General features: G+C 72.4%; 50 protein-coding genes, 1 tRNA gene and 2 pseudogenes (1 of these 53 cut by a window edge). 22 read left to right on the top strand and 31 right to left on the bottom strand.

All coding sequences use genetic code 11. From position 1 onward, the window contains the following. Positions 1–369, bottom strand: a pseudogene (locus IE311_RS36870) (heme-binding protein); the annotation flags it as partial. 118 nt (positions 370–487) lie between these two features. On the opposite strand from IE311_RS36870, the gene IE311_RS27485 reads away from it, so the two are divergent. From IE311_RS27485 to IE311_RS27475, 3 genes are all read left to right on the top strand, one after another. Beyond that, on the top strand, positions 488–1,657 hold the full coding sequence (locus IE311_RS27485) for a sensor histidine kinase (protein ID WP_189834515.1): 1,170 nt from the start codon (positions 488–490) through the stop codon (positions 1,655–1,657). Beyond that, the gene (locus IE311_RS27480; protein ID WP_030223700.1) at positions 1,657–2,277 is read left to right on the top strand and encodes a response regulator; all 621 of its coding nucleotides are present in this window, start codon (positions 1,657–1,659) and stop codon (positions 2,275–2,277) included. Before IE311_RS27485 ends, IE311_RS27480 begins: the two co-directional genes overlap by 1 nt. A 161-nt stretch (positions 2,278–2,438) precedes the next feature. Next, on the top strand, positions 2,439–3,644 hold the full coding sequence (locus IE311_RS27475) for an FAD-dependent monooxygenase (RefSeq protein WP_189834522.1): 1,206 nt from the start codon (positions 2,439–2,441) through the stop codon (positions 3,642–3,644). A gap of 59 nt (positions 3,645–3,703) precedes the next feature. Here IE311_RS27475 and IE311_RS27470 read toward each other — a convergent pair whose 3' ends face one another. After that, positions 3,704–4,534, bottom strand: coding sequence for an ABC transporter permease subunit (locus tag IE311_RS27470; RefSeq protein ID WP_189834514.1), 831 nt, complete (start codon positions 4,532–4,534; stop codon positions 3,704–3,706). Then, positions 4,531–5,682: an ATP-binding cassette domain-containing protein gene (locus IE311_RS27465; RefSeq protein ID WP_229902196.1), complete on the bottom strand. Its 1,152-nt coding sequence runs from the start codon at positions 5,680–5,682 to the stop codon at positions 4,531–4,533. Before IE311_RS27465 ends, IE311_RS27470 begins: the two co-directional genes overlap by 4 nt. Positions 5,683–5,814: 132 nt before the next feature. Between IE311_RS27465 and IE311_RS27460 the strand changes: the two genes are divergently transcribed. From IE311_RS27460 to IE311_RS27450, 3 genes are read left to right on the top strand one after another with little or no spacing between them, the layout of a single operon-like run. Further along, entirely contained in the window at positions 5,815–7,143 is a 1,329-nt protein-coding gene (locus IE311_RS27460) for a sensor histidine kinase (RefSeq protein ID WP_189834513.1), read from the top strand. Continuing rightward, the gene (locus IE311_RS27455) at positions 7,140–7,847 is read left to right on the top strand and encodes a response regulator (protein ID WP_189834512.1); all 708 of its coding nucleotides are present in this window, start codon (positions 7,140–7,142) and stop codon (positions 7,845–7,847) included. Before IE311_RS27460 ends, IE311_RS27455 begins: the two co-directional genes overlap by 4 nt. Before the next feature lie 13 nt (positions 7,848–7,860). Further along, a complete protein-coding gene (locus tag IE311_RS27450) occupies positions 7,861–8,361 on the top strand; it encodes a hypothetical protein (protein WP_189834511.1) in 501 nt (166 codons plus the stop codon). A gap of 22 nt (positions 8,362–8,383) precedes the next feature. Here the strand turns inward: IE311_RS27450 and IE311_RS27445 are convergent, their stop codons facing one another. Beyond that, positions 8,384–9,052 (bottom strand): pentapeptide repeat-containing protein, encoded by a 669-nt coding sequence (locus IE311_RS27445; RefSeq protein WP_189834510.1) that lies wholly within the window; start codon positions 9,050–9,052, stop codon positions 8,384–8,386. A gap of 110 nt (positions 9,053–9,162) precedes the next feature. Between IE311_RS27445 and IE311_RS27440 the strand changes: the two genes are divergently transcribed. Together IE311_RS27440 and IE311_RS27435 are read left to right on the top strand one after the other, a co-directional pair. Beyond that, the gene (locus IE311_RS27440) at positions 9,163–10,380 is read left to right on the top strand and encodes a phytoene desaturase family protein (protein WP_229902195.1); all 1,218 of its coding nucleotides are present in this window, start codon (positions 9,163–9,165) and stop codon (positions 10,378–10,380) included. A 61-nt stretch (positions 10,381–10,441) separates the two neighbouring features. After that, on the top strand, positions 10,442–11,440 hold the full coding sequence (locus IE311_RS27435; protein ID WP_189834509.1) for a zinc-binding dehydrogenase: 999 nt from the start codon (positions 10,442–10,444) through the stop codon (positions 11,438–11,440). A gap of 83 nt (positions 11,441–11,523) precedes the next feature. On the opposite strand, the gene IE311_RS27430 is transcribed toward IE311_RS27435, so the two are convergent. From IE311_RS27430 to IE311_RS27410, 5 genes are all read right to left on the bottom strand, one after another. Next, positions 11,524–11,859 carry a hypothetical protein gene (locus IE311_RS27430; protein WP_189834508.1) on the bottom strand — a complete coding sequence of 112 codons (336 nt, stop codon included), beginning with the start codon at positions 11,857–11,859 and terminating at the stop codon, positions 11,524–11,526. A 40-nt stretch (positions 11,860–11,899) separates the two neighbouring features. Beyond that, positions 11,900–12,292, bottom strand: coding sequence for a hypothetical protein (locus tag IE311_RS27425; RefSeq protein ID WP_189834507.1), 393 nt, complete (start codon positions 12,290–12,292; stop codon positions 11,900–11,902). A gap of 1 nt (position 12,293) precedes the next feature. Next, positions 12,294–12,824: a GNAT family N-acetyltransferase gene (locus tag IE311_RS27420; protein WP_189834506.1), complete on the bottom strand. Its 531-nt coding sequence runs from the start codon at positions 12,822–12,824 to the stop codon at positions 12,294–12,296. Between the two features lie 268 nt (positions 12,825–13,092). Then, the gene (locus IE311_RS27415; RefSeq protein ID WP_189834505.1) at positions 13,093–13,980 is read right to left on the bottom strand and encodes an aminoglycoside phosphotransferase family protein; all 888 of its coding nucleotides are present in this window, start codon (positions 13,978–13,980) and stop codon (positions 13,093–13,095) included. Positions 13,981–13,989: 9 nt separating this feature from the next. Beyond that, complete coding sequence (locus IE311_RS27410) at positions 13,990–14,793, bottom strand: DsbA family protein (RefSeq protein WP_189834504.1); 804 nt, start codon at positions 14,791–14,793, stop codon at positions 13,990–13,992. A 175-nt stretch (positions 14,794–14,968) separates the two neighbouring features. Between IE311_RS27410 and IE311_RS27405 the strand changes: the two genes are divergently transcribed. Then, positions 14,969–16,357, top strand: coding sequence for an NAD(P)/FAD-dependent oxidoreductase (locus tag IE311_RS27405; protein WP_189834503.1), 1,389 nt, complete (start codon positions 14,969–14,971; stop codon positions 16,355–16,357). Positions 16,358–16,562: 205 nt separating this feature from the next. Here the strand turns inward: IE311_RS27405 and IE311_RS27400 are convergent, their stop codons facing one another. Then, a complete protein-coding gene (locus IE311_RS27400) occupies positions 16,563–18,662 on the bottom strand; it encodes a restriction endonuclease (RefSeq protein WP_189834502.1) in 2,100 nt (699 codons plus the stop codon). A gap of 296 nt (positions 18,663–18,958) precedes the next feature. Between IE311_RS27400 and IE311_RS27395 the strand changes: the two genes are divergently transcribed. Next, positions 18,959–19,252, top strand: a complete 294-nt coding sequence (locus IE311_RS27395; RefSeq protein WP_189834501.1) for a hypothetical protein — start codon at positions 18,959–18,961, stop codon at positions 19,250–19,252. A gap of 15 nt (positions 19,253–19,267) precedes the next feature. On the opposite strand, the gene IE311_RS27390 is transcribed toward IE311_RS27395, so the two are convergent. Next, positions 19,268–19,738, bottom strand: a complete 471-nt coding sequence (locus IE311_RS27390) for a hypothetical protein (protein ID WP_189834500.1) — start codon at positions 19,736–19,738, stop codon at positions 19,268–19,270. A 125-nt stretch (positions 19,739–19,863) separates the two neighbouring features. After that, a complete protein-coding gene (locus tag IE311_RS27385) occupies positions 19,864–20,271 on the bottom strand; it encodes a hypothetical protein (protein ID WP_189834499.1) in 408 nt (135 codons plus the stop codon). An 84-nt stretch (positions 20,272–20,355) separates the two neighbouring features. Here IE311_RS27385 and IE311_RS27380 point away from each other — a divergent pair, with 84 nt between their 5' ends. After that, a complete protein-coding gene (locus IE311_RS27380; protein WP_189834498.1) occupies positions 20,356–20,904 on the top strand; it encodes an SMI1/KNR4 family protein in 549 nt (182 codons plus the stop codon). 138 nt (positions 20,905–21,042) lie between these two features. Here the strand turns inward: IE311_RS27380 and IE311_RS27375 are convergent, their stop codons facing one another. From IE311_RS27375 to IE311_RS27365, 3 genes are all read right to left on the bottom strand, one after another. Then, on the bottom strand, positions 21,043–21,231 hold the full coding sequence (locus tag IE311_RS27375; protein ID WP_189834497.1) for a hypothetical protein: 189 nt from the start codon (positions 21,229–21,231) through the stop codon (positions 21,043–21,045). Positions 21,232–21,376: 145 nt separating this feature from the next. Beyond that, on the bottom strand, positions 21,377–21,658 hold the full coding sequence (locus tag IE311_RS27370) for a hypothetical protein (protein WP_189834496.1): 282 nt from the start codon (positions 21,656–21,658) through the stop codon (positions 21,377–21,379). 155 nt (positions 21,659–21,813) lie between these two features. Then, a tRNA-Thr gene (locus tag IE311_RS27365) sits at positions 21,814–21,887 on the bottom strand. A gap of 182 nt (positions 21,888–22,069) precedes the next feature. On the opposite strand from IE311_RS27365, the gene IE311_RS27360 reads away from it, so the two are divergent. The 3 genes from IE311_RS27360 (at position 22,070) to IE311_RS27350 (ending at position 24,662) form a co-directional block, all read left to right on the top strand. Then, positions 22,070–23,167 (top strand): ABC transporter ATP-binding protein, encoded by a 1,098-nt coding sequence (locus IE311_RS27360; RefSeq protein WP_189834495.1) that lies wholly within the window; start codon positions 22,070–22,072, stop codon positions 23,165–23,167. 225 nt (positions 23,168–23,392) lie between these two features. Continuing rightward, complete coding sequence (locus IE311_RS27355; RefSeq protein ID WP_189834494.1) at positions 23,393–23,803, top strand: hypothetical protein; 411 nt, start codon at positions 23,393–23,395, stop codon at positions 23,801–23,803. Positions 23,804–23,945: 142 nt separating this feature from the next. Next, positions 23,946–24,662: a nucleotidyltransferase family protein gene (locus IE311_RS27350; protein ID WP_189834493.1), complete on the top strand. Its 717-nt coding sequence runs from the start codon at positions 23,946–23,948 to the stop codon at positions 24,660–24,662. A gap of 95 nt (positions 24,663–24,757) precedes the next feature. Here IE311_RS27350 and IE311_RS27345 read toward each other — a convergent pair whose 3' ends face one another. The 6 genes from IE311_RS27345 to IE311_RS27320 form a co-directional block, all read right to left on the bottom strand. Continuing rightward, entirely contained in the window at positions 24,758–26,356 is a 1,599-nt protein-coding gene (locus tag IE311_RS27345; protein WP_189834492.1) for a DoxX family membrane protein, read from the bottom strand. A 97-nt stretch (positions 26,357–26,453) separates the two neighbouring features. Further along, entirely contained in the window at positions 26,454–27,410 is a 957-nt protein-coding gene (gene rlmB, locus IE311_RS27340; protein ID WP_189834491.1) for a 23S rRNA (guanosine(2251)-2'-O)-methyltransferase RlmB, read from the bottom strand. Between the two features lie 99 nt (positions 27,411–27,509). Next, the gene (gene cysS / locus IE311_RS27335; protein WP_189834490.1) at positions 27,510–28,910 is read right to left on the bottom strand and encodes a cysteine--tRNA ligase; all 1,401 of its coding nucleotides are present in this window, start codon (positions 28,908–28,910) and stop codon (positions 27,510–27,512) included. A 147-nt stretch (positions 28,911–29,057) separates the two neighbouring features. After that, complete coding sequence (gene ispF, locus IE311_RS27330; RefSeq protein WP_189834489.1) at positions 29,058–29,579, bottom strand: 2-C-methyl-D-erythritol 2,4-cyclodiphosphate synthase; 522 nt, start codon at positions 29,577–29,579, stop codon at positions 29,058–29,060. Next, positions 29,569–30,318, bottom strand: coding sequence for a 2-C-methyl-D-erythritol 4-phosphate cytidylyltransferase (ispD, locus tag IE311_RS27325; RefSeq protein WP_189834488.1), 750 nt, complete (start codon positions 30,316–30,318; stop codon positions 29,569–29,571). The genes ispF and ispD overlap by 11 nt, the downstream gene beginning before the upstream one ends. Positions 30,319–30,695: 377 nt before the next feature. Beyond that, positions 30,696–31,178, bottom strand: a complete 483-nt coding sequence (locus IE311_RS27320; protein WP_003953493.1) for a CarD family transcriptional regulator — start codon at positions 31,176–31,178, stop codon at positions 30,696–30,698. A 678-nt stretch (positions 31,179–31,856) separates the two neighbouring features. On the opposite strand from IE311_RS27320, the gene IE311_RS27315 reads away from it, so the two are divergent. Then, positions 31,857–32,513, top strand: a complete 657-nt coding sequence (locus tag IE311_RS27315; RefSeq protein ID WP_189834487.1) for a DUF461 domain-containing protein — start codon at positions 31,857–31,859, stop codon at positions 32,511–32,513. Between the two features lie 142 nt (positions 32,514–32,655). Here the strand turns inward: IE311_RS27315 and IE311_RS27310 are convergent, their stop codons facing one another. Next, positions 32,656–33,336, bottom strand: a complete 681-nt coding sequence (locus IE311_RS27310; RefSeq protein WP_017242433.1) for a response regulator transcription factor — start codon at positions 33,334–33,336, stop codon at positions 32,656–32,658. Further along, on the bottom strand, positions 33,333–34,562 hold the full coding sequence (locus tag IE311_RS27305; RefSeq protein WP_189834486.1) for a sensor histidine kinase: 1,230 nt from the start codon (positions 34,560–34,562) through the stop codon (positions 33,333–33,335). Before IE311_RS27305 ends, IE311_RS27310 begins: the two co-directional genes overlap by 4 nt. Positions 34,563–34,826: 264 nt before the next feature. On the opposite strand from IE311_RS27305, the gene phoU reads away from it, so the two are divergent. Both phoU and IE311_RS27295 read left to right on the top strand, forming a co-directional pair. Continuing rightward, positions 34,827–35,507, top strand: a complete 681-nt coding sequence (gene phoU, locus IE311_RS27300) for a phosphate signaling complex protein PhoU (RefSeq protein ID WP_189834485.1) — start codon at positions 34,827–34,829, stop codon at positions 35,505–35,507. Positions 35,508–35,613: 106 nt separating this feature from the next. Further along, positions 35,614–35,766, top strand: coding sequence for a hypothetical protein (locus tag IE311_RS27295; RefSeq protein ID WP_189834484.1), 153 nt, complete (start codon positions 35,614–35,616; stop codon positions 35,764–35,766). A gap of 134 nt (positions 35,767–35,900) precedes the next feature. Here the strand turns inward: IE311_RS27295 and IE311_RS27290 are convergent, their stop codons facing one another. The 3 genes and pseudogenes from IE311_RS27290 to IE311_RS27280 all read right to left on the bottom strand — a co-directional run. Continuing rightward, positions 35,901–36,374, bottom strand: coding sequence for a GNAT family N-acetyltransferase (locus tag IE311_RS27290; protein WP_189834483.1), 474 nt, complete (start codon positions 36,372–36,374; stop codon positions 35,901–35,903). A 141-nt stretch (positions 36,375–36,515) separates the two neighbouring features. Then, positions 36,516–37,874, bottom strand: a complete 1,359-nt coding sequence (locus IE311_RS27285; protein WP_189834482.1) for a S41 family peptidase — start codon at positions 37,872–37,874, stop codon at positions 36,516–36,518. A gap of 175 nt (positions 37,875–38,049) precedes the next feature. After that, a pseudogene (locus tag IE311_RS27280) lies at positions 38,050–38,199 on the bottom strand (response regulator transcription factor); the annotation flags it as partial. On the opposite strand from IE311_RS27280, the gene IE311_RS27275 reads away from it, so the two are divergent. After that, positions 38,144–38,320 carry a DUF6223 family protein gene (locus IE311_RS27275; protein ID WP_189834523.1) on the top strand — a complete coding sequence of 59 codons (177 nt, stop codon included), beginning with the start codon at positions 38,144–38,146 and terminating at the stop codon, positions 38,318–38,320. The pseudogene IE311_RS27280 and the gene IE311_RS27275 overlap by 56 nt on opposite strands. A 73-nt stretch (positions 38,321–38,393) precedes the next feature. Here the strand turns inward: IE311_RS27275 and IE311_RS27270 are convergent, their stop codons facing one another. After that, positions 38,394–39,155 carry a phosphoglyceromutase gene (locus IE311_RS27270; protein ID WP_189834481.1) on the bottom strand — a complete coding sequence of 254 codons (762 nt, stop codon included), beginning with the start codon at positions 39,153–39,155 and terminating at the stop codon, positions 38,394–38,396. A gap of 125 nt (positions 39,156–39,280) precedes the next feature. Here IE311_RS27270 and IE311_RS27265 point away from each other — a divergent pair, with 125 nt between their 5' ends. Next, the gene (locus tag IE311_RS27265; protein ID WP_229902194.1) at positions 39,281–40,648 is read left to right on the top strand and encodes an MDR family MFS transporter; all 1,368 of its coding nucleotides are present in this window, start codon (positions 39,281–39,283) and stop codon (positions 40,646–40,648) included. Here the strand turns inward: IE311_RS27265 and IE311_RS27260 are convergent. After that, a complete protein-coding gene (locus tag IE311_RS27260) occupies positions 40,638–41,594 on the bottom strand; it encodes an MBL fold metallo-hydrolase (RefSeq protein ID WP_189834480.1) in 957 nt (318 codons plus the stop codon). The genes IE311_RS27265 and IE311_RS27260 overlap by 11 nt on opposite strands. A gap of 115 nt (positions 41,595–41,709) precedes the next feature. Here IE311_RS27260 and IE311_RS27255 point away from each other — a divergent pair, with 115 nt between their 5' ends. Continuing rightward, a complete protein-coding gene (locus IE311_RS27255; protein WP_189834479.1) occupies positions 41,710–42,813 on the top strand; it encodes an AraC family transcriptional regulator in 1,104 nt (367 codons plus the stop codon). Here IE311_RS27255 and IE311_RS27250 read toward each other — a convergent pair. The 3 genes from IE311_RS27250 to mshA all read right to left on the bottom strand — a co-directional run bounded on the left by IE311_RS27250 (position 42,713) and on the right by mshA (position 46,359). Then, positions 42,713–44,371 carry a glycosyl hydrolase family 28-related protein gene (locus tag IE311_RS27250; RefSeq protein WP_189834478.1) on the bottom strand — a complete coding sequence of 553 codons (1,659 nt, stop codon included), beginning with the start codon at positions 44,369–44,371 and terminating at the stop codon, positions 42,713–42,715. The two genes, IE311_RS27255 and IE311_RS27250, sit on opposite strands and share 101 nt — an antisense overlap. A gap of 127 nt (positions 44,372–44,498) precedes the next feature. Then, complete coding sequence (locus IE311_RS27245) at positions 44,499–44,999, bottom strand: type III secretion system chaperone family protein (RefSeq protein WP_189834477.1); 501 nt, start codon at positions 44,997–44,999, stop codon at positions 44,499–44,501. Then, positions 44,992–46,359, bottom strand: a complete 1,368-nt coding sequence (gene mshA, locus IE311_RS27240; RefSeq protein ID WP_189834476.1) for a D-inositol-3-phosphate glycosyltransferase — start codon at positions 46,357–46,359, stop codon at positions 44,992–44,994. Before mshA ends, IE311_RS27245 begins: the two co-directional genes overlap by 8 nt. 204 nt (positions 46,360–46,563) lie before the next feature. Here mshA and IE311_RS27235 point away from each other — a divergent pair, with 204 nt between their 5' ends. Beyond that, positions 46,564–47,397 carry a class I SAM-dependent methyltransferase gene (locus IE311_RS27235; protein WP_189834475.1) on the top strand — a complete coding sequence of 278 codons (834 nt, stop codon included), beginning with the start codon at positions 46,564–46,566 and terminating at the stop codon, positions 47,395–47,397. A 289-nt stretch (positions 47,398–47,686) separates the two neighbouring features. Further along, positions 47,687–48,491, top strand: partial view of a C40 family peptidase gene (locus IE311_RS27230; protein WP_189834474.1) — the 5' portion only. The gene runs 245 nt beyond the window's last position; 805 of the gene's 1,050 nt are visible here — the first part of the coding sequence; it begins with the start codon at positions 47,687–47,689; the stop codon falls past the right edge of the window.

The following is a 48,491-nucleotide window of genomic DNA, read 5'->3' as shown; positions in this document are numbered from 1 at the left end:
GACGGCGACGGAGACCCGCTGGTTCTCCTTCTCGGCGGCGTCCAGGGTCGCCTGCGCGGCCTTGGTGGCGGCCTCGATCGTCAGGTGCGTCGACTGCTGGAGGTTGTCGTCGCCGGCGTCGGCGCGGACCACGGCGGCGGGGGCGGCGGCCGGGGCGGAGGCGTTCGCGGAGACGGCGCCGAAGGTGCCGGCGGCGACGACAGCGGCGGCGGTGGCACCGAAGAGGATCTTCTTCATGGGGAACTCCGTGAGGGTGAGGAGGGGAGGAACTGCGAGGAGAAGTGGGCCGAGCCGAGGTGAACCGCTCAAGCGGTCCGTCCTTCGCTCTGCAATCCATCCTGTGGCCGGAACCCGGGCCGTTCGGTCCACGGTCCGGCTGCCCTCCTCACGCACACTGGACGACGACCGGGTCAGCCGATCGGCTGATGCCCCCGTGGTCCCTCCGGGCCAGGATGGACACATATGACCAGGTCAGGAAGGTGAGAACGTGACGCGGCCGACCGAGACCGACCGGGACCCCGACGCCCTCTGGCTGGCGCGGGTCATGCACATCGCCTTCTTCCTCCTCCTCGGCGCCTCGCTCGCCCGCTTCCTGCTGCGCCACCCCTGGGAGGACCGCAGCCCCTGGATCGTCGCCCTCTCCGGCGCCCTCGCCTCCCTCTACCTCCTCGGCCCCGTCGTCGGCACCCGCGCCGCGCCCCGCCGGATCGCCTGGCTGAGCACCGTCGTCGCCGTCTGGATCCTCCTCGTCGTCCTCGCCCCGAGCTTCGCCTGGTGCGCGGTGCCGCTCTTCTACACGGGGCTGCGCACCCTCCCGGCGCGGGCCGCGCTCGGCCTGGTCACCCTGCTCACCGCGTTCGTGGTGTTCGCGCAGGTGCAGCTCGCGCACGGCGGCTGGGACCCGAACCTGATCGTCGCCCCGCCGGCCGTCGCCGCCATCGCCACCGGGGTCTTCGTGTACTCGGACCGGCAGGCGGCCCGGCAGCGAGCCCTCATCGACGACCTGATCCGGACCCGGCGCGAGCTCGCCGCGATCGAGCGCCGCGAGGGCACCCTCGCCGAGCGGCAGCGTCTTTCGATGGAGATCCACGACACCCTGGCGCAGGGCCTGTCGAGTCAGCAGATGCTGCTCCAGGCGGCCGACCGCACCTGGGACAGCGACCCGTCGACCGCGCGCCGCCATGTCCGTACCGCCGAGTCCATCGCCGAACGCAACCTCGCCGAGGCCCGCCGCTTCGTGCACGACCTGGCCCCCGCCGACCTCGCCGAGGGCGGGGGGCTCGAAGAGGCGCTGCGCGGGCTCGCGGCCCGCGAGTCGGCGGCCTTCCGGGTCGACGGGGCCGCCGTCCCGCTCCCCGAGCGGGTGCAGTCGGCACTCCTCCGGATCGCGCAGGGCGCCCTCGCCAACATCCGTGAGCACGCCGGCGCCGACTCCGCCGCCCTGACCCTCACGTACCTCGACGACCAGGTGGTCCTGGACATCGCCGACGACGGCCGGGGCTTCGACCCGGCCGAGAGGCCGGGCGGGGTGCGCGGCCACGGACTGCCCGCGATGCGGGTGCGGGCGCAGCAGCTGGGCGGCACCCTGACAGTCGAGTCCACCCCGGGCGAGGGCACGGTGCTCTCGGCCGCGATCCCGCTCTCCCTGGAGTCCTGATGTCCGTTCGGATCCTCCTCTGCGACGACCATGTCGTCGTCCGCGCCGGCCTGCTGGCCCTGCTCGGCAGCACCCCCGACATCGAGGTGGTCGGCGAGGCGGGCAGCGGCGAGGAGGCCGTGGCCATGGCGGCGAAGCTGAAGCCCGACGTCGTTCTGATGGACCTGCAGCTGGGTGCGGGCATCGACGGCGTGGAGGCGACCCGGCTGATCGCTCCCACGGGGGTCCACGTCCTCGTCCTCACCACCTACGACACGGACGCCGACATCACCCGGGCGATCGAGGCGGGGGCCACCGGCTATCTGCTGAAGGCCGAGCGGCCCGAGGAGCTGTTCGCCGCCATCCACTCGGCGGCCCAGGGCCGCACCGCCCTCTCCCCGCCGGTCGCGAGCCGGGTCATGGACCGCATGCGGGGCGCGGCGGGCCCGAGCCTCACGGACCGGGAGCGGGACATCCTCGGCCAGCTGGGGCGCGGTCTCGGCAACCGCGAGATCGCGCGGGCCCTGTTCATCAGTGAGGCGACGGTGAAGACCCATCTCGGGCGCATCTACGCGAAGCTCGGCGTCGACACGCGCGCGGGCGCGGTCGCGGTGGCGAAGGAACGACGCCTGCTGCCGTAGGCACGTCCTGCCGTAGGCACGTTCTGCCCGTACGCGTGAGTCCCGCCGTACGCGCGAGCCTGCCGTCATCCGCGTCCGGTCCGTACGCACGGCCCCCCGCTGCTACTGTGCGTTGCTTCCCGACCGCACAGTGTCAAGACTCAGTTCCCGTGGGAGCGCACGTGAAGCTCGCGATCGTCGGCGGCGGTCCCGCCGGCCTCTATCTCTCGATCCTGCTGAAGCGGCAGGACCCCGCCCATGAGATCACCGTGTACGAGCGGAACCCCGCGGGCTCCACGTACGGCTGGGGCGTGACGTACTGGGCCGGGCTGCTCGACAAGCTGCGCGCGGGCGACCCCGAGTCCGCGGCCGCCGTCTCCGACGCGTCCGTGACCTGGAACGACGGGGTCGCCATCGTCCGCGACGAACGGACCGTCCACCGGGGCGACGCGGGCTTCGGGATCGGGCGGCGGCGGATGCTCGCCCTGCTCGCCGACCGGGCCGAGGAGCTCGGCGTACGGGTCGAGTTCGAGCACGACATCCCCGGGCCCGGCGCACCCGAACTGGCCGACGCGGACCTGGTCGTCGCCGCCGACGGCGTCAACAGCGCGCTCCGCGAGGCCCACGCCGACCACTTCGGCAGCACGGTCACGAGCGGCCGCAACCAGTACATCTGGCTCGGCACCACCAAGGTGTTCGACTCCTTCAGCTTCGCCTTCAAGGAGACCGAGCACGGCTGGATCTGGTGCTACGCCTACGGGTTCAGCGGCGAGCGCTCCACCTGTGTCGTCGAGTGCTCCCCGGAGACCTGGACGGGCCTCGGCCTGGACACGCTCGGCGAGGCCGACAGCCTCCACCTCCTGGAGAAGCTGTTCCACGACCTTCTCGACGGGCACGAGCTGATCGGCCGCGACCGGGCCGACGACCCCGCCCAGTGGCTGACCTTCCGCACCCTCACCAACCGGGTCTGGCACCGCGGCAACCTGGTCCTCCTCGGCGACGCCGCCCACACCACGCACTACTCGATCGGCGCGGGCACGACCCTGGCCCTGGAGGACGCGCTCGCCCTCGCGGACGCGCTGCGCTCCGGCGGGGACCTCGACTCCGCGCTCACCGGGTACGGGAAGCGGCGCCGGGCCGAGCTCGTCTCCGCGCAGAGCGCGGCCCGCTACAGCGCCCAGTGGTACGAGAACCTCCCCCGCTACATGCGCCTGGAGCCGGCCAGGATGTTCGCGCTCCTGGGCCAGCGCCACTCGCCGCTGCTCCCGCACATCCCGCCGCAGCTCTACTACCGGATCGACCGGGCCGCCGAGCAGCTGGAGCCACTGCGCCGCCTCAAGCGCTGGCTGGGCCCCCGGGTGGCCCGCGCGGTGCACGGCCGCAGCTGAACGTCCGCTCCTCCCCCGGGCCGTCACTTCCGGATCGGAGGAGACGACCCGGCCCGGCGTCACACGCCCCGGCGGTGGACCGCGACCAGCGCCACCGCCACGGAGGCGAGCGACCAGACCGCGTACACCGTCCACGCCCCGGCCGCCGTCCACGGGAACTCCACCGGCACCGGCGACTCCCCGATCTCCGTCAGCCGCCGCCACGCGCCCTGCGGCAGGGCGTGCAGGACCGTCGCCGACCAGCGGCTGCGACCGTCGACGAGCGCGGGCAGCAGGAGCAGGACACCGGTGAGGGTGACGATCGTCGTCGCCGTGTGCCGCAGCAGCGCGCCGAGGCCGAAGCCGACGAGCGCGCACACGGGGGCGAGCAGCGCGGACGCGGCGACGGCCGACGCCGCGCCCGGGTGACCGATCGACATGCCGGCGTCCCGGCCGGACAGCACCGCCTGGGTGGCGGCGAAGGACACTCCGGCGACGAGGGCCCCGTGGACGAGCATCACGGCGGCGAGGACCAGGGCCTTCGCCGCGATCACGGCCCGCCGGTCGGGCACGGCGGCGAAGGTCGTACGGATCTGCCCGGTGCCGTACTCGCCGACGATCACGAGCGCGCCGACGGCACCGGTCGCGAGCATGAACACCATGGCCCCGCCGAGCGTGAAGGCGTCCCGCATCGCCCAGATGGGCACGAAGAGTTCGCGGATCCCCTCGGAGTAGCGCGGATGGTTCCGGTAGTCGGCGAAGGTCGCGTTGAGGTTGACGCAGAGGGCGGCGAACGCGCCGACGCCGAACGCCCAGGGGGTGGAGCGCAGGGACCACAGCTTCATCCACTCGCCGGCGAGGAGATCCCGGAAGCGGGCGTCGACGGCCCCCGTGGGGTACGCGGCGTTCATCGGGCTCCGCCCTTCCGCCGGTACTCGACGCTGTCCGCGGTCAGTTCCATGAACGCGTCCTCCAAGGACGAGCCCCGCGAGGAGAGTTCGGCGAGCGGGGTGCCGTGCCGGAAGGCGAGCACGCCGATCCGGTCCGCGCCCATCCCCGTCACCACGAGTGGTCCCTCCGCCGCTCGCGGAGCTCGCACGGTGGCGCCGGCGCGGGTCAGCACGGCGGCGAGTCCCGGTCCCTCGGCCGGGTCGGCGGTCCGCACGGTCACACCGCGTCCCGCGCCCCCGCCGGTGCCGCGCGCGGCGAAGTCCGCCAGGCTCTCGGCGGCGATCAGCCGCCCGCGGCCGATGACGACGAGGTCGTCGGCGGTGTGCTCCATCTCGCTCATCAGATGGCTGGAGACGAACACCGTGCGCCCCTCGGCGGCGAGCCGCCGGAACAGCCCGCGCGCCCAGAGCACCCCTTCCGGGTCCAGGCCGTTGACCGGCTCGTCGAAGAGCAGCACGGGCGGGTCGCCGAGCAGGGCGGCGGCGATTCCGAGCCGCTGCTTCATGCCGAGGGAGTAGCCGCCGATCCGGCGCCGGGCCGCCTCGGCGAGGCCCGCCTCGCCGAGGACCTCGGCGACCCGGCGGCGCGGGATGCCGTTGGTGCGGGCGAGCGCGGCGAGATGCCCCTCGGCGGTCCGGCCGCCGTGCACGTCGTGCGCGTCGAGGAGCGCCCCGACGTGCCGCAGCCCCCGGGGCAGCTCCCGGAACCTCCGCCCGTCGACGGTGGCACTCCCGGAGGTCGGCTCGTCGAGACCGAGGATCAGCCGGAGGGTCGTGGACTTCCCGGCCCCGTTGGGCCCGAGGAACCCGGTGACGCGCCCGGGCCGGACAGTGAACCCGAGCCGGTCGACCGCGAGTCGCCCGGCGGCGGCGGGGCGGTCGGCGGCAGGGCCGGCGGCGCCGTCGGCGGCGGAACCGGCAGGGCGAACGGCGGCGCGGTCGGCGGCTGAACCGGCAGGGCCGGCAGGGCCGGCAGGGCCGGCAGGGCCGGCAGGGCCGGCAGGGCCGGCGAGGCGAACGGCGGAGCGGCCGATGACGGGGCGGCCGATGACGGGGCGGCCGCTCGACCGGCGGCCGTAACGTTTGGTCAGTTCGTCTACTTCGATCACCCGGTCCACGCTGCCGGGACCACACCCCCGCCGGCATCGGCCCGCCGGCGACAAACGACCAGCGCACAGTGGCCCGCGGGCGTACGCCCCGAGGCCGATGTCCGGCCGCCCGCCCGCACCTACGATCGGCCCATGCCCGCCACCACCGCGCCCACCGGCACCTCCGCGCCCGCCCTCGCCCCCGGCGGACGGGCCGCCGCGATCCTGGCCTGGTGCGCGGCCGCCGCACACCCCTTCGTCCTCTTCACGGGTGTGCAGGCGGGACCGTTCCGCTCCACCGGGCTCCGGCTCTTCCTCACCGCCGTCGGCGTGGGTCTCCTGCTGCCGCTCGTGCGGCGCCGGCCCGAGGTGGCGCTCGGGCTGCTCCTCGTCGGTCTGTTCGCCGCGTCCATGACCCGGCCGGACCCCGAGCCGATCTACCTTCCGATGCTCGCCGCCGACGCCTGCGTCGGTCTGCTGGCGGCCCGGCGTCCTCGGTGGGTGGCGCTGTCCGCCGCCGCGGCGACACTCACCGTGCAGATCGCTTCGGCGCTGTACCTGACCTCCGGCCACGACATCTTCGTCACCACGGTCGTGGCCCTGGCGCTCGCGCTGCTCACCGCCGGGCTGCTCGGCCACTCCGCCCGGGAGCGGCGCGCGCACGCGGCGGAGCTGCGTGCCCGGACGGCGGCCGAGGCCGTCACCGCCGAGCGGCTGCGAATCGCCCGCGAACTCCATGACGTGATCGCGCACAGCATCGGTGTCATCGCCATCCAGGCGGGCGTCGGCCGCCGGGTCATCGAGACCCAGCCCGCCGAGGCCCGCAACGCGCTCGCCACCATCGAGACCACCAGCCGGGAGACCCTGGCCGGTCTGCGCCGCACCCTGGGCGCGCTGCGGGCCCCGGCGAGGGACACCCCGGGGCGGTCCGCGGGACCGGGCTCCGGGCCCACCGCTGTCGGACGGGGTCCCGGGGACGGGCTCGCGCCGCGCGACCCGGCGCCCGGCCTCGCCGACCTGGACCGGCTCACCGCGTCGACGGCGGACGCGGGCGTCCGGGTCGAGGTCCGGCACCTCGGGGACCCGGGACGGCCGCTGCCTCCGGAGGTCGATCTGGCCGCGTACCGGATCGTCCAGGAGTCGCTGACCAATGTCGTACGCCACGCGGGCACGCCCGCCTGCCGGGTGACGGTGGAGCGGGGCGAGGACGCCCTGCTCGTCGAGATCACGGACGACGGCCCGGCCACCGCGGCCACCCCGGCCACCGGATCCGCCTCCCCCGGCGGAACGGGATACGGCATCGTCGGCATGCGCGAACGGGCGGCGCTCCTCGGCGGCCGCTTCTCCGCCCGGCCGCGCCCCGGCGGCGGCTTCCACGTGACCGCCGAGCTGCCCCTCCCCCTGCCCCTGTCCGCGGCCCCGACTCCCGCCCCGGCCACGTCCTTCCCGCTCGCCGCCCAGGAAGGAACCCCCACCCCGTGAGCGCCGCCCCCGTCGAGGTCCTCCTCGTCGACGACCAGCCGCTGGTACGGGCGGGGCTGCGCGTCCTGATGGCGGACAGCCCCGACCTCGTCGTGGTCGGCGAGGCGGGCACGGGCACCGAGGCGGTCCGGCTCGCCCGCGAGCTGCGGCCGGACGTGGTCGTGATGGACGTGCGGATGCCCGGCATGGACGGCATCGAGGCCACCCGGATCGTCACGACGGGCCCCGACGCGCCCCGGGTCCTCGTCCTCACCACCTTCGACGACGACGAGTACGTGTACGGCGCGCTCCGCTCCGGCGCCAGCGGCTTCCTGGTCAAGGACATGGCCGTGGACGACATCCTCGCGGCGGTCCGGGTGGTCGCCGCCGGGGACGCCCTGATCGCACCGGGCGTCACCCGCCGTCTGATCGAGGAGTTCGCGGCCCGCCCCGAGCCCGCCGGCCCACCGTCCGCGCGGACCCGGCCCGGCCGCGCCGAGCCCACCGCCTCCCTCCCGCCCCGTGCGCTCGCCGGGGTCACCGCGCGGGAGCGCGAAGTGCTCGTCCTCGTCGGCCGCGGTCTGTCCAACGGGGAGATCGCGGAACGGCTCCACATCAGCGCGGCCACGGCGAAGGCGCACGTGGCGCGGCTCTTCACCAAGCTGGACGCCCGTGACCGGGTGCAGCTGGTGATCCTCGCGTACGAGGCGGGCCTGGCGCCGTGACACCATCGGTTCCGTGCTCGACATCGGCTACTCCCTCTCGCGTCGCTTCCCCGACCCGCCGCAGACCGACTACCGCAACGCGGACGTCCACGCCCTGCGCCACGACCTGTTCTGCGGGGACGTGTACCTCGCCGACACCAAGACGGACCGCGAGGTGTCCACAGCCTGGGGATGGGTGCCGGTGCTCGACTTCGCCTGGGCCCTGTGCGACATCGTCGAGCAGCTCGACCAGGACCCGCGCGGCAACCGCTCCGCCAAGTCGCAGTACGCCGAGCTGGACTTCACCGAGTCGTCGGACCGCATGCTCTTCGAGCGCCGCTTCGGCTGGGTGGACGTCGAGGCCGACTGGATGCCCGGCGACGAGCCGCCGGTCACCTTCAACCACTCCGCGCTGCGCCGCGAGTCCCGCGACTTCCTCCACGACCTGATCGCCGACCTCACGGACATGCACGAGGGCCTCGCCGACAACCCGGCCATCTGGTCCCTCCAGGCCCGCTTCCCCCGCCTGCCCTGACCCCCGCGACGCGGCTCCCCGCTCACTCCTCCACCCGCACCCCCAGCTGCGCCGCGAGCACCGGCGCCAGGTCGAGGAGCTGGGACATCGAGATCACGGCGCCCGCGAGGGACTCCACCCCGCGCGCGATCTCCAGACGCTGGACCCCTCTCAGATCCACGTCCTTGAGCCGCGCTCCGCTGAAGTCCGCCCCCGTGAGCACGCAGTCCACGAACTCCACCCGTTCGAGCGAGGCGCCCCCGAAGTCGGGCTCGCTCAGCACACACCCCTCGAAGACGACGTCCTTCAGCTTCGCCGCCCGCAGGTTCAGATAGTCGCTCTTCCCGCCCCTCACGACGACTCTCTCCAGCACCGCCCCGTGCAGCTGCGCCCCGCCGAGCCGCGCGTCCACGACCTCCACGTCCCGCAGCTGCGCCCCGGCGAGGACCGTCCCCACCCCCCGTACGCCAGTGAGGACCGAGTCGAGGAACCGGGCCCCCGTCAGCCGCGCCTCGTCGAGCCCGCAGTCCCGCAGCGCGCAGTCCAGGAACCGCGCGCCCTCCCCCGACCCGCCCGTGAGATCGAGCCCGGTCAGTTCGAGGCCGTCGTAGTCCCCGTCCGGCTCGAGACCGCCCTCGTACGCCTCCAGGGGAGGCAGCCGCACCTCCGGCCGCCGCGCCCCCGCCACCTTCTTCTTCCTGTTCGCCGCCATGACCCCATGGTGATGTACGCCACTGACAGCGCCCCCGATGTCACAACCGCGCCGCCGTCCGCCGTCTCCCGTTCAGGACGGGACACACAGGGGACGCGAGGGAGACCGACATGCGGAAGCTCACGATCATCGGCGGCGGCTTCGCCGGACTGACCGCGGCCATCACCGCCGCCGAGGCCGGCACCAGGGTGACCCTGTACGAGGCGCACCGGACGCCCGGCGGCCGGGCCCGTACCGCAGAGGGCCCGTACCGCACCAACGAGGGACCCCACGCGCTCTACGCCCGCGGCCCCCACTGGACCTGGCTCAAGCAGCGCGGCCTCCTCGGACCCCTCGCCCCGCTGCCGGCGGCCGAGTCCCTCCGGTTCCGCTTCCACCGCGCCGGTGCCCTGCGCCGCGTCCCGCCGCTCGGTCTGCTGCGACAGTCCCTCCGTACCGCCGAGAAGGCCCCCGTGGACCTCGATTTCCACAGCTGGGCCACCGGGCTCGCGGGCGAGCGGGCCGCGCGTGAGGCCGCCGCCTACGCCGGGGTCGCGCTCTTCCACCACGACCCCGGCGGGCTCTCCGCCCGCTTCGTGCAGGAGCGGCTGCACCGGGCCGCCGCCCTGCCTCCCGAGGCCCACTACCTCCGCGGCGGCTGGGGCGAGCTGATCGAGCGGATGGTCGCGCGCGCGTGGGAGACGGGCGTGCGGATCGAGACCTCGTCCCGGGTCGACAGCCTGCCGGTCGGCGAGGGGCCGGTGGTCGTCGCGACCTCGCTGCCCGCCGCCGCCCGGCTTCTCGGCGACCCGTCGCTGACCTGGGAGAGCGGCCGTACCGTCCTGTTCGACCTGGCGTTGCGCACCCGCAAGGGGGACCCCTTCGTGGTCTCGGACCTGGACGCGCCGGGCTGGCTGGAGCGGTTCACCGCCCAGGACCCCTCGCTCGCCCCGGCCGGGCAACAGCTGATCCAGGCGCAGCTGCCGATCGGCCCCGACGCGACCAAGGCGGACGGTGTCGCCCACGCGGAACGCCTCCTCGACCTCGGCTTCCCGGGCTGGCGGGAGCGGACGGTGTGGCGGCGGGAGTCGGTCTCCCAGGGGCGTACGGGGGCGGTCGACCGTCCCGGTACGACCTGGCGCGACCGGCCGGCCGTCGACCGGGGCGACGGGGTGTATCTGGTGGGCGACCAGGTGGCGGCGCCCGGGGTGCTGTCGGAGGTGTCGTTCACGAGCGCGGTCGAGGCGGTGTCGCTGACGCTGCGCGCGGGGCGCCCCGCCCTCGGCCGGGGCCGTGGGCCCGTGCCGGGGAACGGCCCCACTACGGGCCTTGACCTCAAGCATGCTTGAGGTCAGAGGCTGATCCCTGTCACCACCTCGCACCACGACTCACGAAGACAGGGGAACCACCATGCACGCCATCCGCCTCCACGCCTTCGGCCCCGCCGAGAACCTCACGTACGAGGAGACCTCCGACCCCGTACCGGGCCCCGGCCAGGTCCGCGTCAAGGTCGCGGCGGCCGGCGTGCACCTCCTCGACACCGCGCTCAGACAGGGCATGACGGGCCCCTTCCCGGCCCCCGCCGAACTCCCGACCGTCCCCGGCCGCGAGGTCGCCGGCACCGTCGACGCCCTCGGCGAGGGCACCGACCCGTCCTGGCTCGGCAGGCGGGTCGTCGCCCACCTCGGCATGGTCCCCGGCGGCTACGCCGAACTCGCCGTCACCGACGCCGCCCGCCTCCACGCCCTGCCCGACCACCTCGGCGAGGCCGAGGCCGTCGCCATGATCGGCACCGGCCGCACCACCCTGGGCATCCTGCAGTTCACCGCGCTCGGCCCCGACTCGGTGGCGATCGTCCCGGCCGCGGCCGGCGGCATCGGCACCCTCCTCGTCCAGTACGCCAAGAACGCCGGCGCCACCGTCGTCGGCCTCGCCGGCGGCCCCGCGAAGGTCGCCCTCGTCCAGGAGAACGGCGCCGACCTGGCCGTCGACTACAAGCAGGCCGGCTGGCCGGAGAAGGTCCGCGCGTACCTGGACGGCCGCACCGCCACCGTCGTCTTCGACTCGGTCGGCGGCGACACCGGACGGGCCGCCGTCGACCTCCTCGGCAAGGGCGGACAGCACGTCGTCTTCGGCTGGTCCGGCGCCGGACTCCACGACGGCGAACCGCTCACCTTCACCCCGGAGGAACTCGCCGCTCGCGGCATCACCTCGGAGTCCGTCCTCGGCCCCGTCATGATCCAGAAGGCGGGCGGCGACGTCCGCAACCTCGAACTCGCCGCCCTGGACGCGGCGACCACGGGCACCCTCCGCCCGGCGGTCCACCGCTTCCCGCTGGCGGACGCGGCGGGCGCCCACCGCGCCCTGGAGACCAGGGGCACGACGGGCAAGGTGGTCCTGATCCCCTAGGAATCGCCTCGCGGCCCCCTGGAAAACCCCGGACCTCGGACCCCGACCGCGTTCAGGCCCCGGACCCCGACCGCATGCGGACCTCAGACCCCGACCACGTCCCAGGAGTGCGCCTTGAACTCCTTCAGGAAGTCGGGGTGGTCCTCCCACATCCGGGCGATGGAGCGCAGCACGTCCCAGTTGTGCTCCAGCGCCTGGTCCACCACCTGCCGCAGCTCCGGCGCCGACTCCCGCTTCTCGACCAGCCCGTTGACGGCGGCGGCCGCCTGCACGGTGTAGCGCGTGGCGCGCAGGGCCCGGGAGGTGTCGTCCATGCCGAAACCGTGGTCGCTGCCGTTCGCCGGGTCGAAGAGAGGCGTCAACCGCGCCTCGATGAACGCCGTGATCCGCTGAAACCGCTGCTCAATGTCCGTATCCATGGCACCTTCCTACACCCCGTGGCGGCCGGGCCCGTCATCGCTACCGGTTCTCCCGCGGCAGCACCCGCAGGTCCCGGAGGCCCGTACCGGTCTCCCCCTCCCTGACGAGCACCCGCCCGGCCAGTTCCCGCAGCCGGGCCCAGCCCGGGGAGTCGGACAGCGCCTCCGCGGTCCACCAGTCCGTCGCCCCGTCGCGGGTCATCTCCTCGAGGACCGCCTCGATCAGCCGCACATCGGCCAGCGAGTCGCCGCTGAGGGATCCCTCCTCCGCCAGCCCCGGAGCCAGCCGCAGACCGAGGAGGAGGTCCGGGGCGAGCTCGGCCGCGAGGATGTCGTGCTCCTCCCGCCAGGCCCGCTGATCCGGCGCGGACGCCGCCACCACGACCAGGAACCGGCACAGGAAGCCCCTGCGCCAGGCGGTGTCGAGGGCCATCTCAGACGCTCCGGAGGTCCGCACCGTCCGCACCGTCCGCACCCGGGTCGGCCGAAGCGCCGCCCGCCCCCAGGTCGGCCAACGCGCCGTCCGTCAGCCGGTAGACCGTCCACTCGTCCTGCGGACGGGCGCCGAGGGACTCGTAGAACTCGATCGACGGCGTGTTCCAGTTCAGTACGGACCACTCCAGGCGCTCGTAGCCGCGCTCGACACAGATCCGCGCGAGCTCGCGCAGCAGCGCCTTGCCGTGGCCGCCGCCGCGCGCCTCCGGACGGACGTACAGGTCCTCCAGGTAGATGCCGTGGACTCCGCGCCAGGTCGAGAAGTTGAGGAACCAGAGCGCGAACCCGGCCACCTCGCCGGCCTCGTCCTCCGCGATGTGCGCGAACGCGGCGGGACGCTCGCCGAAGAGGGCCTCGTGGAGCTGCTCGGGGGTCGTCCGGACCTCGTCGAGGGCCTTCTCGTACTCCGCGAGGTCACGGACGAGGGAGTGGATGACGGGGACATCGGCGGGCGTGGCTGTACGGATCATGGGACCAGCCTGCCAAGGACGGGGCTCTCCTGGCCAGGAGATTCGACCGGCGCGCGCCACTTCGACCGGCGCGCGCCCCACTCGGAGCCGCGCGGGCGGCCCGGCCCTCTCCGAGCCCCCGCTCATGCCCGGTCCAGCCCCGTCCAAGCCCGTTCCAACCCCGCCCAAGCGCAGCCCAAGCCCCGCTCATGCCTCTGCTCAAGCCGCGCTCAAGCCCCCGACCAGGCCGGTCAGCCCCATCCCCCTGATGAAGTCCAGCCGGCCCCGATCACGCCCTCCGCTCCCGCAGGATCCGCGCGACCTCCACCTGCTCCTCGTCGAGCCCGTCCTCCCCGTCCTCCACGTCCCACAGGCCGTTCTGCAGCACCCGCCCCAGCGTCCACGCCACCGCCCGCTCCCGGTCCCCGACGACCTCGGCCAGCAGGTCGAACCTCCACAGGACATCGTCCGGATCGAAGCGGTCCAGCAGCGCCGGCAGCAGGTCGAAGCCCGGGTCTCCCGCGAGCGGCTTCGGGTCGATCGCCAGCCAGGGTTCCCGCTCGGCCGCCAGGATGTTGCCCAGGTGCAGGTCCCAGTGGAGGAGCCGGTCGCCCGGTTCGCCCGCGACCTCCCGTACCGCGGCCGCGCAGTCCCGCAGTACGGCCGCGTCCTCCGCGTCGAGGCGTTCCGCCGCTCCCGGCACCTCGGCGAGCATCCCGGCCGCGATGTCGCCGAGGCCGCGCAGCCCCTGGGGCGCCGGGACCGCGACCAGCCGGGCGAGGAGTCCGGCGACGACGTCGAGCGCCTCCCGGGTGTCGGCGACGGACGTCAACGGCCGTGCCTCGTCAAGCCGTTCGAGGAGCATCGTCCCCGTGGCGGCGTCGTGGTCGAGGAGCCGCACCACACCGGCCCCGTCCCAGACGCGCAGTCCGATCGGTTCGCCCTCGGTCTCGTCGTCCAGGATCTGCATCTTCAGCGCGGCCCGCGTGCCGTCCGCGGCCCGTTCGACGGGCAGGACGAGGGAGGCCATCCCGTACATGGAGGGCCCCGTGACCCGTAGCCCCCACCGGCCGAGGAACTCCTCGGCCCGTTCCGGCAGCGCGGCGACGAACGCCCGCCCCGCCTCACCGTTGTACTTCGCCTGCGACGCGGCCAGTTCCTCCGGTACGTGAATCACCCCACGAGCCTAGACACCGGCGTCGCGCAGCGCCTTCGAGAATTCGGCGGCGTCGTAGAGGGCGTCCCCACCGGGCAGCGCGGCCCCGTCCACGAGCACGGTCGGCGTGCCGCCCACCCCCGAGGCCTCGAAGGCCTTCTCGGCGTCCGCCACCCACTCCCGGTGGGTGTTCTCCCGTACGGCCCGGTCGAAGGCGGCGCTCCGCAGCCCCTCGACCCGGTCCGCGATCCGCAGCAGGTGCTCGGCCGAGAAGCCGTCCGGCCCCCCGGAGCCGCCGGCGGCCCCGGAGTCGCCCGCGGCACCAGAACCTCCCGCGCCCCCGGAGGCCCCCGCCCCCTCGCCCACGCCCGACCCCTCCCCCGGCTGCGCGGCGAAGAGCGCCGCCTGGAACGCCGACAACCTCCCCGGCCCCGCGTCCACCGACGCCCGCAGCGCGTTCGCGGCCCGCGCCGAGGCCGTGCCGCCGGTCCGCGCGTCGAGGAAGGAGGCGACGACGTACTCGACCTTCACCGTGCCGGCCGCGGCCTCCCCCGCGAGGACCGTCCCGGCGCTCGCCTCGAACTTCGCGCAGTAGCCGCACCGGGGATCGACGTACACCGTGACCGCGTGCGGGGCCTTCGCCTCCCCGACGACGATCTTCGTACCGTCCACGGCCGCCGGGAGGCCGGCGAGAGCGTCCGGCCGCTCGGCGGAACCGGCCGTCGCGGCCCCCGCCGCAGGCGCCCCCTCCTGCGAACAGCCCACCGCCGCAAGGCCGATGAGACCTGCCGAAACGGCCGCGGCGACCACCCGCCGGGTCCTTCGTACGGGCATGGGAGAGTCCTTCCGGAGCAACGAGATCCGCACCCGGCGCCCGCCCGGCGCGCCGGTGACACGCACCCTCGAACCCAGGCCGGGCCCCGTCGGGGAATCGCCGCCGAACGGCCTGTATCCACAGGACCAAGGCCCCGGGTAACCTCCGCCCACGCACCCGGAAGAGGGAAAACACATGAGTACGGTCAACGGCGGCATCTCGTTCTGGTACGCACAGGACGGCGCCCCCGACCCCCGCGAGCCGCTCCCCGGCGACACCACCGCGGACGTCTGCATCGTCGGCGGCGGCTACACGGGCCTGTGGACCGCCTACTACCTCAAGAAGGCCGTCCCCTTCCTCAACATCACCGTCCTCGAAGCGAAGTTCTGCGGGTACGGGGCCTCCGGGCGCAACGGCGGCTGGCTCTACAACGGCATCGCCGGACGCGACCGCTACGCCAAGCTCCACGGCCACGAGGCCGCCGTCCGCCTCCAGCAGGCCATGAACGCCACCGTCACCGAGGTCCTCGACGTCTGCGAGACCGAGAAGATCGAGGCGGACCAGCACCGCGGCGGCGTCCTGGAGGTCGCCCTCTCCCCCGCCCAGCTCGCCCGCCTCAAGGACTTCCACGCCGTCGAGATCGCCTTCGGCGAGACGGACCGGGAGATGTACGGGGCCCGCGAGACCTCCGAGCGCATCCGCGTCACCGGCGCGGTCGGCTCCTCCTGGACCCCGCACGGCGCCCGCCTCCACCCCGTGAAGCTGGTCAAGGGGCTCGCGGCCGCCGTCGAGGCGCTCGGCGTCACCATCCACGAGTCGACCCCGGTCACCGAGATCAAGCCGAAGCACGCGGTCACCCCGTACGGCACCGTCCGCGCCCCGTACGTCCTGCGCTGCACCGAGGGCTTCACCGCCTCCCTGGCCGGCCAGCGCCGCACCTGGCTGCCGATGAACTCCTCGATGATCGCCACCGCGCCGCTCACCGACGCGCAGTGGGAGTCGATCGGCTGGGACGGCCGCGAGACCCTCGGCGACATGGCGCACGCCTACATGTACGCCCAGCGCACCGCCGACGGCCGCATCGCCCTGGGCGGCCGGGGGGTCCCGTACCGATTCGGCTCGAAGACCGACAACGACGGCCGCACCCAGCCGGGGACGATCGAGGCGCTCCGCGAGATCCTGGTCCGCTTCTTCCCCCAGCTGGCGGGGGTACGGGTGGACCACGCCTGGTCCGGTGTCCTCGGCGTCCCGCGGGACTGGTGCGCCACGGTCACCCTCGACCGCTCGACGGGCCTCGGCTGGGCGGGCGGCTACGTGGGCTCGGGAGTCGCCACGGCGAACCTCGCGGCCCGCACGCTCCGCGACCTGATCCAGCAGGACTCGGGCCAGTCGGGCCCCACGGACCTCACGGCCCTCCCCTGGGTGAACCACAAGGTCCGCAAGTGGGAACCGGAGCCGCTGCGCTGGCTCGGCGTGCAGACGATGTACGCGGCCTTCCGGGGCGCGGACCGCCGCGAGGCGACGGGGCACACGGCGACGACGGACAGGGTGGCGGTCCTGGCGAACCGCCTGAGCGGCCGCTGAACGATCCGGAGGGGGCAGGAGGGGCAAGGGAAACGCGAACCGCTCCCACCCCCCACACCTGCCCCTGACCGACAGACGAACCGCCGGGCAGGGCGGGCAGACCACAGGACCGGCCACCTGCCTGCCCACCTGCCCGGCGACCTGTCCGCCCAACTGCCCGACTCCCCGGCTACCCGTCTGCCCCCGCCTGCCCGGGCTACCGGACTCACTCCACCTGGATCCCGAAATCCCCGACGAGCTCCTCGAGCCCGCCCCGGTACCCCTTCCCGCCCAGGACGAAGTCCCAGTCGCCGCCGGAGCGCCGCCGGAAGGACCCGAGGACGAGCGCGGTCTCGCCGGGCCGCCCGTCGGACACCACCAGCCGGTCGAGCTCGACGCCGGAGTCGTCGCGGAGCCGGATCCCGGCATCGGTGAAGCCCCCGAGATCCGCGTCGGGGTTGACCTCCGGGTCGACCGCCGCGACGAGCACCAGGCGGTCGGCCCGGTCCGGGAGGGCGTCGAAGCCGACGCGCACGGCGGCCCGGTCGCCGGCAGGGGCGGCGACCATCGACACGGAACCGTCGGGCGTGGAGGGGTTGTTGAAGAAGACGAACCACTCGTCGCCGAGCACCCGGTTGCCCGAGCAGACCAGCGCGCACACATCGAGCGCGGCGGCCCCCGACCAGTCCATGCCGAGCAGATTGAAGTCGGCGTCGGCCTCGGCGGGAGCCGGTGCGGCGGTGGCGGCCGCCGCCGGGGCGGCAGGGCTCCCGGACCCCAACCGCCCCCGCAGGCCGTGCTGGTGGAGCAGATCGACGAGTTCGGTCCCGGAGATCAGGGTGAGGGGCTTGCCGTTGGCGAAGGTGTACGAGCCGGGGCCGAACTTGGAGGTCGTGACGAGGACCCCCTTGTTGGCCCCGGCGCCCTGGACGGTCCCGTAGAGGTCGCGCACGGCGGAGGGGGGAACCGTGTTCCGGTACCGCTTGACCTGGACGAGGATCGAGCCGCCGCTGATGGGATCGGGGTCGAGGGCCTCGACGTCCACGCCGCCGTCGTTGGACCGGCGGGTGGTCAGGGCCTGGAGCCCACGGGCGCGGAACAGCTCGGCGACCAGCCCCTCGAAGGCGATGGGATCCATGGCGAGCAGATCGGGCTCCTCCCCGTCGCCCTGAACGACCACGTCCGAACCGACCTGGTCGGGGGTCACCATCGGCGGCACGGCCACCCGCTCGTCGGGCTTGGCGGAGAGCCGCCCGTCCAGGGCGCCGGTCAGACACTCCACGGCGCCGACCCTCTCGAGGTTCAGCCGCTCGAAGGCCTCCCGCCCCACGACGACGGTGGCCACGCACACCCGGGCCGGAAGCCCGGTGGCGGGATCGACCCCGCCCACGTAGCCGTTGAGCGCGACCTGCTCCAGGGCGCCGAACCGATCGGCCCCGAAGAGCTCCCGCGCGGCGAGCAACAGGCTCTGCGCGAGCACGTCCCGGTAGAGCGCCCGCCGCTGCGTGACGGGCCGCGGGACCTCCTTCTCCTGATCGGTGCTGGGCAGGTACTTCACTCCCTTGGCCTCGGGAACGACCTCGTACCCCGGCAGATCCCAGTCGAGAACGAGCCCGCGCCCACCGCGCTCGTAAGCGGCGGACACCTCTCGGGGGAATCCCTCCGGCCAGGCGGTGGAGGCGAAGAGGACGGCGGAGAAGAACTCCACGACGGTCGCGGCCTCACCGGCCCGCAAAGCCGCCTCGGTCCCGGCGAGCCCGGCGTTGTGCGACCGGATCTCGGCGAGCCGGGCCGCGGCCCAGGCGTCGTACTCCCGCCGGTAGGCGGCGAGCTGCTCGACCCGCCGGGCCTCCGCGGCCTGCGCGGCGTACCAGTCCCGCTCGAACCGGGCCCGCGCGTCCCGCTCGGCCTGGGCCCGCCCGGAAGCGGTCCAGGCACCGCCCTGAGGCTGATAGAACCGCTGATCGGGCATGGGTACGGGCTCCGCCAGCGGCCCGGGGGCGAACGCCTCGACGTCCTCGGTCCGCCGCAGGGTCGCGACGGAGAAGACGGGAGCCCGGCACCCGGCCGCCAGCAGCCCCTCGAGCGCGGCCACGCGCGCGTCCAACTCCTGGGTCCGCCGCAGGGCGTCCGCGTCCCGCTGCTGCCGATAGGCGGCCCGTTGCTCCCGCTGCATCCGGGCGACGTCCCGCTCGTACGCCCGCTGCACGCGTTCCGCGTCCCGCTGCTGCCGCAACACCGCCTGGTGCTGCCCCTCCCGCTGCCGCTGCGCCACCCGCTGCTGTTCGGCCCAGACCCCGATCAGCCCACCGGAACGCCGACTCATCCGCGCACCCCTCCCCACAACACCCCACGCCACCTGAACGCCCCCGTAAGGAACAAGTGTCCCGGACCGCAACGTCCCGGGACACAGGAACGCCGCACCTTCCTCACCCCGCGCCCTGCCCACGTCACGCACCGATTCGGTGACGGGCGGTCGCCGACGAACCGCCCGGCACGGCGCGCCTCACCCGACCGAAGGCACAGCACCCGCCCCGCCACTCTCCGAACTCATCCCGTCACATAGCGCTAGGATCACGGGCGTTGCCGCAGCCCGCGGCGGAACGAGACAGGGGCATCCGCATGGCCATCATCGTCACCTTCGACCTGCCCGGCGCCGGGCAGGAGCTGTACGACACCGTCATCGACCGAGTGACGGACGGGCGGGGATTCACGCGGTTCGCGGACCTGCCGAACACCGGTCTCGTCTCCCACGCGGCGGGCCCGGTCGACGGAGGCTTCCGCGTGACGGAGGTCTGGGAGAGCGCGGAGGCCCTCGAAGAGCACGCGAAGCTCTTCGGCCCGATCCTGGCGGACCTCGGTCACGCCGACCTGCAGCCCACGATCATCCCGGCGCACAACTTCGTCGTCCGGTAACCGTCCGGCGGCTGTTCAGACTTCCAGGGCGGTGAGATCCCGACGGAGGACGGTACGGGCCGCCCGGGTCGCGTCCCCGTGGGCCTGCCGGGCGTCCTGGTACTCCTCGGAGGCCAGCGTGTGCCCGGACGCCAGCGTTTCGCGGACCTGACGCAGCGAGTGGTACGAAGCGTCTATGGCGGTGGCCACATCGGCGCCCGCCGTGAGAATGACCCGCTCACGCGCCTCGTCGCACCCGGCGCCCTGGAAGGCCTGCCGGATCCTGGCCGCCCTGACCTGCGGGTCGGCGTGGTCCTCGTCGGCGGCCAGCCGCATGGCCTCGTGCGCCCGACGGAGCGTCACCAGGCAATCGACGTACATGTTCTGCCGATCCTGCAGTACACCGCTCCGGACGGATCGCCGCCAACGTATCTGCTCACCGAGCAGCGTCGCCCCGACACCGAGCACGGCACCGAGTCCGGTCCCCGCGAGAGTCATCCACTCCACGCGGCCGATCGTGCCACACCAGGGCTCCGGACGTCCCTCCCTCGGCCGGCGACTGCCGCACCGGCCCCCACCCACTCACCCACGGTTTCGAGGTTCCCGGCCCCGCCGGCCCCTCCCACCGCGCACTAGGCGCAGATGTGCTTGAAGGCACGCGCACCGGGCCGGGCACGGAACTTCACCTCGTGCCCGGCATCGTCGGTGAACACGGCCTCCGTCTCGGACTTCAGGGTCATCGTGCCGAGCTGGGTCGGGTTGCCCCACCCGTCGGGCGGGTTCCCCGAACCGTCGGAGAGCGGGGTCTCCGCTTCGAAGTACGTGGAGCCGATACGGGCCTCGTCGATGCCGCAATGCGTATAGAGCTCGAAGGGAATCACCCGGGGGGACGGCGTGGCCCGGACGGACGGCGTGGCCTGGGCGGTCGGCGTGGCCCGGACGGCCTCCGTACCGCCGTCGGCCTTGGCGCAGCCGGTGGCCGCCCCGGTGACCAGCGCGAGGGTGAGGGCGACGATGATGCGTCCAGCTCTCTCAGTCATGGCCTTTCGACGCTGGGACCAAGTGAACGGTTCCGCACCCTCGTTCACCCATCGATGTCGTAGGCGGCTGCCAAGATCGCGCACATGACACCCCTCGAAGATCTCGTCGCCCGCGTAACGGCGAAGGCCAAGGCCACTTCCACGACCTTGCCTCCCGCCGCCACCGCCGAGGAGCTCGCCTCGGCAGAGGCAGCACTCGGCTTCGGGCTCCCGCCCCTGCTGGCGAGTCTGTATCGGGACGTCGCCAACGGTGGCTGGGGCCCCGACTACCAGCTTCTCCCGCTCGTCGGGTCAGGACGCACGGTGCTGAGCGAGTACCGGTCCGAACGATCCGCCTCGGCCGAGGACGCGACACCGTACTGGCCGGCGGGCGTACTGCCGATCATCGACTGGGGCTGCGCCATGTACGCCGCGGTGGACTGCCGCACCGAAACCGCCCCGGTCCTCCTCTTCGAACCGAACGCCATTGACGACGACGGAGCCACCGCCTGGTTCGTCGACGGAGAAAGCCTGGCCGAGTGGCTCGAAACCTGGCTCGCCGAAAAGGGCTGGTACCGGGAAGACGCCGCCGATGACGAGGACACGAAAGAGCCGACCCCCTGGGAACAGGCCGCCTCCCGAATCGCGGAGTGAACGAACGACGGGATGACAGCCCTGCGCTTCACCTGCGCAACCAATGGAAGTTGGGGTCCGGCGAACCGCCCCTGACCGAGGACCGCTCGCACACCTCTCCCTCGCGAGAACCGGCGCCGATGCGCGGAACTGGCCGGATCAGTCAGTGGCCTTCCGGCTACTACGTTTCGCCCACTCGCGCCCGTAGACGACGGCACCCGAGAAGAGCCCCCAGCCCAGGAGGATCCGGGTGACGGTGTCGTCCTCGACGATCAAGAAGACCAGTAGAAGCGTAAGGATCACGAGGTACCCATGCGGGTGGTTCTGCCACTCGCTCTTGCCTGCCATCTCCCACCTCCCCTGCCGCACCCTAGCCCTGGCGCGCATCTCATCCCACCCCTCAAGCTCAGCTCCCGCCCCGTCTGCCGTCGACCCTCCCACCGTGGAGCGGACACAGGGTCTGGCTCAACCCCACGTTCAGCATGGGGTTGAGTCAGTGGAACCAGACGACAAGACGCACGTTCTCCGCGCCGTGGATTTCGCCGAGGCTACGCAGCCCTTCCGACGCGTCGTCCGGGAAGCCACGGTCCTCGGCAAGCGGGCGGAAGCCGAAGTAGTTGCGGACCCCGAAGAGGCAGGCCAGACCGTCGTAGGCGTTGCCCCTGTTCAGCAGGAAGAGGTCGATGCCCGCTTCCCAGACGGTGTCCTCATCGTCCACGCCCCACAGCCGGGCCCCCGGACGGCACTCGATCATTCCGCTGACGTCGGTCGACATGGCGTGATCCTGCCCGGCAGGCCCGGGAGCCGGCATCCGCATTTCGCTCCGCGCGCTCGTAGTCGTCCTCGGCCGACCGGCGCCGTTGATGTCACCCGTAGATGTCGAAGACCCCCAACCAAGATCGGTCGGGGGTCTTCGCGTTTCCTACCTTGAGCCCCCTGTCGGGTTCGAACCGACGACCCCCGCTTTACAAGAGCGGTGCTCTGGCCAGCTGAGCTAAGGAGGCAGCGAGTGCAGTGTAACCAACGACGTCCCGGGAGCGGTCGGAAATCTCACCCGCTGCGGAGTGCTGACAGATCGGGCGGCGCCAGGTAGCGTCACGTGGAGTTCATCCAGGTGGACTAGACCTCAATCCTTCCTTTACTCGGATCGTCCGGCACGTTCCTGCCGGTGAAGGGACACATCACCATGGCTTCCGTCACTTTCGACAAGGCGACCCGGGTGTACCCCGGTGCCACCAAGCCCTCCGTCGACCAGCTCGACATCGAGATCGCCGACGGCGAGTTCCTCGTCCTCGTCGGGCCCTCCGGCTGTGGCAAGTCGACCTCCCTGCGCATGCTCGCGGGTCTCGAGGACGTCAACGCCGGCTCCATCCGCATCGGTGACCGCGACGTCACGCACCTGCCGCCCAAGGACCGGGACATCGCGATGGTGTTCCAGAACTACGCGCTGTACCCGCACATGACCGTCGCCGACAACATGGGCTTCGCGCTCAAGATCGCCGGTGTGAACAAGTCCGAGATCCGCGCCAAGGTCGAAGAGGCCGCGAAGATCCTGGACCTCACCGAGTACCTCGACCGCAAGCCGAAGGCGCTCTCCGGCGGTCAGCGTCAGCGTGTCGCCATGGGTCGTGCCATCGTGCGTGAGCCGCAGGTCTTCCTCATGGACGAGCCGCTGTCGAACCTCGACGCCAAGCTCCGTGTCTCGACCCGTACGCAGATCGCCGGTCTCCAGCGCCGTCTGGGCATCACCACGGTCTACGTCACCCACGACCAGACCGAGGCCCTCACCATGGGCGACCGCGTCGCGGTCCTCAAGGACGGTCTTCTCCAGCAGGTCGACTCCCCGCGCAACATGTACGACAAGCCCGCGAACCTCTTCGTCGCCGGCTTCATCGGCTCCCCCGCCATGAACCTGGTCGAGGTCCCGATCACCGACGGCGGCGTGAAGTTCGGCAACAGCATCGTCCCGGTCTCCCGTGACGCCATCGCCGCCGCTTCCGCCAACGGCGACACCACCGTGACCGTCGGCGTCCGCCCCGAGCACTTCGACGTGCAGGGCCCCACCGGCAAGGACGGCCTCGCCGTCACCGTCAACGTCGTCGAGGAGCTCGGCTCCGACGGCTTCGTGTACGGCTCCACCCGCGTCGGCGGCGAGGACAAGGACCTGGTCGTCCGCGTCGGCGGCCGTGACGTCCCCGCCAAGGGCACCACGCTGCACGTCGTGCCGCGCGCGTCCGAGCTCCACGTGTTCTCGACGTCCACGGGCGCCCGCCTCAGCGACTGAGCCTCGACGGCTCCCGGTGTGGCCGAACGGCCCCGCATCCTTCACGGGTGCGGGGCCGTTCGCCTCAGTGGGAGTGTCTCTGGGGGTTTACCGCCGAAAACCCCGGCATTCCGGGCCCGACCCCACCCCGCGCGTCAACACGGGATTCGAAAAGCCACTTCGAACCATCCCCCGCGAGAGTGACTAAATGTCGCCATATCACTACCGCCCGCTACGCTCGCCTGCGTGACGCACACTGCCCGCCGAATCGGCCGCTCTCTCGCCCTCGTCCTGCCCGTCGTCCTGGTGCTCTCGGGAACGCTCGCGGTGTCCGCCGTTCCGTGGGCCGGCCAGGACTCCGGGACCCAGCTCACGGCATCCTCCTCCGAGGTCTCCGTCCGGGCCAAGTCCCGTGCCCCGCAGGACATTCTGCGCGACCAGCTCCTGGCCGAGCTCCAGGAGAAGGACCCCGGCACGGCCCTCACCCACCTCCAGCGCGAGGTGGAGAACCGGCCCTCCCTCGCCAAGCACTGCATGTCCATCGCCCGCTCCCTCGGCCGCGCCGCCGTCGAGCAGTACGGCCCCTCCCGCGCCCAGTCCTACTCCCGCCCGGTCTGCGACACCGCGTACGCCACCGGCGTGATGCGCGCGAGCTGAGCAGCCGAGCCGCTGAGCAGTCGGACACTGAGCCTCGGACACTGAGCCACGTCGCGCGTCCGGACCCCCGCGTCCGGACCTCGCGCAGTCCCGGCCCCGTACGTCCGGACCTCTCGCGTACGGGGCGCCTATCGTTCCCCCTATGCACACCTCTCCGACGCAGGCCGTGGTCCTGGCGGGCGGCCAGGGCTCTCGGCTGCGCCCCTACACCGACGACCGCCCCAAGCCGATGGTCGAGATCCCGGGCACCGGGACCCCGATCATCGGTCATCAGCTTTCCTGGCTGGCCGCCGAGGGCGTGACCGACGCCGTCGTCTCCTGCGGCCATCTCGCCGAGGTGCTCCAGGAGTGGCTCGACGGCGCCGACCTTCCGCTCAAGGTGACCACGGTCGTCGAGACCGAGCCGCTGGGCCGAGGTGGCGGCCTCAAGTACGCCGCCGCGCATCTGCCCTCGCCGGACCAGCCCTGGTACGCCACCAACGGCGACATCTGGACCCGTTTCTCGCTGCGCGAGATGGCCGCCTTCCACGCGGAGCGCGACGCCCTCGCCACCCTCGCCCTGGCCCGCCCCCGGATCCCGTGGGGCGCCGTCGAGACCGACACGTTCGGGCACATCACCGACTTCATCGAGGCGCCGCCGTCGCCGTTCCTCATCAACGCCGGTGTGTACGTCTTCTCCGCGGCCTTCACGGAGCTGCTGCCCGACCTCGGCGACCACGAGCGCACCACCTTCCCCCGGCTCGCCCGTGAGCAGCGCCTGGCCGGCTTCCCGCTGCCCCAGGGGGCGTACTGGAGGGCCATCGACACCGCCAAGGACCTCACCGAGGCCGCGAAGGAGCTCGCCGCGCAGCGGGGCTGAGCGCCGTCGGGCATACGGGAAGGGCGGTACCGCGTCGCATGACGCGGTACCGCCCTTCCCGTGTTTCGGGCCCTGTGTGCCGTACGGACGGGCCGTCAGCCCAGCAGGCCGCCGATCGGGTTCCTCGCCCCGCCCGACGTCGAGCCGCTCTCGGACGGCGTGCCCGGCGAGCCGGTCGAACCGCCGCCTGAGCCGCCGCCCGACGTGCCGCCCGTGGTGGTCGGGCTGTCGCTGGTGGACGGCGGCGGGGCCGGCTTGGACTGGGTGGGCGTACGGCTGCTGCCGCCGGTGCTGCTGCCCTGCGTGGCCGTCGGACGCTGCTCCTGGGTCCGGGTGGACTCGCGGGTGGTCTCGGTGGGACGGGACGCCTCCTGCGTCTCCTCGCGCTCCGCCGGGGCCTCGCTGGTCGCGGCGGGGGCGGGCGTGCTGGACGCGGCCTGGGAGGAGGGGGCGCGGCGCGTCGGCTCCGTGGGGAGCGGCCGGCCCGGGAGGTGGTTGATCGGGTCGTCGTTGGGGCCCGGGACGGTGACCATCTCGGTGGAGCGGACGGCGCCGCCGAGGACGGAGCCGATGAGCAGGGTGAGACCGACGACGACGGAGGCGAGCAGGGTGCTGCGGCGCATCACGCGCCGGCGGAGGTCCCAGAGGTCGGCGCGCGGGCCGAGGGTGCGCCAGGCCTCTCCGGCGAGGCGGCCGTCGAGCGAGTAGACGGGGGCGCCGGCGATGATCAGCGGGGACCAGGCGGCCAGATAGATGATGTCGGCGGAGTCGTAGACCGGGACGGTCTTCCAGCTGACGGTCAGGATGAGCGCGGCGGAGAGCATGGCACCGACGACGGCGGCGACCCGCTGCCAGAGTCCGAGGACGGTGAGGACGCCGACGACGACCTGGAGGAAGGCGACGGTGAGTCCGGCGCCGACGGGGTGCTGGAGGGCGAAGTCGCGGAGCGGTTCGGCGAGGGCCCAGGGGTGGAGGGAGTTGAGCCACTTCACCATGGAGCCGCGCTCGCCGCCGTCGAAGTAGACGGGGTCGCAGAGCTTGCCCATGCCCGCGTAGATGGAGATGAAGCCGAGGAAGACGCGGAGCGGGAGGAGGACGACGCCGAGGTTCATCCGGCGGCCGGGGTAGTAGGCGTGCCGGACGGTGTCCTGTCCGTGGCGCTGCGGCCGGCCGTCGGCCGTCTCGTCCTCGTACGCGTCCGTTCCGCCGCCGGTCTCGGGCCGGAGGTCGTACACCTCGTCGTACGCGCCCTCGGCGCGGCGCATCGGCGGCAGCAGCGGGCCGGAGTCGGCCGTCACCACGGGGTTGGGCATCGTCTCGTCGAAACGGGGGATGGCCTGGGTGGAGCCCGCGTCCAGACCCGGGTGACCACCGTGCCCGCCGTGACCGACGGCCGGGTCGAGCGTGGAGACGGAGGACTCGCGCACGGCCTGGAGGAGGCCGGTGGCGCCCGGTGAGGACTTTCCGGTCCATACGACGGGACGGCGGCGTGCGCCGCCCGCTCCGGCCGCGGCCCCGGACAGGGCTGCGGCGCGGGCGCCTGCGCCGATCTTCGGCTGCACGGCGGGCGCGAGCCGCACACGGAAGCTGGCGTGGTTCACGATCACCTGGGCGGGATCGGAATCCACCTTGACCATGCTCAACGCGGGCTGATCGTCGAACCCCGGCCGGGGCGTTCTGGTGTCCACACTCATCTAACCGAGTGATCTGGGTTTAGGACACTGCCTTGACGGATGGGAAATGTCCGAGACCCGTCAAGATCACGCCACGGCCGGGAGTGACCCGTTCGGGTCAGGCCATCCGGCGGCGTGCGGCCTCGTAGAGCACGACACCGGCGGCGACACCGGCGTTGAGCGACTCGGCGCCGCCCGGCATCGGGATGCGGACGAGGAAGTCGCAGGTCTCGCCGACGAGGCGGGACAGGCCCTTGCCCTCGGAGCCGACGACGATGACGACCGGACCGCCCAGCTCCTCCAGCTCGTGCACGTCGCGGTCGCCGTCGGCGGCGAGGCCGACGACCGTGACACCGGCCTTCTGGTACTGCTCCAGGCAGCGCGTCAGGTTGGTGGCGCGGGCGACCGGGGTACGGGCGGCGGTGCCGGCCGAGGTCTTCCAGGCACCGGCGGTCATACCGGCGGCGCGGCGCTCGGGGACGACGACGCCGTGGCCGCCGAAGGCGGCGACGGAGCGGACGACGGCGCCGAGGTTGCGCGGGTCGGTGATGCCGTCGAGGGCGACGATCAGCGGGTCGTCGTGGTCGTCGAACGCGGCCGTGACGAGGTCCTCGGGGTGCGCGTACTCGTACGGCGGGACCTGGAGGACGAGGCCCTGGTGGTTGAGGCCGTTCGTCATCCGGTCGAGCTCGGGGCGCGGCGCCTCCATGATGTTGATGTTGCCGCGGCCGGTGGCGAGGTTCAGGGCCTCGCGCACGCGCTCGTCGTTGTCGATGAACTGCTGCACGTACAGGGTCGTGGCGGGCACGCCGTCGCGCAGGGCCTCGAAGACCGGGTTGCGGCCGACGACCATCTCGGACTGGCCCTTGCCGCCGCGGCGGACGACGGGCTTGCGCTTGGCCACGTTGCGGGCCATCGCGTTGGAGACGCGGTATGCCTTGTGGCCCTTGCGGGCCTCGGCCTTGGGCGTCGGGCCCTTGCCTTCGAGGCCCTTGCGCCGCTGGCCACCGCTGCCGATCGTCGCACCCTTCTTGTTGGACGTGCGACGGTTCCTGCGCTGGCTGTTCCCGGCCATGACTACCTAATCCTCGGTGTTGCGTACGGAGGCGTACTCGGCCCGCGTACAAGGTCTGTAACTGAAGTGTGCCGCCCGGAGCCCCGAGCGGCACGTCTTCTAACGGTTGCCCAGCGTCCAGCGGGGTCCGTCGGGGCTGTCCTCGATGGCGAGGCCGGACTGGTTGAGCTGGTCGCGGATCGCGTCCGCGGTCGCCCAGTCCTTGCGCTCACGGGCCGACTCGCGCTGCTCGAGCACGAGGCGTACGAGGGTGTCGACGGCGCCGTGGAGCTCTTCGCCGCCACCGGTCTCCTCGGCCCAGTGCGGGTCGAGCGGGTCGAGGCCGAGGACGCCGAGCATGACACGGACCTCGGCGAGGCGGGCGATGGCCTCGTCCTTGTCGTCCGCGGCGAGGGCGCTGTTGCCCTGGCGGACGGTGGTGTGGATGATCGCGAGCGCGTGCGGCACGCCCAGGTCGTCGTCCATGGCCTCGGCGAAGGCCGGCGGCACCTCGGCGGCGGGGGCGACGTCCTTGCCCGCCTTCTCGGTGGCGCGCTGGATGAAGCCCTCGATCCGGGCGAACGCCGACTCGGCCTCGCGCAGGGACTCCTCGCTGTACTCGATCATCGAGCGGTAGTGAGGGGTGCCCAGGTAGTAGCGGAGGACGATGGGGCGCCAGTTCTTCACCATCTCGGACACCAGCACGCTGTTGCCGAGCGACTTCGACATCTTCTCGCCGCTCATGGTGACCCAGGCGTTGTGCACCCAGTACCGCGCGAACTCGTCGCCGTAGGCCTTGGCCTGGGCGATCTCGTTCTCGTGGTGCGGGAAGATCAGGTCGAGGCCGCCGCCGTGGATGTCGAAGGCGGAGCCCAGGTACTTGTGGGCCATGGCCGAGCACTCCAGGTGCCAGCCGGGGCGGCCGCGGCCCCACGGGGTCTCCCAGTCGGGCTCGCCCGGCTTGGTCGCCTTCCACATCGCGAAGTCGCGCGGGTCGCGCTTGCCGGTGATGCCGTCCTCGGCGGGCTGCCGCAGGTCGTCGATGTCCTGGTTGGACAGCTCCAGGTAGCCCGGGAAGGAGCGCACGTCGAAGTAGACGCTGCCGTCGGCCTCGTACGCGTGACCGCGCTCGATGAGGCCGCGCATCATCTCGATCATCTCGGGGACGTGCCCGGTGGCGCGGGGCTCGTAGGTGGGCGGCAGGCAACCGAGCGCGTCGTAGCCCGCGTTGAACGCGCGCTCGTTCTCGTAGCCGATGGACCACCAGGGGCGGCCCTGGTCCGCGCCCTTGGCAATGATCTTGTCGTCGATGTCGGTGACGTTGCGGATGAACGTGACGTCGTAGCCGCGGTACGCGAACCAGCGGCGCATGATGTCGAAGTTCAGCCCCGAACGGATGTGGCCGATGTGCGGGGCCGCCTGGACGGTGGCACCACAGAGGTAGATCGAGACCTGGCCCGGCGTGAGCGGGGTGAAGTCACGGATCTGCCGGGCGCTGGTGTCGTACAGGCGAATAGTCACCACTCCAGGGTAGTGGGCGTGTGGTAGTGCCCCGATACCTGTTCCCCGTCTCCGGCGACGTTTTTCACCGGTACCGGTGGATGCCGGTACCGGTGAACGTGACGACCGACGCCCCGGAACGCGGCGGCGGCGGTCCGGCCGGGCTCGTCACCCGCGGGCCACCGGGTACACGAGAGCCGTCGCGAGCGCCGCGAGGCCCTCGGCCCGGCCGGTCAGTCCGAGCCCGTCCGTCGTGGTGCCGGAGACGGAGACCGGTGCGCCGGCCGCCTCGCTCAGCGCCTTCTGGGCCTCGTCGCGCCGCTTGCCGACCTTGGGGCGGACGCCGATGACCTGCACGGCGATGTTGCCGATCTCGTACCCCTCGGCGCGGACGATCCGGGCGGCCTCCGCGAGAAGGGTGACGCCGGAGGCGCCGGACCACTCGGGGCGGGAGGTGCCGAAATGGGCGCCGAGGTCGCCGACGCCGGCGGCGGAGAAGAGCGCGTCGCAGGCCGCGTGGGCGGCGACGTCTCCGTCGGAGTGCCCGGCGAGGCCGTACCCGTCGCTCGCGGAGTCGTCCCAGAGGAGGCCCGCGCACCAGAGTTCGCGGCCCTTCTCGAAGGCGTGGACGTCGGTGCCGATGCCGGTGCGGGGCAGCACGGGGGTGTTCGGGTGGTTCTCAGAAGCCATCGTTGGCCCTCCTGCGGGCGAGTACGGCCTCGGCGAGGACGAGGTCGAGGGGGCGGGTCACCTTGAAGGCCTCTTCGTGGCCGGGCACGACGACGACGGGCGCGCCGAGCCGCTCGACCATGCCGGCGTCGTCGGTGGCGCCCTCACCGGTGAGGGCGATGGTGGCGTGGGCGTTGACCAGGGTGTCGTGGTCGAAGCCCTGCGGGGTCTGGACGGCACGGAGCCGGGCCCGGACGGGGGTGGCGACGACCTGCTCGGGGTCTCCCGGCTTCTCGGCCGGCTCGACCTCCTTGACGGTGTCCGCGACGGGCAGCGCGGGGACGACGGCGACCGCCCCGTCCCGTACGGCCTCGATCACGGCGTCCACGGTGTCGACGGGGACGAGCGGGCGGGCCGCGTCGTGGACGAGGACGGTGCCGATGCCCTCGGGAAGCGCCTGGAGTCCGAGGTGGACGGACTCCTGGCGGGTCTCGCCGCCGGGGACGACGAGGTAGTCGGTCCGTTCGGGGAGGGCGTGGGCGTCGAGGAGGTTCTTGACCTCGGCAGCGCCGTCGGACGGTGCGACCACGACGACGAGCGAGACCGCGCGGGAGGCGGCCATCGCTCGGACGGCGTGGATGAGCATGGGGGTGCCGTTCAGCGTGCGCAGCGCCTTGGGGGCGCCCGGGCCGAGGCGTACGCCCCGTCCGGCCGCCGGGATCACCACGGCGGTACGAGGAGGACGCGCTTCGTCTGACATCGGTTGCACTCCGGCAGGTTTGTTTCCGCGGCCGACATGGGTATGGCCTCACCGTGCCGGACGCTCCGCCTTGACCGGGCCCTTTCCGTGACGACGGTCGAGGCGTGCCGCCCGAGCACAGGGGTTCGGACGTGAGTACGCAAGAGAGGGATGGGGACGTACGCACAGGATGATGCGTACGTGGATGCGTGCGTGACCGTACGTAGAGGACGACGTACAGGGTGCCGCACGGGTCGTACGTGAAGGTGCCGTACGTGACGGTACGGGCATGGATATGCCGCAGCGCCCGACGGCAGCGCTGTGTGGATCACAGCACGCCAGCGGGCACCGCGGCATTGCTTCACTTGGTAGCGCGCTCGGATGTCTTCAGAGCACGCTCAGGACGCGAGGACCTCGTCGAGGAGAGCCTCGGCCTTGTCCTCGTTCGTGTTCTCCGCGAGGGCCAGCTCGCTGACCAGGATCTGCCGAGCCTTGGCGAGCATGCGCTTCTCACCGGCGGAGAGACCGCGCTCGCGCTCGCGCCGCCACAGGTCGCGTACTACTTCGGCGACCTTGATGACATCGCCGGAGGCGAGCTTCTCGAGATTTGCCTTGTAGCGACGGGACCAGTTCGTCGGCTCTTCGGCGTACGGTGCGCGCAGCACCTCGAAGACCCGGTCCAGCCCGTCCTGACCGACCACATCGCGAACACCGACGAACTCCGCATTGTCCGCCGGCACACGAACCGTCAGGTCGCCCTGCGCGACCTTGAGCACCAAGTAGGTCTTGTCCACGCCTTTGATCTGGCGAGTTTCGATGGCCTCGATCAGCGCGGCCCCGTGATGGGGATAGACCACGGTGTCGCCAACCTTGAACGTCATGTGACAGGTACCCCTTCCGTGGCTATCCAGGGTAACACGGATACAGCTTCTTCTGAATGGCGTTTTCGCAGGTCAGGGCATATCTCAGGGCTTGACAACAGCATCACGAACGTGCTGCGGAGGGCTTCCGGAAGGCGGTATTCGCAGGTCGGAGCGGCTGCGTGGACGGAGAGAAACGCGCACGTTACACCTACCCGGAGCCCCTCCGGGGAGGGGTGATGCCCCGTTTTGTCGGGTTCAGAGCACTCTACTTCACCTACTCCGTTCGAGGATCGGTCACTCGTACGGATGCATCGCGCGGTGATTCCGCAATTGATCAGCCGACCCGTCTCCGGGATTTTCCGGAGGTACGGCTCCGGGGAATGCGGGGCGGCCCTCGAATTGATCAAGGCGGTTATGTGAACAACAGGTCAATGGGTCGTGATCCGGCCACGTCGGCCGATGCCCGCCGCCCGCCGGGATCGTCGCCGAAGACGATCGGGGAGGGCCTGGCGACGCCCCCGGAGACGCCCGGGACCGGTTAGGGGCGGGTCGGGTGCGGGACGGAGAGTGCGGCTCGGTAACCTAAGCGCGCTGACGCACCTTTAGTTGGCCCTTGGTTCCGAAGGTTCCGAAGGTTCCAAAGGTTCCGAAGCCTGTCCCTAGCCTGTTCCGTACGTCCTAGGAGATGCCGCCGCCGTGAGCCGCAGCCTTCGACGCGGCGCCCTCGCCGCCACCGCCATCGTGTTCTCCATCGCCGCGCTGTCCGCCTGCGGGGCGGGCAACGACGCGCAGACGCTCGGCATCCGGCCGGACAACGCCGCCGTCACGGTGGACGACGTCAAGATCCAGAACGCCCTCGTGATCACCCAGCCCCTGGACGTGGCCAAGGGCCCGGCCGCGGTCTCGGCCACCGTCTTCAACAACGGGAGCCAGCCGCAGACGATCGAGTCGATCAGCCTGCCGGGCAGCAACGCCACCGTGACGCTGAAGGCCGCGTCGGGCGCCGGCCCGATCGTCGTCCCGGCCGGCGGCTCCGTCGTCATCGGCGGCGAGGGCAACGCCTCCGCCGTCGTCGAGAACGGCAGCGAGTCCACCCGCGACGGCGACGCGCAGCGGGTCGTCTTCAAGCTGAGCGAGACCGGCGACGTGGGCCTGAGCGCGTTCGTCGTCCCGGCGACGCACTACTTCAAGGACTTCGGCCCGAGCATCCTCCCGGCTCCCCCGGGCGCCACCCCCAGCGCCACCGCGTCGCCCTCGGGCGAGGCCGAGGGTGAGCACGGCGCCGAGGGCGAGCACGGCGGCGAGGCCTCGGGCGAGCCTTCGGGCGAGGCCAGCCACGCGGCCGGGCACTGACCGTACGGACATGAAAGGGGCGCCCCCGGTGGGGGCGCCCCTTTCACGCGTTCATCGCTCTCAGGCCCGCGTTCTCCGGCTCACGCGCTCCGGCCTTCGCGCGGCAGCCTTCGTGCTCGGGCCTTCGTGCTCCGGCTTCGCTCTACGGCTCGAACTTGTAGCCAAGACCGCGGACCGTCACCAGATAGCGCGGGGCGCCCGGGTCCGGCTCGATCTTCGCGCGCAGGCGCTTGACGTGGACGTCGAGGGTTTTGGTGTCGCCGACGTAGTCCGCGCCCCAGACCCGGTCGATGAGCTGCATACGGGTCAGCACACGGCCCGCGTTGCGCAGCAGCATCTCCAGGAGGTCGAACTCCTTCAGGGGCAGATCGACCTTGCCGCCCGAGACCGTCACCACGTGACGGTCGACGTCCATCCGGACCGGGCCGGCCTCCAGGGCCGCCGGCGTGACCTCCTCCGGCTCACCGCGGCGGCGCAGGACCGCGCGGATGCGGGCGACCAGCTCCCGCGAGGAGAAGGGCTTCGTCACGTAGTCGTCGGCTCCTATCTCCAGCCCGACGACCTTGTCGATCTCGCTGTCCTTGGCGGTCACCATGATGACCGGGACGTTCGAGCGGCCGCGCAGCTGACGGCACACCTCGGTACCGGGCAGCCCCGGAAGCATCAGGTCGAGGAGGACGAGGTCGGCCCCGTTGCGCTCGAACTCGTCGAGGCCGTCGGGCCCGGTCGCCGCCACGGCGACCTCGAAGCCTTCCTTGCGAAGCATGTACGACAGGGCGTCGCTGAAGGATTCCTCATCCTCGACGACGAGCACTCGGGTCACGGAAGGACCTCCGGGGCAGGAAGCGGTTCGGTCATGAGATCAGGCGTGGGGGACGAGGCGGGTCGGCGGTCCCGTACGGCGCCCGCCTCGGGCAGCCGCAAGGTGAAGGTGGAGCCCTGACCCTCGGTGCTCCAGACGGTGACCTCTCCGCCGTGCGAGGCGGCCACGTGCTTGACGATCGCCAGCCCGAGCCCCGTGCCGCCGGTGGCACGGGAGCGGGCCGGGTCGACGCGGTAGAAGCGCTCGAAGATCCGCTCGCGGTCCCGCTCGGAGATGCCTATGCCCTGGTCGGTGACGGCTATCTCGATCAGGTCCCCGCCGGGTGCCGCGATGTGGCGGGCTGCGATGCCCACCCTCGTACGGGCCGGTGAGTAGTTGACGGCGTTCTCCACGAGGTTGCCGAGGGCGGCCGCGAGCTGGCCGCGGCTCCCCCAGACGTACAGGTCGGCCGCGCCCCCCGACACCATGGTGATCTGCTTGGTGGAGGCGGGCTGCCGGGAGCGGTCGATCGCCTCGGCGACGAGTTCGTCCACGGACACGGGCTCGGAGTCTTCCAGCGGGTCGTCGTTCTGCACGCGGGAGAGGTCGATGAGCTCCTGTACGAGGTTGGTGAGGCGGGTCGCCTCGATCTGCATGCGGCCGGCGAAGCGGGTGACCGCCTCGGGGTCGTCCGACGCGTCCATGACCGCCTCGGAGAGCAGGGAGAGCGCCCCCGTGGGGGTCTTGAGCTCATGGCTCACATTGGCGACGAAGTCGCGCCGTACCGCTTCGATACGGCGGGCCTCGGTGAGGTCCTCGACCAGCAGCAGCACCAGGCGCGAGCCCAGCGGGGCGACCCGGGCGGAGACGGCCAGGGCCTCGCCCCGTCCGGCGCCACGCCGGGCCAGGTCCAGTTCGACCTGTCGTATCTCGCCGTCGCGGCGGGTGTCACGGGCCATGTTGAGCATCGGCTCGATGGCCAGCTTCCCGCCCCTGACCAGGCCGAGGGCGTACGCCGCCGAGCTGGCCTTCACCACGGAGTCGCTCTCGTCGAGGACGACCGCGGAGGAGCGCAGCACGGACAGCACGGTGTCGACGCCGGGCGGCAGCACGGCGTCGGTGTGCAGGGAGGTACGGGTGGGTCTCGCCTGGTCGCGCTCGCTCCAGCGGAACGCCAGCATGGCGATCACGCCGGTGCACACGCCGGCGATCGCGGCCAATGCGGCGACCGCCGCGTTCACGTCCATGCCTCAAGGTTATGCGTGCTCACGGACACTCTCCCAGCCGTCCGAGTGGCTGCTCGAACAGTCGTCGCCCAGAGTTCACCGTGAGGACGGGGCCGGTTCATTTGTCCTGACGGGCGCGGTGGCGCGTGTCGCCCAGAGTTCACCTCGGTGACGGTGGTGGTTCATGTGAGGGGGTGGAACCGGACGCGTACGGGGCCGAACGTGGGAGCGTGGGGGTCCGAAGCCCCACCCGGACCCCGGAGCTTTGCGTAGAGAGGGACATCCATGCGGGACGCGTACCACGAGGAACTCGACTCGATCGGCGAAAGCCTGGTCGAGATGGCCCGGCTCGTCGGGTCGGCCGTCGGGCGCGCCACGACGGCGATGCTCGACGCGGATCTCAAGCTCGCGGAGAGCGTGATCGCGGCGGACCAGAAGGTCGACGACCTCCAGCACGACCTGGAGGCCCGGGCGATAGCACTGCTCGCCCGGCAGCAGCCGGTGGCGACGGATCTGCGGATCGTGGTGACCTCGCTGCGCATGAGCGCCGACCTCGAGCGCTCGGGCGACCTGGCCCAGCACGTGGCGAAGCTGGCGCGGCTGCGGTTCCCGGAGTCGGCGGTGCCGCGGGACCTGCACGCGACCATCCTGGAGATGGGGCAGCTGGCGCAGCGCCTGATGGCGAAGGCGGCGGAGGTCATCATCACGAAGGACGTCGACCTGGCGCTCCAGCTGGAGCAGGACGACGACGAGATGGACCTGCTGCACCGGACGCTGTTCCAGCACCTGATCGACGACCGCTGGAAGCACGGCATCGAGACGGCGGTCGACGTGACCCTGCTCGGCCGCTACTACGAGCGGTTCGCCGACCACGCGGTGTCGGTGGCGAAGCGGGTCGTGTACCTGGTGACGGGTGAGCACGCGGACGAGCTGCAGGCGGCGGACGCGCCGGTGGACGGCGCGTAGAGCCGGTCCGGCACGGGGCGCGGGCGTCGATGCGCCGTTGATGCGCCGGTCCGAGTGGGCATGCAATGGGGGGAGGCGATGTGCGCCTCGAAAGGGAGGGACCCCCATGGCCGAATCCCCCATGACGACCGACTCCGGGGCGGAGGCGCCGCGCGAGGCGGTGTTGCTGCCCGTACTGGGCGCCTGCGGGTGCGGCTCGGGCTGCGGCTGCGGCTGCCAGTCGGGCGGCCCGTGCCAGTGCGGCGGCTGCTCGGGCTGAATCCGTACGGGGCGGGGGGCGGGGCGCGGCTTTGCCGCCGCACTCCGCCCCCTGTCGCGTGTCGGCTGCCGCGTGTCGGCTGTCGCCGGTCGTCCGCCGGGGGCTCTCGTCGGGCGTCGGGCGTCGGGCGTCGATCAGATGTCGAGTACGCCGACGGTCTGGCCGCCGCTGAGCTCACCGGTCGTACGGAAACCGAGCCGCTCGTAGAAGGCGCCGGGGCCGTCCTCGCCCGGTTCCCAGGTGACGTACAGCTTCTGCTCGCCGCGTCGGCGCAGCTCGTCGCGCACGGCTTCGACGGCGAAGCGCCCGTAGCCCTTGCCCTGCCCGTCGGCGGCGATGTTGAGCCGCCAGAGACCGCTGCGCCGGTCGGCGGGGTCCTTCTCCGGGTTCCAGGGGAGGTCGAGGAAGGCCATCAGGAAGCCGACGAGACGGTCGCCGTCGAAGATCAGCCGCGGCCAGGCCGCGTCGCCGTGCACATAGGCCTCGGCGAGGGAGTGCGAGACGGGGGAGACGTTCCGCTCCTGGTGGGGGTGGACCCGCAGGCCGAGGGCGGCGTCGACGGTGGCGGGGGTGACCTTCTCCAGGCGGAGGGCGGGGCGGGTGCTCATGGCCTGGACCGTAGCGATCACCGGCGACGAACGCCCGTGAATATCGGACGGGCGTGCGGAGACCGACGAACCGGTAGCCGAAGTCGCCGGTGCTCCCTCAGACCCTTCAGACCCTTGGGCCCCTTGGGCCCCTTGGGCCCCTCAGTGCTTCACCGCCTTCAATGCCTTCAGCCCCTTCAGCGCCGTGACGGCCGCGTCGAAGGCCGAGTCGCGGTTCTTCAGGAACTCCTCCTCGGTGAAGACCGGCGTCCGAAGGTGCGGGGGGATGCCGGTGACGTCGTAGGTCCGCCCCGTGCGGGTCAGGAACTCCTCGTTCGGGAGCGAGAACTCCATGCCGTTCGGCAGCAGGCGGTCCAGGGTGTCCGAGAAGACGCCCTGGGTCGGCCCGCCGACGCGGAGGGTCCGGCCGGGCCGGTCGATGAGGGCCTGGACGAAGGTCTCCCCCGCGCTGAACGTCGTGTCGGCCGTGAGCACCGCGACGGGCCCGGTGTAGCGGGGCGCGTCGGCCGGCTCCACCCGGACGGGCTGCGGCGAGGTGTACCGGGTGCGCTTGCGGTAGGCGACGTACGGGGTGTCGGTCAGGCGCCCGGCGAGGTGCACGCCCAGGGCGTCCTCGCCGCCGCCGTTGACCCGGAGGTCGATGATCAGGCCTCGGAGGGAGGCCGTCCGCGCGCGGGTGAGGACGGTGTCCAGCGCCCGGTCCAGTTCGGCGAGCTGGTCGGCGTACGTGCTCTCCTTCCCCGCGTAACCGGAGAATCCGGAGATGCGCAGGTAGCCCTGCCCGTCGGGCAGGTCGGCATAGGAGATCCGGCCGTTCCCGAACTCCTGCGGGCTCCTCCCGCCCAGGTCCCGGCGGACGATGTGCTCCTTGGCCCTGGTGTCCAGGAGGTCGGGCCTGATCGTGGTGCCGGGCCGGACGTGGGGGCGGGGAAAGCCTCCGTCGGAGACGGAGGTGTGCGCGTCGTACAGCGGCGCCACCATGTCGTCGAGGAGGTCGAGGAGTTCCTCCCTCTTGATGTCCGGGCGGACCTTGGGACGGTACGTGTCCCGGACCGCGTGCCAGTCGACGCCCCGTTCCTCGAAGAAGGGGTAGTTCTCCTCGAAGGTCTGCCAGAAGACGTCGAACGCCTTCGGCGCATCGTCCTCCGGCAGCGGTTGGTCGCAGATTTTCGGCATCGCCTCGAGCCGCCGCAGCCGGCGGTCGCCGGTCGAGCCGGCCACGTGCAGCGTTCCCTCCGGACGGACGGTGAGCAGGGCGCCGTCCTCGGTGCGGTAGGTGCCCGGGGCCGTCCGTACGGCCTCGGCGCCGGGCACACAGCCGAGCGCCGTCGTCTGGTACTCCTTCAGGTGCCCTTCCGCGATCGACAGGACCGACCCGTAACCGTCCACGCGCCAGATGCCGTCGGCGGATCCCGCGCGGCCGTTCGGGTGTCCCGCCGCGGCGACGGGCCCGACCGTCCCGGCGGCCAGGACCGATGCCATGGCGATGGTCACGGCCATGGCTCCTCCGAACCTCTTGTGTCGCATCCGGCGTCCCCTTCTCGTCCACGGCATGCCGGGCCGGTGCGGCCCGACCACGAAAACGATCATGGCCGGGGTCCCGCATCCGAGAACATCCGGCGAGCCCGCGTCCGGCCGGGGGGATAGCCCCCTCACCGTCAGGTGGTGCGCGGGGTCACCGGCCGCGGGTCACCGGCCGCGGGGTCACCAGGCCTGATTCGTAGGCGAGCAACACGAGTTGGGCCCGGTCGCGAGCGTGGAGCTTGGTCATGGCGCGGTTGATGTGGGTCTTCGCGGTCAGCGGGCTGATCACCATGCGGTCCGCCGACGGCGGCCTCGGCACCGGCAACGGGCTGGGCGGGGCCTATGTGGCCCTCCTGCTGGGGCTGACCGCCACAGCCCTCGGCGGCCTGGCCCGAACCCGCTCGCGCCGCCCCACCGACTGACCGGAACCCGCCCTAAGCACGAAAACGCCCCCGATCCGCGCCGTGCGCGCGGTCGGGGGCGTGATCGCTGTTCCTACTTCTTCTTGCCCTGGTTCTTGACCGCCTCGATGGCCGCCGCCGCGGCGTCCGGGTCGAGGTAGGTGCCGCCCGGGGTGAGGGGCTTGAAGTTCTCGTCGAGCTCGTAGGCGAGCGGGATGCCCGTCGGGATGTTGAGGCCCGCGATGTCCTCGTCCGAGATGCCGTCGAGGTGCTTGACCAGGGCGCGGAGGCTGTTGCCGTGGGCGGCGATCAGCACGGTGCGGCCGGTCAGGAGGTCCGGGACGATCGCGTCGTACCAGTACGGGAGCATCCGCTCCACGACGTCCTTCAGGCACTCGGTGTCCGGGCGCAGCTCCGGCGGGATCGTCGCGTAGCGCGGGTCGTGCGCCTGCGAGTACTCGCTGTCGTCCGAGAGCGCCGGCGGCGGGGTGTCGTACGAGCGGCGCCACAGCATGAACTGCTCCTCGCCGAACTCGGCGAGGGTCTGCGCCTTGTCCTTGCCCTGGAGGGCGCCGTAGTGGCGCTCGTTCAGGCGCCAGGAGCGGTGGACCGGGATCCAGTGGCGGTCCGCGGACTCCAGCGCGAGCTGGGCGGTGCGGATGGCGCGCTTCTGGAGGGAGGTGTGCAGCACGTCGGGCAGCAGACCGGCGTCCTTGAGCAGCTCGCCGCCGCGCGTCGCCTCCTTCTCGCCCTTCGCGGTGAGGTTCACGTCCACCCAACCGGTGAACAGGTTCTTCTCGTTCCACTCGCTCTCGCCGTGGCGGAGGAGGATCAGCTTGTACGGTGCGTCGGCCATGCGTACGAGCCTAATAGACCGCTGACGATTGACGCGCGTCGTCAATTGGCTGGCGTCCGACACATGAGATGCGTAAGTTACGAAAGCCGGAAGCAGGGCTTACGTACATCAAGGGGCCGCCACACATGTCCATCGACTCGCTCAGACGATCAGCCCGGGCGACGGTTTCCGGCCTCCCGCAGGGCTTCTGGTGGCTCTGGCTGTCGACCCTGGTCAACCGGACCGGGGCTTTCGTCCTGACGTTCCTCTCCCTCTATCTGACGGTGGAGCTCGGGCACTCGGCCTGGTTCGCCGGACTCGTCGTCGCCCTCCACGGTCTCGGCGGCGTCGCCGGCTCCCCGCTCGGCGGCACCCTCACCGACCGCTGGGGCCGCCGCCCCACCATGGTCACCATGCACCTCGCGGCCGCCGCCTGCGCCGCCGCCCTCGCCGTCGTCACCAGCGCCTGGGCCATCGCCACGGTCGTCCTCCTCATGGGCGTCGCCATGCAGGCCGTCCGCCCCTCCATCAACGCCACGATCGCCGACATGGTCCCCGCCCACGAGGTGCGCCGGGCGTACGCCCTCAACTACTGGGCCCTCAACCTCGGCTTCGCCATCGCCTCCATCGGCGGCGGCGCCGCGATCTTCCTCGGCTACCGCACCCTCTTCGTCGTCGACGCCGTCGCCACCGTCCTGTGCGCCGTCATCGTCTTCCTCCGCCTCCCCGAGACCCGCCCCGAGGCCCGTACCGACAAGGCGGGCGAGCCGGTCGTCGAGGCCAAGGTCAGCATGGTCACCGTGCTGCGCGACGCCCCCTTCCGCACGCTCGTCCTCCTCAACCTCCTCGTCTGCCTCGTCTTCACCGCCCCGTGGATCGGCCTGCCGCTGACCATGGCGGACCAGGGCCTCTCCCCCTCCTCGTACGGCGTCGTCATCGCCGTCAACGGCATCGTGATCGTCGGCTTCCAGCTGCTCGTCAACAGGCTGACCGACAAGCGCTCCCCGGTTCTCCTGCTGAGCCTCTCCTCCCTCCTCTTCGCCGTCGGCACCGGTGCCACCGCGCTCGCGGGCTCCTCCGTGGTGGCCTTCGCCGCGACCGTCGTCGTCTGGACCGTCGGCGAGATGATCCACGTCCCGACGAACGCCGCCGCCACCGCGCTCCTCGCCCCCGAGCACGCCCGGGGCCGCTACCAGGGCGTCATGGGCATGTCCTGGGCGGTCGCCGGATTCGTCGCCCCGATCGGCGCCGGTGCGATCGTCGACGGCCCCGGTCCGAACGTCCTCTGGGCCGCGACCTTCGCGCTCGGCATCCTCGCCGCCGTCGGCTACACCCTGCGGCTGCGCAAGGCCCTCGTCGACGACAGCGACGTCGACGGCAGCGGCAGCGGCAGCGGCAGCGGCAGCGGCGGCCAGGGCGACATCGTCGGCATCGCGGGCGAGGCCGAGGTCGAGGTCGTGGTCGTCGGTGACATCACCGGGGACTCCACCGGCAAGGCCGCCGTCAGCGCCTGACCCGGAACCCACTCCCCTCCCTGCGCACTTCGGCGGTGCCCGATCCCCCGAAGTGCGCCGGCACGACCAGCTCCCGCTCGTCGGCGGCCCGTTCGAGGATCCGGCGGCGGCTCACCGACGCCGCCGCCGCGTCCAGGCAGAAGCAGCTGTTGTGCGCGGGGTCGAGGATCTGCACCGGGCTGTGCAGGAGATCCCCGACGAAGACCGCCCGCTCTCCGCCCGACGCGAGCCGAAGGACCGCCGAGCCGGGCGTGTGCCCGGGCGCGGACTCCAGGGTGAGGTGCTCGTCGATGCGGTGGACGCCGTCCCACAGCAGGGTCCGCCCCGCCCGGTGGAGGGGCGCGACACTGTCCTCGTAGACGAGCCGGTCGTCCTGGTGCAGGCCGCCGCCGTAGGCGTTGTCCGGCCCGAAGTGGGCGTCGTCCGCCGCCGGTACGAGGTACTGGGCGTGCGGAAAGGTCGGCACCCACTCCCCGCCGGAGCCGTCGGACCCGCCAGACCCGCCAGACCTGTCGGTGCCGTCGGTGCCGTCGGTGCCGTCCGCGGGCCGGGTGTTCCAGCCGACGTGGTCGGCGTGCAGATGGGTGTTGACGACGACGTCCACGTCCTCCGGGCGGACACCGGCCCGTTCCAGGAGGCCGAGGAAGTCCCCCTGCCAGTGGTGGAACTGCGGCGAACCGGGCCGCTCCCGCCCGTTGCCCACCCCCGTGTCGACCAGGATCGTCCGGCCCGCGCTGCGCAGCACCCATGTCTGCAGCGCCATCACCGCCAGGTCCCCGTCCGGGTCCCAGTGGTCCGGCGCGAGCCAGTCCTCATTGCTCTTCCACGTCTCCGCCCCGGCCGTGGGGACGAGTTCGCGGGCGGGCGCGAACGGCCCCCGCCACTCGACGACCCGGATGATCTCGACGTCCCCCAGGAACGTGCGCTGTGCGTTCTCTCGCGTCATGTCCTCGACGTTAGGGAGCCCGGTTGAGCCTCTCAATGCCCGTACGGCTCTGCTGGATACGCGTACGTCTCACCGTGACGGCCGACCGGCGGGCGGACGGGGCTACGCTGACGCGATGGACGTGGTGAGCGACGCGATCTCGGCCGTACGCATCGGGCGGCCCTCCTCCCGGCGGGTGAGGGTCGCCGGGAGCTGGTGCACCCGCCTCGCCCCGTACGAGGGCGCGGGCTTCCATGTCGTCCTGGAGGGGAGCTGCTGGCTGCTGCCCGACGGCGGCGAGCCGGTCGGACTCGGTCCGGGCGACGCCGTCCTGCTGCCGCACGGGACCGGGCACGTGCTCGCCGACGGGCCCGTCGACGCGGCGGGGCTCGCGCGCGCGGTGCCCTTCGAACGGTGGGAGGACGGGACCGGGCCGCGGCCGCCCGTCGTCCCCACGGGGAGCGTCGTCCCCGAGGACGGCACCGCGGTCGAGATGCTGTGCGGCAAGTACCGGCTCGACCGCAGCCATGCCCACCCGCTCCTGGCGGAGCTCCCCCCGCTGGTCCATCTGCCGTACCGGGCCGACGGCGCCGACGGCACCGATCCCGGTCTCCGTTCCGCCATCGCCCTTCTCGGCCACGAGGTGGGCGAGCGGCTTCCCGGCGCCGCGGTCGCCCTGCCGAGCCTGCTCGACCTGCTCCTCGTCTACATGATCCGCTCCTGGACGGCCGGGAACGGCGCCCGGGGAAGCCGGGCCGGCACGGCCGGGACCTGGCCGGCCGCCCTCGGCGATCCGGTGACCGCCGCCGCGCTGCGGGCCCTGCACACCGACCCGGCCGCCCCCTGGACCAACGACCTGCTGGCGGCGGCGGCGGGTGTCTCCCGTCCCACCCTGGCCCGCCGCTTCACCGCCCTGGTCGGCAGGCCCCCGATGGCGTATCTCACCTGGTGGCGGCTCACCCGCGCCGCCGCCCTGCTGCGGGACACCCACGACCCGTTGGCCTCCGTCGCCCGGCGCGTCGGCTACAGCACTCCGTACGCCCTCTCGCACGCCTTCCGCCGGGAGTTCGGCACGACCCCCGGGCAGTACAGGGCCGACCGGGCCGCGGCTGTCGCCGGCCGACCGGGCGTCCGCGCCGCTATCCCCGCCCGAGCGCCCGCTGCGCCTCGTACAGGTTCCGCGGGCGGACCGATCCCGGGTTTCCGTACGCCTCGACGCGCGCGTGGAGGTCGCCCGTGAAGTCCGGGACGTCGGTCTGGTCGAACTCCCGGACCTCGCTGATGCCGACCGTCGCGCTGTACGGGGCGATGCCGTCGATCTTCACCAGGCCGGCCCGGCCGTTGGTCACCGTCACGTTCCAGTGGGCGAACCGGGCCCCGTAGAGCGGGCCCGCGGAGGCGTCGCCGCCGTGCCGGCCGTTGTTCTCGACCGTGATCTCGGTCCGTACGTTCGCGAAGGGCATGCCCCGGTGGGTGTCGAAGGTGCCCATCTCCATCACCCCGCGCGACCAGACGTTGTGGCTGGAGAGGCCCTCGACGTTGATGCCGTGGAGCTGGGTGCCGGCCGGCGCGGGGACGGTGCGGGCCGCGATGCGGAAGTCCTCGACCAGGTTGTCGTGCGCGCCCTCCCGGCAGAAGTAGGGGTGGTGGGAGCCGCGTCCCTCCACCCTTGTGCGGCGCAGGGTGCAGGCGGAGGCGGCGACGAGCCCGAAGCCGTTGTCGACGTGCCGGACCACCACGTCCTCCGCCCAGCAGTCGTACGCGCACTGGAAGGTGACGCCGTTGTAGCCCTTGTCCAGGAGGTGCGGGGACTGCGGGGTCTCCACCGCCTCCAGGGTCAGACCCACCACCCCTGAGTGGGTGAGCGCCTCCGCCCCCGAGATGAGCCGGGGGTCCCACTCCGGGCGCGCGTCGAGCGGGAGCGGGCGCTCCAGGGTGACGGTCCGGCCCCGCACGGAGGTGATCCGTACGGGCCACTCGTAGGGGACGTAGCTGGTCAGCTTCGTCTTGTCGTCCCAGGTGTACGCCTCCGGGCCCGGGCCGTCGCCCGCCATGTGCTCCAGGAGCGTGTGGTCGGCGTCGTCGGCGAGGCGGAGGACGACGAGTCGGCCGGCCCGGAGGTCCGCTGGGTCGTCGACGGTGACCGAGCGGTCGCCCCGGCGGGCCGGGCGGACGGTCGTGAGCGTGGTCCACCCGTCGCGCCGGTTGCCGGTCCAGCCCTCGAAGGGCCAGGCCCGGTCCCGTATCGCGGCGACGAGGGAGTCGTGCCGGGCGTGCGGGGAGAGCCAGATCAGGCCGCCCGCCCAGGACCAGGAGGACTTGTCGCCGCCGTAGCGGGAACCGTAGGGGCCGATCAGCTCGGTGAGGCTCCGGGTGGCGAGCAGTCTCGTCCGGCCGGAGCCCGCGCCGCGCAGGACGACGCCGCTGTGGCCGATCCGGAGGTAGTCGTCGATCCGGTACGTGCCCGGCGGCAGCAGGACCGTGCCGCCGCCGCGCTCCCCGGCCTCCGCGAGGGCGCGGTTGATCGCGGGCGCCGAGTCCGCTGAGCCGTCGGGGGCGGCCCCGTGGGCGAGGGCGTTGGCCACGACGCGCGGGCGGGGTGAGCGGCGGGCGCCGCCGTGGGCGCCCGCCCGGCCCACGTAGGGGATCTGGGGGTGGGTGTAGGGGGCGGCTTCGAACTCCCGCCAGAGCCCTGCGGGGCGGGTGGGGGGAGCGAAGCCGGTCGTGCCCAGTGCCGCGGTCGTGGCGCCCGCCACCGCCACCGCGCCGCCGACGAACTGCCTTCTGCTGAGTGCCATACCCCTGAACCTTTCATGTATATGAACGGTGTTCAGATGTGCGTCGGGCGAGAGCATGACACCGCAGACCTCTTGCGGGAAGAGGCCGGTTGCCGGGTTTCAGCTGCTGGACGTCGGTCGCCGAGCTTCAGTCAACGGGCTTCCGGGTCAGGTTCTTGAACGCGTCGAGGTTCCGGGTCGACTCGCCGCGCGAGACCCGCCACTCGTACTCGCGCCGGATCGCCGAAGCGAAGCCCAGCTCCAGAAGCGTGTTGAAGTCGCCGTCCGCCGCTTCGAGGACCGAGCCGAGGAGCCGGTCCAGCTCGTCGGGGGTCACGGCGGAGAGCGGCAGCTTGCCGGCCAGATAGATGTCGCCGAGGCCGTCGACCGCGTAACTCACCCCGTACAGCCTGAGGTTGCGTTCGAGCAGCCAGCGGTGGACGCCCGCCTCGTTCTCGTCCGGGTGGCGGACGACGAAGGCGTTGAGAGAGAGGGAGTGGCGCCCGACGCGCAGCGAAAGCGTCGTGAAGAGCTTGCGCGTACCGGGGAGTTTGACCACGTAGGAGCCCGGCTCGGGGGACTCCCACTCCAGTTCAGCGTCCTTGAAGGTGTCCTCGACGATCCGCCGAACGTCCTCGGTCTCAGCCATGGTGGGAGCGTACGCGACGGCGGTTGTCGCGCAGCCGGTGGTCGTGCATGGCGGCCGTGTACACATCCGCCGTGCCCGAGGCCGCCGTGTCCCAGCCGAAGGACCCGGCGTGCCGGGCCGCCGCCGCGCCCATGCGGGCCGACAGCGAGGGATCCGCGACGAACCGGCCCAGCGCGCGGGCGTAGTCCACCGGATCGTGCCCCTGGACGAGGAAACCGGTCACGTCGTCCCGTACGGCGACGGGCAGCCCGCCCACCGCCGCCGCGACGACCGGCGTGCCGGCCGCCTGCGCCTCTATCGCCACCAGGCCGAAGGACTCGCTGTAGGACGGCATGACGAGCACGCTCGCCGCGCGGAACCAGTCGGCGAGGCGGTCCTGGCCCACCGGCGGATGGAAGCGCACGATGTCCGCGATGCCGAGCCGGGCGGCCAGCTTCTGCAGCCCCTCCGGCTTCGCGAGACCGCTGCCGCTCGGGCCGCCGACCACGGGAACGACCATGCGCGAGCGCAGCGAGGGATCCCGCTCCAGGAGCTCGGCGGCGGCCCGCAGCAGGATGTCCGGGGCCTTCAGCGGCTGGATACGGCCCGCGAAGACCGGGACGAAGGCGTCCTGCGGCAGCCCGAGGCGGGCACGGGCGGCGGCGCGGCCGTCGGCGGGGCGGAAGTGGTCGAGGTTGACGCCCGGGTGGACGACCGCGATCTTGCCGGGGTCCGCCTCGTAGAAGCGGGCGAGCTCGTCGGCCTCCTCGGCCGTGTTGGCGATCAGCCGGTCGGCGGCCGAGACGATCTGCATCTCGCCGATCACCCGGGCCGCGGGCTCGGGCGTGTCACCCTCGGCGAGCGCCGCGTTCTTGACCTTCGCCATGGTGTGCATGGCGTGGACGAGCGGGACGCCCCAGCGCTCGGCGGCGAGCCAGCCGACGTGTCCGGAGAGCCAGTAGTGGGAGTGGACGAGGTCGTAGTGGCCGGGCCGGTGACCCGCCCACGCCTGCATCACCCCGTGCGTGAAGGCGCAGAGCTGGGCCGGCAGCTCCTCCTTGGCCAGGCCCTCGTAGGGGCCGGCGTCGACGTGCCGGACGAGGACGCCCGGGGTGAGCTCGACGACCGGGGGGAGACCGCCGGTCGTGGCCCGGGTGAAGATCTCGACCTCGATGTCGATGGCGGCGAGGCGTTTCGCCAGCTCGACGATGTAGACGTTCATACCGCCCGCGTCACCCGTGCCCGGCTGGTGCAGCGGGGACGTGTGGACACTGAGCATGGCCACGCGGCGCGGAGTGCGGTTCCGGCCGGGAAGCCGGAGTCGCGTCGGCGCCGGGTGCCGGTGCCGGGTACCGGCGAACCGGGACACGTACTGGCTCACGTCGGCGGTCCTTCCGCTCGGGGGGCTGAGCTCGGGCGCCGCGGGCATGACGGCGGGAGGGCGTGGGGCGCCCTCCGGCCCGGTCAACACCGGAATGAACCCTTTCATTTCCATCGGAGGCCGCGTTTTGCCAATTCATTACCGGGGTGGCGGCGAGTCCGCCGGACGGGCCGCCCCACGACCCCCACCCCTTACGCTCTTCGCATGGCCCCGCGCACCACCCGCCCCCAGAGCTCCGCCCGGGGACACCATCAGTCCGCTTCGCCCGTCGGCACCCCGACCCGCGGGACCACCAACCCCAACCGTCTGCGCCGCATGGACCGCTGGATCGCCGCCACCCACGGCCCGGCCCTGCGCCGCTCCCCCGAGCCGCCGCTCGCCGTGGACCTCGGGTACGGGGCCGCCCCCTGGACCGCCGTCGAGCTCCTCGCCCGGCTGCGCACCGCCGAACCCCGCACCCGCCTCTACGGCATCGAGATCGAACCCGCACGCGTCGAGGCCGCGAAGCCGTACGAACACGAGGGCCTCTCCTTCGTGCACGGCGGCTTCGAGGTGCCCGTACCCGGCCGGGTGACCCTGATCCGGGCGGCGAACGTGCTGCGCCAGTACGACGAGGAGCAGGTCGCGGCGGTCTGGCAGCGCCTGTGCGGGCGGCTCGCACCGGGCGGACTCCTGGTGGAGGGCACCTGTGACGAGATCGGACGCCGGCACGTGTGGGTGGCGCTCGACGGGAGCGGGCCGCGCACGGTGACCTTCGCGACCCGGCTCGGCTCGCTGGAACGCCCCTCGGACCTGGCGGAGCGGCTGCCGAAGGCGCTGATCCACCGGAACGTGCCGGGCGAGCCGGTGCACGCGTTCCTGCGCGACTTCGACCGGGCCTGGGCGGCGGCGGCCCCGTACGCCTCGCTCGGCGCACGGCAGCGGTGGATCCGCTCCGTCCGCGACCTGGCGGCCGACTGGCCGCTGACGGACGGTCCCCGGCGGTGGCGCCAGGGCGAGGTGACGGTGCGGTGGGAGGCGCTGGCACCTCGGGGGTGAGGGGCGGGCGGAGGGCGCCGGGACCACAGTGGTGAGGGGCGGGGGAAGGTGCCGGGACCTCGGCGGCGAGGGGCGGGCGGAATTCGGATGCGTCGCCTCTTTTCCCAACTCCCGCTGAATTTCCGGTACGCCGGGAACGCCACACACGTATCGCTCGTCCCCCGTGGGGGGAGCAGGCCCGACAGGCCCTGGTTTCCCCTGTTGCTTTCCGGTTTCGCATGGCACTATCGCCAAGGTCACCACTAAGTTACTGACGGTAAATCAGATTTGGTCACTCGAGGGGGAGCTCGTGAACCGACGCCGCCACGCCACCGCCGCGATCACTGTGATCTGCGCCTTGACCGTGCTGGCCTCGCCCGCGCTGACCCTCCAGGCCGCGGCCGCGCCGCTGCCCCCGCCGGCTCCGAAGAAGAGCCTGGAGGAGGTACGCCAGGAGATAGACGACCTGTACCGGCAGGCCGCCGTCGCCACCGACGCGTACAACCTCGCGGAGGAGAAGACCAAGGAGCAGTCCGCCGAGATCGTCCGGGTCGCCCGGATGATCGTGGAGGGCCGCGAGAAGATCGAGGACCTCAAGGCGCGGGCCGGTGCCGCCGCCCGCGCCCAGTACCGCAACGGCGGGCTCCCCGAGGACGCGAAGTTCGTCCTCACCGACGACCCGCAGCTCTTCCTCGACACCGCCGGACGCCTCAAGGCCGGGGCGAAGGCCACCACGGACCTGCTCGGCGAAATGAACCGCACCCAGGCGCAGTTGGACGTCTACGCCAAGGACGCCGGACTCAACTGGACCAAGCTGGAGTCGCACCGCGTCCGGCAGGCCCAGGCGAAGAAGGAGATCAACGACAAGATCACCGCGGCGAAGAAGCTGGAGTCCGCACTCGCCGCCGAGGAGCGCGAGCGGCTGCGCCGCCTCGAGGAGCAGGCGCGGAACAGGGCCCAGACCACCTGGCTCGGTACCGGCGTCCTCAGCGGCCTGAAGGGGGACACCACGGCGGCGGCGAAGAAGGCGATCGAGTTCGCGACGGGCCAGATCGGCAAGCCGTACGAGTGGGGCGCGGAGGGCCCGAGCTCGTTCGACTGCTCGGGGCTGACCC

This window comes from Streptomyces zaomyceticus, from assembly GCF_014656215.1.
Taxonomy (GTDB): Bacteria; Actinomycetota; Actinomycetes; order Streptomycetales; family Streptomycetaceae; genus Streptomyces; species Streptomyces zaomyceticus.
Note: the sequence above shows the minus strand (reverse complement) of the source record. Positions and strands in the feature narration are given on the sequence as shown.

Coding starts and splice junctions, on each gene's coding strand:
- IE311_RS27360 (WP_189834495.1), top strand. CDS start 22,070: ATGGCTTCCGTCACTTTCGACAAGGCGACCCGGGTGTACCCCGGTGCC.
- IE311_RS27285 (WP_189834482.1), bottom strand. CDS start 37,874: ATGGCCGTGACCATCGCCATGGCATCGGTCCTGGCCGCCGGGACGGTC.
- IE311_RS27375 (WP_189834497.1), bottom strand. CDS start 21,231: ATGGCAGGCAAGAGCGAGTGGCAGAACCACCCGCATGGGTACCTCGTG.
- ispF (WP_189834489.1), bottom strand. CDS start 29,579: ATGGCTTCTGAGAACCACCCGAACACCCCCGTGCTGCCCCGCACCGGC.
- IE311_RS27295 (WP_189834484.1), top strand. CDS start 35,614: ATGGCCGAATCCCCCATGACGACCGACTCCGGGGCGGAGGCGCCGCGC.
- IE311_RS27290 (WP_189834483.1), bottom strand. CDS start 36,374: ATGAGCACCCGCCCCGCCCTCCGCCTGGAGAAGGTCACCCCCGCCACC.
- IE311_RS27480 (WP_030223700.1), top strand. CDS start 1,657: ATGTCCGTTCGGATCCTCCTCTGCGACGACCATGTCGTCGTCCGCGCC.
- IE311_RS27380 (WP_189834498.1), top strand. CDS start 20,356: ATGACACCCCTCGAAGATCTCGTCGCCCGCGTAACGGCGAAGGCCAAG.
- IE311_RS27265 (WP_229902194.1), top strand. CDS start 39,281: ATGTCCATCGACTCGCTCAGACGATCAGCCCGGGCGACGGTTTCCGGC.
- IE311_RS27250 (WP_189834478.1), bottom strand. CDS start 44,371: ATGGCACTCAGCAGAAGGCAGTTCGTCGGCGGCGCGGTGGCGGTGGCG.
- IE311_RS27400 (WP_189834502.1), bottom strand. CDS start 18,662: ATGAGTCGGCGTTCCGGTGGGCTGATCGGGGTCTGGGCCGAACAGCAG.
- IE311_RS27405 (WP_189834503.1), top strand. CDS start 14,969: ATGAGTACGGTCAACGGCGGCATCTCGTTCTGGTACGCACAGGACGGC.
- IE311_RS27260 (WP_189834480.1), bottom strand. CDS start 41,594: ATGACGCGAGAGAACGCACAGCGCACGTTCCTGGGGGACGTCGAGATC.
- IE311_RS27235 (WP_189834475.1), top strand. CDS start 46,564: ATGGCCCCGCGCACCACCCGCCCCCAGAGCTCCGCCCGGGGACACCAT.
- IE311_RS27370 (WP_189834496.1), bottom strand. CDS start 21,658: ATGTCGACCGACGTCAGCGGAATGATCGAGTGCCGTCCGGGGGCCCGG.
- IE311_RS27430 (WP_189834508.1), bottom strand. CDS start 11,859: ATGGATACGGACATTGAGCAGCGGTTTCAGCGGATCACGGCGTTCATC.
- IE311_RS27320 (WP_003953493.1), bottom strand. CDS start 31,178: ATGACGTTCAAGGTTGGCGACACCGTGGTCTATCCCCATCACGGGGCC.
- IE311_RS27460 (WP_189834513.1), top strand. CDS start 5,815: ATGCCCGCCACCACCGCGCCCACCGGCACCTCCGCGCCCGCCCTCGCC.
- IE311_RS27445 (WP_189834510.1), bottom strand. CDS start 9,052: ATGGCGGCGAACAGGAAGAAGAAGGTGGCGGGGGCGCGGCGGCCGGAG.
- IE311_RS27410 (WP_189834504.1), bottom strand. CDS start 14,793: ATGCCCGTACGAAGGACCCGGCGGGTGGTCGCCGCGGCCGTTTCGGCA.
- phoU (WP_189834485.1), top strand. CDS start 34,827: ATGCGGGACGCGTACCACGAGGAACTCGACTCGATCGGCGAAAGCCTG.
- IE311_RS27305 (WP_189834486.1), bottom strand. CDS start 34,562: ATGGACGTGAACGCGGCGGTCGCCGCATTGGCCGCGATCGCCGGCGTG.
- IE311_RS27440 (WP_229902195.1), top strand. CDS start 9,163: ATGCGGAAGCTCACGATCATCGGCGGCGGCTTCGCCGGACTGACCGCG.
- IE311_RS27245 (WP_189834477.1), bottom strand. CDS start 44,999: ATGGCTGAGACCGAGGACGTTCGGCGGATCGTCGAGGACACCTTCAAG.
- IE311_RS27435 (WP_189834509.1), top strand. CDS start 10,442: ATGCACGCCATCCGCCTCCACGCCTTCGGCCCCGCCGAGAACCTCACG.
- IE311_RS27420 (WP_189834506.1), bottom strand. CDS start 12,824: ATGATCCGTACAGCCACGCCCGCCGATGTCCCCGTCATCCACTCCCTC.
- IE311_RS27270 (WP_189834481.1), bottom strand. CDS start 39,155: ATGGCCGACGCACCGTACAAGCTGATCCTCCTCCGCCACGGCGAGAGC.
- IE311_RS27395 (WP_189834501.1), top strand. CDS start 18,959: ATGGCCATCATCGTCACCTTCGACCTGCCCGGCGCCGGGCAGGAGCTG.
- IE311_RS27255 (WP_189834479.1), top strand. CDS start 41,710: ATGGACGTGGTGAGCGACGCGATCTCGGCCGTACGCATCGGGCGGCCC.
- IE311_RS27350 (WP_189834493.1), top strand. CDS start 23,946: ATGCACACCTCTCCGACGCAGGCCGTGGTCCTGGCGGGCGGCCAGGGC.
- IE311_RS27470 (WP_189834514.1), bottom strand. CDS start 4,534: ATGAACGCCGCGTACCCCACGGGGGCCGTCGACGCCCGCTTCCGGGAT.
- rlmB (WP_189834491.1), bottom strand. CDS start 27,410: ATGGCCGGGAACAGCCAGCGCAGGAACCGTCGCACGTCCAACAAGAAG.
- IE311_RS27385 (WP_189834499.1), bottom strand. CDS start 20,271: ATGACTGAGAGAGCTGGACGCATCATCGTCGCCCTCACCCTCGCGCTG.
- IE311_RS27345 (WP_189834492.1), bottom strand. CDS start 26,356: ATGAGTGTGGACACCAGAACGCCCCGGCCGGGGTTCGACGATCAGCCC.
- ispD (WP_189834488.1), bottom strand. CDS start 30,318: ATGTCAGACGAAGCGCGTCCTCCTCGTACCGCCGTGGTGATCCCGGCG.
- IE311_RS27425 (WP_189834507.1), bottom strand. CDS start 12,292: ATGGCCCTCGACACCGCCTGGCGCAGGGGCTTCCTGTGCCGGTTCCTG.
- IE311_RS27275 (WP_189834523.1), top strand. CDS start 38,144: ATGGCGCGGTTGATGTGGGTCTTCGCGGTCAGCGGGCTGATCACCATG.